Source organism: Klebsiella sp. CB_Kp196 (assembly GCF_040061575.1).
Lineage (GTDB): Bacteria > Pseudomonadota > Gammaproteobacteria > Enterobacterales > Enterobacteriaceae > Klebsiella > Klebsiella michiganensis.
In genome coordinates, this window is record NZ_JBEAFH010000044.1 from 57,672 (window position 1) to 115,342 (window position 57,671).

At 54.3% G+C, this 57,671-nt stretch carries 50 protein-coding genes and 7 tRNA genes (2 of these 57 cut by a window edge); 43 read left to right on the plus strand and 14 right to left on the minus strand.

Annotated features, from left to right (window positions below):
- The 8 genes from ABLU87_RS13380 to seqA form a co-directional block, all read right to left on the minus strand.
- Positions 1-848, minus strand: partial view of an ABC transporter permease gene (locus ABLU87_RS13380; RefSeq protein ID WP_046878552.1) — the 5' portion only. The gene continues 82 nt to the left of window position 1, outside the view; only the first 848 of its 930 coding nucleotides appear in the window; the start codon lies at positions 846-848; the stop codon falls past the left edge of the window.
- A gap of 67 nt (positions 849-915) precedes the next feature.
- Positions 916-2,400 (minus strand): sugar ABC transporter ATP-binding protein, encoded by a 1,485-nt coding sequence (locus ABLU87_RS13385; RefSeq protein WP_122117052.1) that lies wholly within the window; start codon positions 2,398-2,400, stop codon positions 916-918.
- A 105-nt stretch (positions 2,401-2,505) separates the two neighbouring features.
- The gene (locus tag ABLU87_RS13390; RefSeq protein ID WP_014228426.1) at positions 2,506-3,372 is read right to left on the minus strand and encodes an ABC transporter substrate-binding protein; all 867 of its coding nucleotides are present in this window, start codon (positions 3,370-3,372) and stop codon (positions 2,506-2,508) included.
- Positions 3,373-3,652: 280 nt separating this feature from the next.
- Positions 3,653-4,726, minus strand: a complete 1,074-nt coding sequence (locus tag ABLU87_RS13395) for an erythritol/L-threitol dehydrogenase (RefSeq protein ID WP_004848867.1) — start codon at positions 4,724-4,726, stop codon at positions 3,653-3,655.
- Between the two features lie 116 nt (positions 4,727-4,842).
- Positions 4,843-5,640 carry a DeoR/GlpR family DNA-binding transcription regulator gene (locus ABLU87_RS13400; RefSeq protein WP_122117049.1) on the minus strand — a complete coding sequence of 266 codons (798 nt, stop codon included), beginning with the start codon at positions 5,638-5,640 and terminating at the stop codon, positions 4,843-4,845.
- A gap of 322 nt (positions 5,641-5,962) precedes the next feature.
- Entirely contained in the window at positions 5,963-6,382 is a 420-nt protein-coding gene (locus ABLU87_RS13405) for a hypothetical protein (RefSeq protein ID WP_014228423.1), read from the minus strand.
- 57 nt (positions 6,383-6,439) lie between these two features.
- Positions 6,440-8,080: a phosphoglucomutase (alpha-D-glucose-1,6-bisphosphate-dependent) gene (pgm, locus tag ABLU87_RS13410; protein WP_032694314.1), complete on the minus strand. Its 1,641-nt coding sequence runs from the start codon at positions 8,078-8,080 to the stop codon at positions 6,440-6,442.
- A gap of 31 nt (positions 8,081-8,111) precedes the next feature.
- Positions 8,112-8,660 (minus strand): replication initiation negative regulator SeqA, encoded by a 549-nt coding sequence (gene seqA / locus ABLU87_RS13415; RefSeq protein WP_014837822.1) that lies wholly within the window; start codon positions 8,658-8,660, stop codon positions 8,112-8,114.
- A gap of 184 nt (positions 8,661-8,844) precedes the next feature.
- On the opposite strand from seqA, the gene ybfF reads away from it, so the two are divergent.
- From ybfF to ABLU87_RS13455, 8 genes are all read left to right on the plus strand, one after another.
- Positions 8,845-9,618, plus strand: a complete 774-nt coding sequence (gene ybfF / locus ABLU87_RS13420) for an esterase (RefSeq protein WP_014837821.1) — start codon at positions 8,845-8,847, stop codon at positions 9,616-9,618.
- 133 nt (positions 9,619-9,751) lie between these two features.
- Complete coding sequence (ybfE, locus tag ABLU87_RS13425; RefSeq protein WP_004848855.1) at positions 9,752-10,045, plus strand: LexA regulated protein; 294 nt, start codon at positions 9,752-9,754, stop codon at positions 10,043-10,045.
- Positions 10,046-10,194: 149 nt separating this feature from the next.
- Positions 10,195-10,725, plus strand: a complete 531-nt coding sequence (gene fldA / locus ABLU87_RS13430) for a flavodoxin FldA (RefSeq protein WP_183129323.1) — start codon at positions 10,195-10,197, stop codon at positions 10,723-10,725.
- 291 nt (positions 10,726-11,016) lie between these two features.
- Complete coding sequence (gene fur / locus ABLU87_RS13435) at positions 11,017-11,469, plus strand: ferric iron uptake transcriptional regulator (protein ID WP_004130476.1); 453 nt, start codon at positions 11,017-11,019, stop codon at positions 11,467-11,469.
- A 129-nt stretch (positions 11,470-11,598) separates the two neighbouring features.
- Positions 11,599-12,525: a tricarballylate utilization LysR family transcriptional regulator TcuR gene (gene tcuR / locus ABLU87_RS13440; RefSeq protein WP_032694319.1), complete on the plus strand. Its 927-nt coding sequence runs from the start codon at positions 11,599-11,601 to the stop codon at positions 12,523-12,525.
- Between the two features lie 97 nt (positions 12,526-12,622).
- Complete coding sequence (gene tcuA, locus ABLU87_RS13445) at positions 12,623-14,026, plus strand: FAD-dependent tricarballylate dehydrogenase TcuA (protein ID WP_122117051.1); 1,404 nt, start codon at positions 12,623-12,625, stop codon at positions 14,024-14,026.
- Positions 14,013-15,152 (plus strand): tricarballylate utilization 4Fe-4S protein TcuB, encoded by a 1,140-nt coding sequence (tcuB, locus tag ABLU87_RS13450; protein WP_014228417.1) that lies wholly within the window; start codon positions 14,013-14,015, stop codon positions 15,150-15,152. Before tcuA ends, tcuB begins: the two co-directional genes overlap by 14 nt.
- Positions 15,153-15,206: 54 nt before the next feature.
- A complete protein-coding gene (locus ABLU87_RS13455; protein WP_014228416.1) occupies positions 15,207-16,502 on the plus strand; it encodes an MFS transporter in 1,296 nt (431 codons plus the stop codon).
- Positions 16,503-16,554: 52 nt separating this feature from the next.
- Here the strand turns inward: ABLU87_RS13455 and chiQ are convergent, their stop codons facing one another.
- From chiQ to nagE, 4 genes are all read right to left on the minus strand, one after another.
- Complete coding sequence (gene chiQ / locus ABLU87_RS13460) at positions 16,555-16,887, minus strand: ChiQ/YbfN family lipoprotein (protein WP_004848843.1); 333 nt, start codon at positions 16,885-16,887, stop codon at positions 16,555-16,557.
- Positions 16,888-16,933: 46 nt separating this feature from the next.
- Positions 16,934-18,337 carry a chitoporin gene (chiP, locus tag ABLU87_RS13465; RefSeq protein ID WP_004130464.1) on the minus strand — a complete coding sequence of 468 codons (1,404 nt, stop codon included), beginning with the start codon at positions 18,335-18,337 and terminating at the stop codon, positions 16,934-16,936.
- Positions 18,338-18,774: 437 nt separating this feature from the next.
- Positions 18,775-20,442, minus strand: a complete 1,668-nt coding sequence (glnS, locus tag ABLU87_RS13470; protein ID WP_004848839.1) for a glutamine--tRNA ligase — start codon at positions 20,440-20,442, stop codon at positions 18,775-18,777.
- 178 nt (positions 20,443-20,620) lie between these two features.
- Positions 20,621-22,573 (minus strand): PTS N-acetyl glucosamine transporter subunit IIABC, encoded by a 1,953-nt coding sequence (nagE, locus tag ABLU87_RS13475; protein WP_004848836.1) that lies wholly within the window; start codon positions 22,571-22,573, stop codon positions 20,621-20,623.
- Positions 22,574-22,885: 312 nt separating this feature from the next.
- Here nagE and nagB point away from each other — a divergent pair, with 312 nt between their 5' ends.
- The 13 genes from nagB (at position 22,886) to ABLU87_RS13540 (ending at position 30,576) form a co-directional block, all read left to right on the plus strand.
- The gene (nagB, locus tag ABLU87_RS13480) at positions 22,886-23,686 is read left to right on the plus strand and encodes a glucosamine-6-phosphate deaminase (RefSeq protein WP_004130458.1); all 801 of its coding nucleotides are present in this window, start codon (positions 22,886-22,888) and stop codon (positions 23,684-23,686) included.
- 60 nt (positions 23,687-23,746) lie between these two features.
- Positions 23,747-24,895 (plus strand): N-acetylglucosamine-6-phosphate deacetylase, encoded by a 1,149-nt coding sequence (nagA, locus tag ABLU87_RS13485; protein WP_014228413.1) that lies wholly within the window; start codon positions 23,747-23,749, stop codon positions 24,893-24,895.
- An 8-nt stretch (positions 24,896-24,903) separates the two neighbouring features.
- The gene (locus tag ABLU87_RS13490) at positions 24,904-26,124 is read left to right on the plus strand and encodes an N-acetylglucosamine repressor (protein ID WP_025106389.1); all 1,221 of its coding nucleotides are present in this window, start codon (positions 24,904-24,906) and stop codon (positions 26,122-26,124) included.
- A gap of 45 nt (positions 26,125-26,169) precedes the next feature.
- Positions 26,170-26,922, plus strand: coding sequence for an HAD-IIA family hydrolase (locus ABLU87_RS13495; protein ID WP_004100215.1), 753 nt, complete (start codon positions 26,170-26,172; stop codon positions 26,920-26,922).
- A 279-nt stretch (positions 26,923-27,201) separates the two neighbouring features.
- On the plus strand, positions 27,202-28,863 hold the full coding sequence (gene asnB, locus ABLU87_RS13500; RefSeq protein ID WP_196942102.1) for an asparagine synthase B: 1,662 nt from the start codon (positions 27,202-27,204) through the stop codon (positions 28,861-28,863).
- A gap of 229 nt (positions 28,864-29,092) precedes the next feature.
- A tRNA-Met gene (locus tag ABLU87_RS13505) sits at positions 29,093-29,169 on the plus strand.
- An 8-nt stretch (positions 29,170-29,177) separates the two neighbouring features.
- Positions 29,178-29,262: transfer RNA gene (locus ABLU87_RS13510), tRNA-Leu, on the plus strand.
- Positions 29,263-29,296: 34 nt separating this feature from the next.
- Positions 29,297-29,371: transfer RNA gene (locus ABLU87_RS13515), tRNA-Gln, on the plus strand.
- A 34-nt stretch (positions 29,372-29,405) separates the two neighbouring features.
- Positions 29,406-29,480 (plus strand) — tRNA-Gln (locus ABLU87_RS13520).
- Between the two features lie 21 nt (positions 29,481-29,501).
- A tRNA-Met gene (locus tag ABLU87_RS13525) sits at positions 29,502-29,578 on the plus strand.
- 45 nt (positions 29,579-29,623) lie between these two features.
- A tRNA-Gln gene (locus ABLU87_RS13530) sits at positions 29,624-29,698 on the plus strand.
- A gap of 97 nt (positions 29,699-29,795) precedes the next feature.
- Positions 29,796-29,870: transfer RNA gene (locus tag ABLU87_RS13535), tRNA-Gln, on the plus strand.
- 124 nt (positions 29,871-29,994) lie between these two features.
- Positions 29,995-30,576 (plus strand): hypothetical protein, encoded by a 582-nt coding sequence (locus ABLU87_RS13540; protein WP_025106391.1) that lies wholly within the window; start codon positions 29,995-29,997, stop codon positions 30,574-30,576.
- 7 nt (positions 30,577-30,583) lie between these two features.
- On the opposite strand, the gene ubiF is transcribed toward ABLU87_RS13540, so the two are convergent.
- Positions 30,584-31,759 (minus strand): 3-demethoxyubiquinol 3-hydroxylase, encoded by a 1,176-nt coding sequence (gene ubiF, locus ABLU87_RS13545; protein WP_025106392.1) that lies wholly within the window; start codon positions 31,757-31,759, stop codon positions 30,584-30,586.
- 208 nt (positions 31,760-31,967) lie between these two features.
- Between ubiF and miaB the strand changes: the two genes are divergently transcribed.
- From miaB to ABLU87_RS13600, 11 genes are all read left to right on the plus strand, one after another.
- On the plus strand, positions 31,968-33,392 hold the full coding sequence (miaB, locus tag ABLU87_RS13550; RefSeq protein WP_004111391.1) for a tRNA (N6-isopentenyl adenosine(37)-C2)-methylthiotransferase MiaB: 1,425 nt from the start codon (positions 31,968-31,970) through the stop codon (positions 33,390-33,392).
- Positions 33,393-33,536: 144 nt separating this feature from the next.
- Positions 33,537-34,583: a PhoH family protein gene (locus tag ABLU87_RS13555; RefSeq protein WP_004134159.1), complete on the plus strand. Its 1,047-nt coding sequence runs from the start codon at positions 33,537-33,539 to the stop codon at positions 34,581-34,583.
- Positions 34,580-35,047, plus strand: a complete 468-nt coding sequence (gene ybeY / locus ABLU87_RS13560) for an rRNA maturation RNase YbeY (protein WP_004130446.1) — start codon at positions 34,580-34,582, stop codon at positions 35,045-35,047. Before ABLU87_RS13555 ends, ybeY begins: the two co-directional genes overlap by 4 nt.
- Positions 35,048-35,145: 98 nt before the next feature.
- Positions 35,146-36,024, plus strand: coding sequence for a CNNM family magnesium/cobalt transport protein CorC (corC, locus tag ABLU87_RS13565; protein WP_004130445.1), 879 nt, complete (start codon positions 35,146-35,148; stop codon positions 36,022-36,024).
- A 22-nt stretch (positions 36,025-36,046) separates the two neighbouring features.
- Positions 36,047-37,585, plus strand: a complete 1,539-nt coding sequence (lnt, locus tag ABLU87_RS13570; RefSeq protein WP_025106393.1) for an apolipoprotein N-acyltransferase — start codon at positions 36,047-36,049, stop codon at positions 37,583-37,585.
- A gap of 357 nt (positions 37,586-37,942) precedes the next feature.
- Positions 37,943-38,854 carry an amino acid ABC transporter substrate-binding protein gene (locus tag ABLU87_RS13575; protein WP_004848819.1) on the plus strand — a complete coding sequence of 304 codons (912 nt, stop codon included), beginning with the start codon at positions 37,943-37,945 and terminating at the stop codon, positions 38,852-38,854.
- Between the two features lie 163 nt (positions 38,855-39,017).
- A complete protein-coding gene (locus ABLU87_RS13580; RefSeq protein WP_014837812.1) occupies positions 39,018-39,758 on the plus strand; it encodes an amino acid ABC transporter permease in 741 nt (246 codons plus the stop codon).
- Complete coding sequence (gltK, locus tag ABLU87_RS13585) at positions 39,758-40,432, plus strand: glutamate/aspartate ABC transporter permease GltK (RefSeq protein ID WP_004848815.1); 675 nt, start codon at positions 39,758-39,760, stop codon at positions 40,430-40,432. Before ABLU87_RS13580 ends, gltK begins: the two co-directional genes overlap by 1 nt.
- Entirely contained in the window at positions 40,432-41,157 is a 726-nt protein-coding gene (locus tag ABLU87_RS13590) for an amino acid ABC transporter ATP-binding protein (protein ID WP_004848813.1), read from the plus strand. Before gltK ends, ABLU87_RS13590 begins: the two co-directional genes overlap by 1 nt.
- Positions 41,158-41,567: 410 nt before the next feature.
- Positions 41,568-43,196: a ShlB/FhaC/HecB family hemolysin secretion/activation protein gene (locus ABLU87_RS13595; protein ID WP_224226544.1), complete on the plus strand. Its 1,629-nt coding sequence runs from the start codon at positions 41,568-41,570 to the stop codon at positions 43,194-43,196.
- 55 nt (positions 43,197-43,251) lie between these two features.
- Positions 43,252-45,039, plus strand: coding sequence for a filamentous hemagglutinin N-terminal domain-containing protein (locus tag ABLU87_RS13600; RefSeq protein ID WP_049084013.1), 1,788 nt, complete (start codon positions 43,252-43,254; stop codon positions 45,037-45,039).
- A 198-nt stretch (positions 45,040-45,237) separates the two neighbouring features.
- Here ABLU87_RS13600 and ABLU87_RS13605 read toward each other — a convergent pair whose 3' ends face one another.
- The gene (locus ABLU87_RS13605; protein ID WP_014228404.1) at positions 45,238-45,720 is read right to left on the minus strand and encodes a zinc ribbon-containing protein; all 483 of its coding nucleotides are present in this window, start codon (positions 45,718-45,720) and stop codon (positions 45,238-45,240) included.
- A 226-nt stretch (positions 45,721-45,946) separates the two neighbouring features.
- Here ABLU87_RS13605 and leuS point away from each other — a divergent pair, with 226 nt between their 5' ends.
- The 11 genes from leuS to dacA all read left to right on the plus strand — a co-directional run.
- Entirely contained in the window at positions 45,947-48,529 is a 2,583-nt protein-coding gene (gene leuS, locus ABLU87_RS13610; RefSeq protein ID WP_025106396.1) for a leucine--tRNA ligase, read from the plus strand.
- A gap of 14 nt (positions 48,530-48,543) precedes the next feature.
- Positions 48,544-49,134 (plus strand): LPS assembly lipoprotein LptE, encoded by a 591-nt coding sequence (lptE, locus tag ABLU87_RS13615; RefSeq protein WP_122117229.1) that lies wholly within the window; start codon positions 48,544-48,546, stop codon positions 49,132-49,134.
- Positions 49,134-50,165: a DNA polymerase III subunit delta gene (gene holA, locus ABLU87_RS13620; RefSeq protein WP_122117230.1), complete on the plus strand. Its 1,032-nt coding sequence runs from the start codon at positions 49,134-49,136 to the stop codon at positions 50,163-50,165. Before lptE ends, holA begins: the two co-directional genes overlap by 1 nt.
- Positions 50,158-50,808 carry a nicotinate-nucleotide adenylyltransferase gene (gene nadD, locus ABLU87_RS13625; RefSeq protein ID WP_004848799.1) on the plus strand — a complete coding sequence of 217 codons (651 nt, stop codon included), beginning with the start codon at positions 50,158-50,160 and terminating at the stop codon, positions 50,806-50,808. The genes holA and nadD overlap by 8 nt, the downstream gene beginning before the upstream one ends.
- 46 nt (positions 50,809-50,854) lie before the next feature.
- Positions 50,855-51,484 (plus strand): adenosylcobalamin/alpha-ribazole phosphatase, encoded by a 630-nt coding sequence (locus ABLU87_RS13630; RefSeq protein WP_122117231.1) that lies wholly within the window; start codon positions 50,855-50,857, stop codon positions 51,482-51,484.
- Between the two features lie 221 nt (positions 51,485-51,705).
- The gene (gene rsfS, locus ABLU87_RS13635; protein ID WP_004100162.1) at positions 51,706-52,023 is read left to right on the plus strand and encodes a ribosome silencing factor; all 318 of its coding nucleotides are present in this window, start codon (positions 51,706-51,708) and stop codon (positions 52,021-52,023) included.
- A 3-nt stretch (positions 52,024-52,026) separates the two neighbouring features.
- On the plus strand, positions 52,027-52,494 hold the full coding sequence (gene rlmH, locus ABLU87_RS13640) for a 23S rRNA (pseudouridine(1915)-N(3))-methyltransferase RlmH (protein ID WP_004100160.1): 468 nt from the start codon (positions 52,027-52,029) through the stop codon (positions 52,492-52,494).
- 27 nt (positions 52,495-52,521) lie between these two features.
- A complete protein-coding gene (gene mrdA, locus ABLU87_RS13645) occupies positions 52,522-54,423 on the plus strand; it encodes a peptidoglycan DD-transpeptidase MrdA (RefSeq protein ID WP_004130417.1) in 1,902 nt (633 codons plus the stop codon).
- On the plus strand, positions 54,423-55,535 hold the full coding sequence (gene mrdB / locus ABLU87_RS13650) for a peptidoglycan glycosyltransferase MrdB (protein WP_004100156.1): 1,113 nt from the start codon (positions 54,423-54,425) through the stop codon (positions 55,533-55,535). The genes mrdA and mrdB overlap by 1 nt, the downstream gene beginning before the upstream one ends.
- Positions 55,536-55,545: 10 nt before the next feature.
- Positions 55,546-56,646: an endolytic peptidoglycan transglycosylase RlpA gene (rlpA, locus tag ABLU87_RS13655; RefSeq protein ID WP_025106399.1), complete on the plus strand. Its 1,101-nt coding sequence runs from the start codon at positions 55,546-55,548 to the stop codon at positions 56,644-56,646.
- 143 nt (positions 56,647-56,789) lie between these two features.
- A protein-coding gene (gene dacA, locus ABLU87_RS13660; protein WP_014228398.1) for a D-alanyl-D-alanine carboxypeptidase DacA crosses the window boundary here: on the plus strand, positions 56,790-57,671 show its 5' portion. 318 nt of this gene lie beyond the right edge of the window; only the first 882 of its 1,200 coding nucleotides appear in the window; the start codon lies at positions 56,790-56,792; the stop codon falls past the right edge of the window.

Here is a 57,671-nt window from a genome sequence, read left to right on the forward strand (position 1 = left end):
AGAAGGTTTAAACCATTATTCAGTACGCCGAGCATCATGGCGCCAATCAGGGTGCCGATAATCATTCCGCGGCCGCCGGCAATGGATGCCCCGCCGAGCACCACGGCGGCAATGGCATCCAGTTCAAATCCGACGCCGGCATTCGGCTGGCCGCTCATCACCCGCGAGGTGAAAATAAGACCGGCAAAACTGGCGGTAAAACCGCTGATCACGTAAACCAGCAATTTATAATATTTCACCCGCAGGCCGCTCAGGCGCGCCGCTTCTTCATTACCGCCGAGGGAATAAACATAGCGACCAAACGGCATATGATTCAGGACGATATAAAAGATGAGATATAAAACCACCATCAGAATAATAGGCACCTGAATACCGAACAGATATTCACGGCCCCAAAAAGCGAATGAATCCGGTAAGCCGGAGATGGGGTAGCCGCCGGTATAGATCAGCGCCAGCCCCTTCGCAATAATCATTGCCCCGAGGGTCACGATAATCGGCGGCATTTTACCGTAGGCGGTTAAAAAGCCGTTCAGCGCGCCAAAGGCGACGCCGGAACACAGGCCGATAAGAATCGCTAACCACGGATCTAAACCATAGTACTTCATTAATCCCGCCATCAGGGTACCGGCCAGGGCCATGACCGCGCCGACGGAGAGGTCGATTCCGCCGGTTAGAATGGCAAAGGTCATCCCGATGGCAATGATGGCATTAATCGAGACCTGACGGGCGACGGTCGATAAGTTATCGACCGTTAAAAAGTAGTCATTAAAAATAGCCATACAGGAGAACAGGAGTACCAGACCAACAAACGGCAGGAACGCGGGCATTTTTAATAAACCATGGAGCATCTTTTTATTTTTATCAGGAGATGCGGCGGGCGCTAATGACACGTTTTCATTACTCATTTAATACTCCCTAAATAATATTACCGGCAGCGTGCAGCATAATCACAGTGGAATTGATTTGGTCGTTCTCGAGTTCGGCAACGATATTACCGTCGCGAAAAACCATTACCCGGTCGCTAACGCCAATCACCTCTGGTAGCTCAGATGAAATCATAATTATTGAAATACCCTGGGCGGTGAGGTCGCGCATAATCTGATAGATTTCTGATTTCGCTCCGACATCAATACCGCGAGTCGGTTCGTCAAAAATAAGAATATTGACATCATGATTTAACCAACGGGAAATAACGACTTTCTGCTGGTTACCGCCGCTCAACGAGCCCACCGCGGTCCCGGCATCCGGCGTTTTCACGCCAACGTGATTAATTAAACGCTCGGCGGTCAGGCGCTCTTCGTTATCGCGGATAAGCGAGAACTGGCAGGCGTGTTTGTTAAGCCAGATATTATCTTTGACCGAAAAAGGCAGCACCAGCCCCTGCGTTTTGCGGCTTTCCGGCAACAGACCAATGCCCAGACGCAGAGCCCGGTCGGTGGATTTTATCGTCACCTCTTTTCCGGCCAGGCGGACGCGCTTTTTGAAGCATTTATCCGCGCCGGTCAGGGCCAGGATCGCTTCGGAACGCCCCGACCCCACCAGCCCGGCGAGGCCCAGGATCTCCCCTTTGCGCAGCGTCAGTCGATTGAGCTGGCTACTCTCGGTAAGCTGAATTTCGGCCTCCAGCAGTATCTCATCATGCGCCAGCGTCCGCCGCTCGGGATAGATATTCTCCACCTCACGGCCGACCATCATCTGGATCATCTCGGCGATATCGATATTGTCGACCTTTGCCGACCCGATATATTTGCCGTCGCGGAGAATGCTCAGGCTGTCGCAGATCTCATATATCTCCTCAAGATGGTGTGAGATAAAGAACATCCCGACGCCTTTGGCCTTTAAATCGCGCATCACGCGGAAAAGATGCTCCGCCTCGCTCGGGGTTAAGGTCGCGGTGGGCTCATCCAGAATGAGAATTCGCGCATCCAGCGACAGCGCTTTGGCAATTTCCACGAACTGCTGTTCGGCGACGCTGAGATGGCAAATTTGCTCATCGGGATCGAGGGTCACGCCAAGATCTTTAAAAATGCGTAACGCCTCGCGGCGCATCGCTTTACGATCTAGCAGGCCAAAACGATTTACCTTTTCGCGATTAAGGAAAATATTCTCATAAGCGTTCAGATAGGGAATAAGAGAAAACTCCTGAAAGATAATCCCTACGCCGCAGGCAATCGCGTCACGATAGTTATGAAAATGCTGCTGCTTACCGTCAATAAAAATATTACCGGCGTCAGGTTGATATATCCCGCAAAGGATTTTCATTAACGTCGATTTACCCGCGCCGTTTTCACCTAATAAAGCATGCACCTCCCCTCGGCCAAGGGTGATATTGACATTATCCAGCGCCTTGACCCCGGGGAAGCTTTTACTGACGTTTTTGACTTCCAGTAAGCTGGGCATAAACATCGCTCCATAATGGCTCGATAAAATAGCGAGTCATACTTTAATAAGAATCCGGCACGGCTCACCTGAATAAGCGAGAGCCGCTGTGGCGTAATAATGCGATTACCAGTGGAAATCTTTGGCGTTGGTTTTATCGATAAGCTTCACATCTACAGGGATCTCTTTAGGAATATTCGCCCCCCAATGTTTGGCCAGGGCAATACCTAAACCAATACGCAGCTGATCGCGCGGGAACTGAGCGGCGGTGGCAATAAACGGCGTATTACCTTTAGCAATTTCAGCGACCGCTTCCGGAGAACCATCAACGCTCACCAGCTTCACATCGCGCCCTGATGCCTGAATCGCCGCCAGAGCGCCGAGTGAGCCAACATCATTCACGCTAAAAATACCGTTGAGCGTCGGGTTGGACTGCAGCATATTTTCCGTCACGCTCATGGAGGTATCGCGCTCTTGTTTACCATTCAGTTTGGTAATCACTTTAATATTAGGATGCTTTTTCATCGCATCTTCAAAGCCGCGCACGCGCTCCAGAATAGGTACCACCGGAATCCCGTCGAGAATCGCTACGTTGCCTTTATCACCCAGCGCTTTGGCTAAGTGTTCCCCGGCAATAAAGCCCGCATCATAGTTTTTTGAGCCGACAAAAGAATCTATCGGGCCATTAGCCTGAGCATCTATCGCCACCACCACCACGCCGGCTTTTTTAGCGGCCAGCACGGCGGTTTCCGCACCGACGCTATCAGCCGGGTTAATCAGCAAAATATCTATTTTCTTTTGCAGCATATCCTCAACGTCGCTAATCTGCTTGGAGACATCATGCGCCGCATCCGCGGTATAGACGGTGGCGTTAATATCTTTTGCCGACTGCTCAAGCGACTCTTTCATGGTGACGAAATATTCGTTATTCAATTCCTGGAACGACATACCGATAGTCAAAGGTTTGGCATTAACGCAGGCAACCATGCTCATCGCAAGAAGTCCTGAGAGTATTGCTTTAGTCTTAAATTTTACAGGCATTCACTATCTCCTTATTGAGTAATGCGCTGAGAAATAAAATTTATTTATCAGCGTTTTCATGGTGCGGATGCTGCCTGATATACTGAGCAATAAATACGCCGCTGGCAGATAGCCAGAAGCCACCGATATTGTTCTCAGTTATCCCCATGATTGAAATCCAGTATTTAATGAACAGCCATCAGCGGTCATTTGCGTAATAATTAAAAATGGCGAACTTAACTAGTTAAAAAATTTATGGCTTAATGACGACCTTAATCGAATCGAGCGATTTAGCCATCTCAAAAGCGGCTTTCCACTCATCAATAGAATAGAAATGCGTCACCACGCCTTTGGCGGTCAGCAGACCGCGCGCAAAGAGATCGATGGCGATTTCATAGCTGTAAGGCCCCAGATGCGCGCCGCGGATATCCAGCTCTTTACGGTCGCCAATAATCGACCAGTCGGCGGTCGTTTCTTTACCAAACACGCTGAACTCAACGAAGCGTCCCAGCTTACGAATCATCTCCAGACCCTGGGTCACGCCGATAGGGGCGCCCGTCGCTTCGATATACACATCGCAGCCGTAGCCATCGGTCATGGATTTTACGATAGCGATGGCGTCCTCTTGCGCCGCATTGATGACCACGTCGGCGCCAAACGCTTTCGCCAGCGCCAGGCGGTCGTCCATCGTGTCGATGACCACCAGTTTCTTCGGCGTTTTCAGATGAGCGACCTGCACCATACACAGCCCCAGCGGCCCGGCGCCGGCGATAACAACCACATCATCCAGTTCGATATCACCGCGGCGTACCGTGTGGATTGCGCAGGCCATAGGTTCGATCAGCGCGGCATCTTCTTCACTTAATGATTCAGGAATTTTGTGAATAATTGCCCGTTCGGAAAAACGCATATATTCAGCCATACCGCCATCGGCGACATCCTTCTGGAAACCGTAAATATCATGGGTTTCGCACATCCAGTATTTGCCGGTTTTACAGAAACGGCACTCATGGCAGGGGACAATCTGTTCAGCCAGGATGCGATCGCCAATTTTTAATTGATATTTTTCAGCGGAGCCCGGGCCTAATTCGGCAACCCGACCGTAAAACTCATGGCCGGGCACCACCGGCGTTTTCACCCACGGATTATCGCCCCAGAACATCGGCGCGCCGTCCTGGGCCTTGCAGTCGCCGGCGCAGATTCCACACCCGTCAACCTTAATGACCACTTCCTTTTCTTTGGCGACCGGGCGGGGAATTTTCTCAAAGCGATAATCCTGGGGACCATGGCAGACAACCGCTTTCATATCTTCAGGTAATTGTTCCATCGTAAACCTCTTTTTCGGATAAATAATGAAGAGGGATGGTATTGCTGGCGCAATACCCCTCCATCGGGCACAAGGGCTATTCAATAATAATGCCGGTAGAATATCTGGCAGAGCGGCTATTTAGTCTCGACAATATGTACCTGGTGCTGGCGATAGGTATCAGCTGGTAATTCGTTAGTGATCAACACATCAATATCCGCCAGATCGCATATTTTATAGAGTGAATAACGTTCAAACTTACTGCTATCGACCATCAGGATTTTTTGATCGGCAACTTTCAGCATCTCCTGCTTCAGCCGGACGTTGACTTCATTGCTGTCTTTTATTTCCATCCCGGCGTCGAGACCCTGGCAAGAAAAAAACAGCTTATTGACCTTAAAGTTGTTGATAATGAACTCGGCGACCGGACCGTGAAAATCACCGTGGCGCTCAGAATATTCACCCCCAACGCTGACTATTCTTATTTTCTTACGACAGGCTAAGGTTTGAATAATATTCAAAGAATTGGTAATCACGGTCAGCTCGATGTCAGGCAGCTGGCGCGCTAAAAACCAGCAGGAGCTGCTATTATCCATGATAATGCACTCATGCTCATGAATAAACTGCAGCGCGCCTTTAGCAATACGCATCTTACGTTCCGGCTGCTCTTTGGTGCGCTTAATAAAGGCCTCGGCTTTATCGACAAAGTTCCCGTGATTTGTCGGCGTATCGGCAGCTAAAAATGATGCATTATTTTCAGAAATCATTGCACCGCCAAAGCTACGAACTATTTTTTTATTTCTCGCCAGCGCGGTTAAATCCCGGCGAATGGTTTCTGGAGATACACCGAATATCTGTGAGAGCTCATTAACTCTGGCGCATCCTTTTTCTACGACATATTCCACAATTAATGAATGACGTTTAACTTGTAACATAGACGTTCTCAAGAAAGCATTCAGGATTTAATGACATAAATATAACAAAATCGTCCATATCAGTAAGTGACATAAATCATACAAAATCAAAACAAGTTTTTAGCTTTTTTTAGTTTGAAGTTGATCATATATATCAGGCAACTTTCATTTTGGATGGAATAAATTTGTGATTAAAATCGCAGAATTAGCCGTGATTGTTCGTTTGCTTTAGCCGTATATTCGCTAAAACGGGCAAACCCGGTCAAAGCAATAATACCCGTTTATGCCCGATTCAGTCAGCGTAATACCCGCCAGGCCTGTGCCGTCTGGATAACACATAACGTTAAACCTTGCAGCATCGCCATAATGTCACGACTTTTGCCGCCTCTGAGACCAGCAGCAGAGCAATAAAGAAGGCCGCGCTTTTCAACGCCACCGCCTGCGCCAGCCAGGCCACCAGCGAAAGCGACGGGAGCATAAAGGCCAGACGCAGCGGCGTCTGCGCATAGGCCAGCCACGGCGCATAGCGGCTCTGGCGCCAGAAGAGAACCATCGACGCGGGAATGCTGATAGTCAGAATAAAATGAAGGGTAAACAGCCAGGCGGCCGCGGAGCCCCAGGTTTGCAGCAGCGGTAAAAATGAGAGGATATCGTCGTAAAGCGGTACTCGCCGGTGGTAGATGTTCCAGCCAATAAACTGCAAGAGATAAAAGAGATCCATCCCACCCCAAAACCAAAAAACGTTTTTTCGTTCCAGATTCATCGCTATCCCTGCGAAAAAAAACAGGCCCTGAAAAGGGCCTGTTTATCGTGCGGTCAATTACGCGTTTTTCAACACTTCGCTGACAATCTCTACCGCTTCTTTCTCAATCTGCTGACGATGTTCAGCGCCGAGGAAGCTTTCGCAGTAGATTTTATAGGCATCTTCGGTACCTGACGGACGCGCGGCGAACCAGCCGTTGTCGGTCATCACCTTCAGACCGCCAATCGCCGCCCCGTTGCCCGGCGCCGCGGTCAGACGCGCGGTAATCGGATCGCCTGCCAGGGTGCTGGCGCTCACCATTTCCGGAGAGAGCTTAGACAGCGCCGCTTTCTCGGCAGACGTCGCGGAAGCCTGCAGACGGTTGTAGCTTGGCGCGCCGAAGCGCTCTGCCAGCTCGTCGTAGTGCTGCTGCGGGTTTTTGCCAGTGACTGCGGTGATTTCCGCCGCCAGCAGGCACATGATGATGCCGTCTTTGTCGGTAGACCACGGCGTGCCGTCAAAGCGCAGGAACGACGCCCCCGCGCTCTCTTCGCCGCCGAAGCCGAAGCTGCCGTCGAACAGGCCGTCAACGAACCACTTAAAGCCAACCGGCACTTCCACCAGTTTGCGCCCCAGATCGTTGACTACGCGGTCAATCATCGCCGAGGAGACCAGGGTTTTACCGACAGCCACATCTTTGCCCCACTGCGGGCGATGCTGGAACAGGTAGTTAATCGCCACCGCCAGGTAGTGGTTCGGGTTCATTAACCCGGCCGGCGTGACGATACCGTGACGATCGTAATCCGGGTCATTGGCGAAGGCCAGGTCAAACTTGTCGCGCAGCGCCAGCAGGCCCGCCATCGCGCACTCGGAGGAGCAGTCCATGCGGATTGCGCCGTCTTTATCGAGGTGCATAAAGCGGAAGGTCTGATCGACGTGGTCGTTAACGATGGTCAGGTTGAGATTGTAATGCTCAGCGATACGCTTCCAGTATTCGATACCGGAGCCGCCCAGCGGATCGACGCCCAGCGTCAGTCCGGCTTTCTGGATCGCCGCCATATCGACGATATCCGCCAGCCCTTCAATAAACGGCTGCACCAGATCCTGCTCTGTGACGTGGCCGGAGGCCAGCGCCGCATCAAGAGAAATACGCTTCACCCCCTGCAGACCGGCAGCCAGCAGTTCGTTGGCGCGATTCTCTACCACCTTAGTCACGTTGGTATCCGCCGGGCCGCCGTTAGGCGGGTTGTACTTGATACCACCGTCTTCCGGCGGGTTGTGGGACGGCGTGATAACAATACCGTCAGCCAGCGGGCCGCCCTTCTTGTTGTGCACCAGAATCGCATTGGAAATCGCCGGCGTCGGGGTGAAGCCGTTGTTTTCCTGAACGATGACGTCAACGCCGTTCGCCGCCAGCACTTCCAGTACGGAAATGAAAGCCGGTTCGGAGAGTGCGTGAGTGTCCTTACCAACATAGCATGGGCCGGTGATCCCGTTCTTCGCGCGATCTTCAGCAATTGCCTGAGCAATCGCCAGAATATGCTGCTCGTTGAAGTTGTGGCGCGCCGCGCTGCCGCGGTGACCGGAGGTGCCAAACTTCACTGCATGTTCCGCGTTGCCAACTTCCGGCTTCAGCACATAGTACTGGGCAGTCAGTTGGGCGACGTTAATTAAATCACTCTGTTGCGCAGGTTGACCCGCGCGCTTATCGATTGCCATTGCCTGATCCTTCTGGTGCAAAGTTAACTAACTAGATCGTACCGCAAACCTTTTCGATCAATTCCGCAGGGAACTGCATTGACTGCATGATATGTTCGATCATGCTGCATTTGCGACCGGTATTGGTATTTGTAATGACCCACCACGGCGTCCCCGGTACCTGCTTAGGTTTCGTCTGATTACCGTTTTTCTGCAGCGTGCGTTCATCCTCAGCGAAATAAACGCGAGTGCGCCCGTGCAGGGACTCGGTCGCCTCGGCAAACGCTTTGCTGTCTATGGCGTAGAGGGTCGTCAGAACCAGCATGAAACGGTTTACCGCGCGCTTTTGTTCGGCGTACTCATCAGATAACAGCAGCTCACGCATAGCGCGAACTTTATCTTTCAGAGGATTGGCGGGTTTCACTTCAACGACAGGCGTTGGCGCAGGGGCCGGAGCGGCTTTCGCTACCGGTGCGACAGGCTGGGAAACGGCGGAAAACTTCAACATGCGCCGTAAAATGTCGGATGCGCTCTCGCCAATATGCTTGGTGTGGCTGGCAATATAGCTATAGAGTTCATCATCAACTTCAATTGTTTTCATCTTAATCCAGTGCGATATCTTTTTCTGAATACAAGTTGTCGGGATTATAGGGACAAATCCCAACCGCGGATAGCGTCAAACCAGGATGGCGGTAAAACTCGGATATCTTCCGGGTCTTGCAGCCGGATGGCAGAATGTCCAACATAATACCCTAACCCGACGGAGCGAAAAAAAGAACTTTGCCATGAAATTAAATAGCCGAGCGCAATCTGCACAGAATCCGCACAATAATCCCCCTATCGTCCTGGTCCACGGCCTTTTTGGCAGCCTGGATAATCTTGGGATCCTCGCCCGCGATCTGGTTCTCGATCGCGATATTATCCAGGTCGACATGCGAAACCACGGCCTTTCGCCGCGCTCGCCTGACATGACCTATCCCGCGATGGCCCAGGATCTGCTTGATATTCTCAATGAATCACAGATTGAGAAAGCCACCTTTATTGGTCACTCAATGGGCGGTAAAGCGGTGATGGCGCTGAGCGCGCTGGCCCCGGAGCGTATCGCGGGCCTGGTCGCCATTGATATCGCCCCGGTGGATTATCACGTCCGCCGCCATGATGAAATCTTCGCCGCCATCAATGCCGTCACCGACGCGGGGGCCGCTACGCGTCAGCAGGCGGCGACGGTCATGCGCCAGCACCTTAACGAAGAGGGCGTGATTCAGTTTCTGTTAAAATCTTTCGTGGACGGCCAGTGGCGGTTTAACGTACCGGTGCTGTGGGAGCAGTACGATAATATCGTCGGCTGGCAAACCGTTCCGCCCTGGCCGCATCCGGCGCTGTTTATCCCGGGCGGCAACTCCCCCTACGTCACCGATGCCTACCGCGAGACTTTATTAGCTCAGTTTCCCCAGGCGCGCGCGCACGTTATCGCCGGCGCCGGGCACTGGGTGCATGCAGAAAAACCGGAGGCCGTTATCCGCGCGATCCGTCGTTATTTGACCTCTATCGCCGCGTAACTGCCTAAAATATACTCGACCGCGCGGCTTAATGCCCGCGGCCGTTGGCGCAGCCCGTCGCCTGATGTATTATGGCGCGCTGTCTGCGTCGGCTATGCCCGATAGCTTGTTTCCCCCGAAGTCACTCTGAATCATGGCAAAAGAACAAACGGACCGTACGACATTAGATTTGTTCGCAACTGAGCGTCGGCCGGGTAGACCGAAAACGAATCCGCTTTCGCGCGATGAACAGCTGCGCATCAACAAACGCAATCAGCTTAAACGCGATAAGAGTCGCGGTCTGAAGCGCGTGGAGCTAAAGCTCAATGCCGATGCTGTCGATGCGCTTAATGAGCTGGCCGAAGCCCGTAACATGAACCGCAGCGATCTCATCGAAGAGATGCTGATGAACCAGCTGGCAGCCCTGCGCGGCCAGGATAAAGCCTAAAACCCTCAAAAAATAAGCTTTCGTGTAGCAGAGTGTGCAGTTGGGCGTGATTGCTGTTTCCGCGCCCTTCTCAGTTCTGCTATCATTGCCCCTATCTGCGGGCATTACGCCACTACCACATCATTAAGTTTCAAGAGGTTATTTTACTCATGGCAATCATCGGCATCTTTTTTGGCAGCGACACCGGCAACACCGAAAATATTGCAAAAATGATCCAAAAGCAGCTTGGTAAAGACGTTACTGATGTTCACGACATTGCCAAAAGCAGCAAAGAGGATCTGGAAGCTCACGATATCCTGCTGCTCGGCATTCCCACCTGGTACTACGGCGAAGCCCAGTGCGACTGGGACGATTTCTTCCCGACGCTGGAAGAGATCGATTTCAATGGCAAACTGGTGGCTCTGTTTGGCTGTGGCGATCAGGAAGACTATGCTGAATACTTCTGTGATGCGCTGGGGACCATTCGCGATATCATCGAACCGCGCGGCGCAACTATCGTTGGTCATTGGCCGACCGCCGGCTACCATTTTGAAGCCTCTAAAGGCCTGGCCGATGACGATCACTTTGTTGGCCTGGCCATTGACGAAGACCGTCAGCCTGAGCTGACTAACGAACGCGTGGAAAAATGGGTAAAACAGATTTCTGAAGAGCTGCACCTCGAAGAAATCAAGAATGCCTGAGTCTGAACGGCGTAATCATCAGGTTTCGCCGAATTAATAGATAAAAGCAATCAAAGTTATAGCTACAAGTTTTTAACTTTTAATCACATATCTGTACAATGTCCTCTGATTTAACGGGGTCGCGTGAAGCACTTTGTAGCGAGTGCCTCGTTTTTGACAGCATACAAGGCCCGATGCTTGCAGTTTTCATTTCACCATGGCAGTTCTATAATGAGACGCATTACATCGGGTGATTCTCTGTATTACTTCCGCTGAAGGAAGTAGATCGTTTAGCAACAGGACAGATTCCGCATGACTGACAACAATACCGCATTAAAGAAAGCTGGCCTGAAAGTGACGCTTCCGAGATTAAAAATCCTGGAAGTGCTGCAAGGACCGGATAACCATCATGTCAGTGCGGAAGACTTATACAAACGCCTGATTGATATGGGTGAAGAGATTGGCCTGGCCACCGTCTACCGCGTACTGAACCAGTTCGACGACGCCGGCATCGTCACCCGTCATAATTTCGAAGGCGGTAAATCCGTTTTTGAACTGACGCAGCAGCATCATCACGATCACCTGATTTGCCTCGACTGCGGCAAAGTGATCGAATTTAGCGATGATTCCATTGAAGCGCGCCAGCGTGAAATTGCCGCAAGGCACGGTATTCGCCTGACTAACCACAGCCTGTACCTGTACGGCCACTGCGCAGAAGGCGACTGCCGCGAAGATGAACATGCCCACGACGCGGCAGAGAAATAATCACCGCATCGTATACCGCCAAAAGCCAACCTGAAGGTTGGCTTTTTTTTGCCCGGAATCTGCCGCCTCTTTCTCTCGCGCTGCAATACGTTTACTGTCAGTGCATCCTGACGTGTACGGAGAGTCGACATGGAGCTTCGCCAGCTACGCTATTTTGTGCGCATTATTGAAACCGGCAGTATGGGCCGCGCCGCGCTTGACCTGGATATCGGCGTCTCCGCGCTTAGCCAACAGATGGCGCGCCTGGAGAACGAACTCGCCATTCGCCTGCTGCAGCGGACGTCTCGCGGCGTCATGCCGACCAGCGCCGGCCTCGCCTTCTACTCCCAGGCGCAGCTCGCGCTGCGTCACGCCGATGATGCGGTTCTCGCCGCGCGCGAGGCGCGCCTTTCCGGCCACGTCAGCGTCGGTATGGCCCCCAGCACCGCCTCCGTTCTCGGGGTGCCTTTTATTCACGCGATGCGCGAAAACTATGCCGACGTCCGCCTGCATTTGGTCGAGAGCCTCTCCGGTAACCTGGAACGCATGATCAACACCCGCCAGCTTGACTTAGCTATCGTGTTCCAGAAGGAGAAGCTTGTGCGCTGGAGCGCCAGGCCCATCCTTGAAGAGCGTCTGTTTCTGATTGGCACCCATGACGTCCTGTCCCCCCTTCCCGAAGCGAGTATCTCGCCTGGCCAGCTGGCCGCTATCCCGCTGATTATGCCAAGCCTGGGGCATGGACTGCGCGGCAGGCTGGAGGCGATCTGCCAGGAGCATGCCCTGAGCGTCGATGTGGTGGCTGAAATCGACGGCCTGGCCCTGCTGATGCGCGCCGTCCGCGACGGGCTCGGCGCCACTTTGCAGCCGGGGGCGGCAATTTCCCATCTCGACAGCGAGTCCCTGAGAGTGATCGGCGTCGACAATCCGATACTTAGTCGACCTAATTTTCTCGTCAGCCTTTCCGATGATGAACTGACTCCGGCAGGCCTTGCGGCCCGCGTAATACTGGCGAAAGTCATGCGTCAGCTGGTTGAGTCAGGTCGCTGGCCCGGCGCCAGCCTTTACGCAAACTAAACCCCCCTTTAGCAATACGCCATAGCGTCCAGCCAACCGTAACGCATACATTTCCATTACAAATTTAACAATCAAGCAAAGCGTAATGGAGCCATAAATGGTGGATGTACTGGTCATTGGCGGCGGCAATGCCGCGCTATGCGCCGCCTTAACCGCCCGGGAAGCTGGCGCGTCCGTGCTGCTGCTGGAGGCCGCGCCGCGGGAATGGCGAGGCGGCAACTCTCAGCACACGCGGAATCTTCGCTGTATGCACGATGCTCCGCAGGATGTTTTGGTCGACAGCTACCCGGAAGAAGAGTACTGGCAGGACCTGCTGCGCGTCACCGAGGGCAACACCAACGAAGCGCTGGCGCGCCTGGTGATCCGCACCTCATCGCAGTGCCGGGACTGGATGCGCCAGCACGGGGTTAACTTTCAGCCGCCGCTCTCCGGAGCCCTGCACGTGGCCCGCACCAACGCCTTTTTTATGGGCGGCGGCAAAGCTCTTATAAATGCCTATTACCGTAGCGCGGAGCAGATGGGCGTAAAGATCCGCTACAACACGCCGGTACAGGCGCTCGAATTAGATAACGGCGAATTCGTCGCCGCGCTGGCGGGCGAAGAGAGGATCGTCGCCAAAACCTGCGTCCTCGCCGCCGGCGGATTTGAATCTAACCGCGAGTGGCTGCATGAAGCATGGGGACAGAACGAGCGCGGTGAATGGCCAGCCGATAATTTTCTCATTCGCGGCACTCGTTTCAATCAGGGCGTGCTGCTCAAGTTTATGATTGACGCCGGGGCTGACATCATCGGCGATCCTTCGCAATCCCACTGCGTCGCCATTGACGCCCGGGCGCCGCTCTACGATGGCGGCATCTGCACGCGCGTGGACTGCGTATCGCTGGGGGTGGTCGTCAACCGCAACGCCGGGCGCTTTTATGATGAAGGGGAAGATTTCTGGCCCAAACGCTATGCCATCTGGGGCAGGCTGGTCGCCCACCAGCCGGGGCAAATCGGCTACTCGATCATCGACAGCAAAGCGATCGGCCACTTTATGCCGCCCGTTTTCCCCGGCGCCCAGGCCAATACCATTGAAGAGCTGGCTCGCCAGCTGGGGCTGGACGCGGAACGCCTGGCGCAAACCATCGCCCGCTACAATGCCGCCTGTACGCCGGGCCAGTTCGATCATACCCGCCTTGATAACTGCGCGACATCCGGCCTGACGCCGCCGAAAACCCACTGGGCGCGGCCCATCGATACCCCGCCCTACTACGGCTATGCCCTACGGCCGGGGATCACCTTTACCTACCTTGGGCTGTACGTTAATGAACGCGCCGCCGTCCATTTTGCGGGCAAGCCGAGCCGCAACCTGTTCGTCGCCGGCGAAATGATGGCCGGCAACGTGCTGGGCAAGGGGTATACCGCCGGCGTGGGCATGTCCATCGGTACGACGTTCGGCCGTATTGCCGGCCAGCAGGCCGCCCGCGCGGCACAGCAGGAGACACACCATGAAATCGCTTGAAATGCTGATCATTGACGCGCAAATCATCACCGAGTCGGAAGCGGAAGTTGAACGGGTGATGCAGGTCTGTAATGCCTGTCGCTATTGCGAAGGGTTTTGCGCCGTGTTTCCGGCCATGACCCAGCGCCTGGCTTTTGGCAAAGCGGATATAAACTACCTGGCCAACCTGTGCCATAACTGCGGCGCCTGCCTGCATGCCTGCCAGTACGCGCCTCCGCACGAGTTTGCCATTAATGTCCCGAAGGCGATGGCGGAAGTGCGCCTGGAGACCTATCAACACTATGCTCAGCCCGCGGCTTTCGGCAGCCTGTATCGTCGGGCCGGCGTAACCACGGTACTGGCGCTGGTCGGCGGGCTGATCCTCTTTCTGCTGCTGGCGATGGGGCTCAAAGGCTCCCTGCTTCATCCACCGCTGGCCGGCGATTTCTACCAGATTTTTCCCCATAACCTGCTGGCGTGGATGTTTGGCACGGTCTTCATACTGGCCATGGGGTTACTGATGGCCGGGGTGATCCGCTTCTGGCGCGAGATCTCGCCGGGTCAGCCTCAGGCCATCGACATCGCTGAAGCCTCGCATAATGCGCTCACGCTGAAGTATCTCGACGGCGGGCACGGTAAGGGCTGCAACGAGGCCGATGACGCGTTTACCCTGCTGCGCCGCCGTTTCCATCACTTTACCTTCTACGGGTTTCTGCTCTGTTTCGCCGCCACAGTGGTAGCCACGGGTTATCACTATATCGCCGGCTGGGAGGCCCCCTACCCGTTCTTCAGCGTACCGGTTGTGCTGGGCACGCTCGGCGGCATCGGCCTGCTGGTGGGCCCGGCGGGTTTGCTATGGCTGAACCTGCGCCGCTCGCCGCTGCACGGCGACCCGCGGCAAAAACCCATGGATCGCGGCTTTATTCTGCTGCTGCTGCTGACCAGCTTCACCGGCCTCGCCCTGCTGGCGGGACGAGACACCTCGTGGATGGGCATTCTGCTTGCCATTCACCTCGGCGTGGTCATGGCGCTGTTTTTGACCCTGCCATACGGAAAATTCGCCCACGGATTTTATCGCTGTGCGGCGTTACTCAAGTGGGCGATTGAGAAACGGCGCGGAAAACAGGCGGCAGTCGCAGGCGACTAGTCCGCTCATCTTACCTCTATAAAAACAAGATAAAGACAATGGAGAGCAACCCCTATGACGCAACCCTCATCGCGCGCCGGTACCTTTGGCGCCATTCTCCGCGTGACCAGCGGTAATTTTCTCGAACAATTCGACTTTTTTCTGTTTGGCTTTTACGCCACCTATATCGCCAGAACGTTCTTTCCGGCGGAGAGCGAGTTTGCGGCGTTAATGCTGACCTTCGCCGTGTTTGGTTCGGGCTTTCTGATGCGCCCCATCGGCGCGATAGTGCTGGGGGCCTATATTGACAGGATCGGACGGCGTAAAGGGCTGATGGTGACGCTGGCGATTATGGGCTGCGGGACGCTGCTGATAGCGCTGGTTCCCGGCTATCAAACCATCGGCATTCTCGCCCCCGTTCTGGTATTAGTGGGTCGCCTGCTGCAGGGATTCTCGGCGGGCGTCGAGCTCGGCGGCGTGTCGGTCTATCTGTCGGAAATCGCCACGCCGGGGAAAAAAGGGTTCTATACCAGCTGGCAATCCGCCAGCCAGCAGGTGGCTATCGTCTTCGCGGCGTTGATTGGTTATGCGCTGAATGAAACGCTCGGCCACGATGAGATTGCCGAATGGGGCTGGCGTATTCCCTTCTTTATTGGCTGTATGATTATTCCGCTGATTTTTGTGCTGCGGCGTTCGTTGCAGGAAACCGAAGCCTTTCTGCAGCGCAAGCATCGCCCTGACACGCGGGAGATCCTGAGCACGATTGCCAAAAACTGGCGCATCATCACGGCGGGGACCTTGCTGGTGGCGATGACTACCACCACCTTTTATTTTATTACCGTCTATACGCCGACCTACGGTAGAGCCGTTCTGCATCTGAGCGCCCGCGACAGTCTGCTGGTGACCATGCTGGTCGGCATCTCTAACTTTATCTGGTTACCGATTGGCGGCGCAATTTCTGACAGAATAGGCCGTCGGCCGGTGCTGATGGGCATAACCCTGCTGGCGCTGCTCACTACCTGGCCGGTCATGCACTGGCTCACCGCCGCGCCGGATTTCACCCGCATGACGCTGGTCCTGCTCTGGTTCTCGTTCTTCTTTGGTATGTATAACGGCGCGATGGTGGCCGCCCTGACGGAAGTGATGCCGGTCTACGTCCGCACCGTGGGTTTTTCACTGGCCTTTAGCCTCGCCACCGCGATCTTCGGCGGCCTGACGCCGGCCATTTCCACCGCGCTGGTCGAGATAACGGGCGATAAAAGCTCGCCGGGCTGGTGGCTGATGTGCGCCGCGCTATGCGGCCTGGCCGCTACCGCGATGCTCTTCGTACGCCTGGGCCGCGGCTACCAGCCGGCAGAAATACCCCGCTAAAATAGCAACGGGCGGAGTTGACGCTCCGCCCGTTTGCTTGCCGCCGTCTGGCTTAACGCGGCGTATTGTTGCTGTGGATCTCTTTCCAGATCTGGTCGCAGCGCGCCTCTACAGCCTGATCGTTCCCGGTTTTGCGCGCCTGGATACACTGCTGATAATCCAGCACCCGCACGCTTTCCTGGGTCGCGAACTGCTGATGCTGTTTCTCCTGCTTCAGCACGTTCAGTACGCTCTGACAGGCTTCAACTTTATCCGGATTGCCCTCTGCGGTATTAATGCAGGCGCTGTAGGCATCTTTTAACTTTGAGTCTTCCTTAGGCGCTGGCGACTGGGTACAGGCAACCAGACCTGCTGCCATAATGGCGACAAGTATTAACTTTTTCATCATGAACCTCGGGAAATTGCGGCGGGTTTCCCCCGCCGCAGTGGCATCAGAAAATGGTGAACGGAGCGATAACCATGAACTTCACGTCGCGCTCATCCTGGAAGATGTTGCCGTAACCACCGCTCCAGCTTGGGATATCGGAGTGGTTGTCGTATTGCGTAAAGTGGAGTTTGAACAGCGTGCCCTTAGCGCGTCCTTCCTGAACGGTGTACATGGCATCCAGGCTATAGGCGGACTCTTCCAGGCGTTTATCCGGGTTGTAGTACGCATCAGGCGAGGACATTCTCCCCGGCTTCGCATCCCAGGCATAAACGTAGGAGGCGCCGAAGGCCCAGCCCGGCATGTTCCAGTTCTTCATGTCATACATCGCGCCGAAGAACACCGCTTTTTCACCGTTGGCGTTGAAGTCCGAACGGTTATCCCACCAGATATCCAGTCGCCCGTTAGACGATGCGTAAGTTGGCGTCATACGCTGCAGGAAGTAGCCCTGCTGACCATCAGCTTTAACCCAGGTTCCTTCCAGACGCAGGTCCAGAACGTCGGCAACCTTATAGCCAAAGGTCAATGCCTGCAGCCACGCGGTACCGTCATAGATATCGTTAACCCCGCCGTTGCTGACCTTATCGCGGGTGCCGTAGAACTGATAGCTGGTGGTTAACGGCGTGCCTGCAACATCAAACTTATAGCTGGCCTTGGCAAAATACTGGTCGATATAACCCTGTGCCTGACCAAACGCCGCTTCCAGCACAAGGTCGTTTTTAAAATCATATTTGGCGCCAAGAGAGTGAAGGTAATCCACCTTGGTTTTCTTGTCGTTCTGGTAGAACTCATCCATCTCAATGTGCCACGGCGCTTTATATTCGTTCGTCCACATATAGGAGAAACTCAGCGCGCCCGCATCGCCGTAGTCAAAGTTCGCACCGGCTTCAGCCCCCTGATAGGTACCCGGCATAAAGCTCCAGTGCGGTGCCAGCAGCGTCTGGCCGGTTGGCTGAATATAGCCCGCGCGCGCCCAGGTCGGGCCAAATTTAAATTTTGCGGCTGCTTTATACAGGCTGATCCCGCTCTTATCGCCGGAATAGTCTTCATCGTAGGTTTTATTGCGCGAGGAGAAAGCGATTTCGTTCGGGTGACCGCTCTCGCTGCTTTCGCCCATTTCGATGGCGGTAAAGGCAGCAACGTCAATACCGAACATATCGGCGGCATAGCCGGACTGGAAGTCGAGGTTGGCGTTCCAGGTGGAGTGCGACAGGTTAGTTTTATATTTATCGCCGTCGGTCACATCTTTACGGTCGCGCTCACGCTGCCAGTAATAGATGCCGCCGGTTAACGTTGAATCATCAATGAACCCTTCTGCTTTTGCATCCGGCACCATTGCAAATCCTGACAGGGCTGTGACACCGGCAATAGCCAGCGCCAGCGTACTACGTTTGCCACTAAACGTACGCATATGCATATCCTCTTTGACGTTTTAAAGTGCGGTTACCAATGGCAACGCGCAAAAAAATAAAATAAGACTGCTTAAAAAGTGGTGCGGTAAAAATTCGCATAACCACTAGGTATAGACTATTTTTCGTGACGCGAATTATCAATCTCTTTCGCCGACCAAAGATGAAGATTATGACAAAGCGCACATAATTTATGTCTTTTTGTTTCAGTCGTAGATGTCACACTTTTTTCGGGTGAAGTGCTTGCAAAAAAAGAGAAAATTAGGGGAAATGAAAGCGATTACATATTTATATGCAATAGATGGAAAGGGTTAAAAAAAGCGGTTATTACAATCTGTAAACAAGATTAATTCGCATCGCAAAAATATGAGGATTTAATTCTCTGATTCTGAATAAAAAAAACGCCGCAGTAAGCGGCGTTCTCAATAACGGCGGGTAGCTACGCGCCGACTTTCGCCCATGTGTCGCGCAGACCGACGGTGCGGTTAAACACCAGCTGGGTTGCGGTTGCATAGCGGCTATCCAGGCAGAAATAACCTTCGCGCTCGAACTGATACGCTTTTTCCGGCTGCGCCTGCGCCAGGCTCGGCTCGGCAAAACCCTGTTTGATCACCAGCGACTCCGGATTCATCACCGAGAGGAAGTCCTCCGCCGCGCCCGGGTTCGGTACGCTGAACAGGCGATCGTACAGGCGGATTTCTACCGGCAGCGCGTGCGCCGCGCTCACCCAGTGAATCACGCCCTTCACCTTGCGGCCGTCGGCCGGATCTTTGCTCAGGGTATCGGCATCGTAGGTGCAGAAGATAGTGGTGATGTTGCCTTCCGCATCTTTCTCCACGCGCTCCGCTTTGATCACGTAAGCGTTACGCAGGCGAACTTCTTTGCCCAGCACCAGACGCTTGTACTGCTTGTTCGCTTCTTCGCGGAAGTCGGCGCGATCGATCCAGATTTCGCCGCTGAACGGCACCTCGCGGCTGCCCATCTCCGGTTTATTCGGATGATTCGGCATGGTCACGATTTCGCTGCCGCCCTGCGGATAGTTTTCGATAACCAGCTTAACCGGGTCGATAACGGCCATCGCGCGCGGGGCGTTTTCGTTCAGATCTTCACGGATGCAGGATTCCAGCGAAGCGATTTCGATGGTGTTGTCCTGCTTGGTCACGCCGATGCGTTTGCAGAACTCGCGGATGGATTCAGCGGTATAGCCGCGACGGCGCAGACCGGAAATGGTCGGCATACGCGGGTCATCCCAGCCCTCAACGTGCTTCTCGGTCACCAGCTGATTCAGCTTACGCTTGGACATCACGGTGTATTCGAGGTTGAGGCGCGAGAATTCATACTGGCGCGGATGCACGGGGATGCTGATGTTATCCAGCACCCAATCGTACAGGCGGCGGTTATCCTGGAACTCGAGAGTACACAGCGAGTGGGTAATCCCTTCCAGCGCATCGCTGATGCAGTGGGTAAAGTCGTACATCGGGTAGATGCACCACTTGCTTCCGGTCTGGTGATGGTCGGCAAACTTAATGCGGTACAGCACCGGATCGCGCATCACGATAAACGGAGAGGCCATGTCGATTTTCGCGCGCAGGCAGGCTTTACCTTCGGCAAATCCACCGCTGCGCATTTTTTCAAACAGCGCCAGGTTCTCTTCCACGCTGCGATCGCGGTACGGGCTATTTTTACCCGGCTCTTTCAGCGTGCCGCGGTACTCACGGATCTCTTCCGCTGACAGTTCGTCAACGTAGGCCAGACCTTTATTGATCAGTTCAACCGCATACTGGTGCAGCTGATCGAAATAATCAGACGAGTAGCAAACATCCCCGGACCAGTGGAAACCTAACCACTGCACGTCGTTTTTAATCGACTCAACGTATTCGATATCTTCCTTCACCGGGTTGGTGTCATCGAAACGCAGGTTGCATTGGCCCTGGTAATCCTGAGCGATACCAAAGTTCAGGCAAATAGACTTCGCGTGGCCAATGTGCAGATAGCCGTTCGGTTCCGGTGGAAAACGGGTATGAACGGTGGTGTGCTTACCAGTAGCCAGATCTTCATCAATGATCTGACGAATAAAGTTAGTCGGGCGGGCTTCTGCCTCACTCATCGTGGGTTCCTCAAAGCGTAAACAACGTATAACGGCACATGATCTTACAAGCAGGGCGTAGAGACAACTATTAGTTACGCAAAATAGCGATCGGAAGGAGATTATGGGGGTGTTTGCGGTAAAAAAAAGCGGCGCAGGTTTCGCTGCGCCGCTGAGGCATAAACGCCACTCAGGAGTCTTATTTGCCTTTAATTTCGTACAGCGGCGTCTGGCCTGCAACCACTTTACCGGTTGCCTGAATAACCAGCGCGCTGTAGTCGTCGCTATTGCTGCATACGACCGGGCTAATCATCGAGCGCGCGTTAGCGTTCAGGAACTCAAGATCCAGTTCCAGAATCGGCTGACCCGCTTTCACTTCCGCACCCTCTTCCACCAGACGTTTAAAGCCCTGGCCGTTAAGCGCGACGGTATCGATACCCATATGGACGACGATTTCCGCACCGTTTTCAGTTTCCAGACAGAAAGCATGGTTGGTGTTGAAAATCTTCACCACGGTGCCTGCCGCCGGCGCAACAACAATCTTATCGGTCGGTTTCACCGCCACGCCGTCGCCGACGGCTTTGCTGGCGAACGCTTCATCCGGTACCTGCTCCAGCGCTACAATGTCGCCGGTAATCGGCGAAACCAGCGCTTCGACGGTTTTCGCGTTAGCGACAGCCTGCGGTTTAGCAGCCTGAGCGGCTACGGGTGCGCTGTGAGACGCTGCAGCCGCCGCGGCAACCGGGCCACGGGCAACCACTTTCTTCATTTCATCGCCGACGGATTCGGCTTTCGCACCCACGATAACCTGGATGGTCTGCTTGTTCAGTTTAACCACACCGGAAGCGCCGAGGCGCTTACAGGCCGCGTCGTTAACCAGCGCAGAGTCCGCCACGGTCAGACGCAGACGGGTAATACAGGCATCAATCGCTTTCAGGTTATCCGTACCGCCGACCGCCGCGATGTAGTTGGTCGCCAGCTGGGTTAAACCTTCTTCGGTATTGCTGTTGGCCTCTTCAGTGACTACGTCATCCACTTTATCTTCACGACCCGGCGTTTTCAGATTGAACATGCGGATTACCGCGCTGAACAACAGGAAGTAGATAACAAAGAACACAACGCCCATCACAATCAGCATCCAGACGTTTTTACTGGCTGCCGGCAGGCTGTACATCAGCACATAGTCGATGGCGCCTGCAGAGAAAGAGAAGCCCGCGTGGATACCCAGCGCCGTCGCAACGAACAGGCTGATACCGGTCAGGATGGCGTGCAGGAGATACAGCAGCGGCGCCAGGAACATGAACAGGAATTCCAGCGGCTCAGTCACACCGGTCAGGAATGCGGTGATGGCAACCGACAGCAGCATACCTCCGACCATCGGACGACGCTCTTTCGGGGCCGCGAAATACATCGCCAGCGCCGCACCCGGCAGACCGAACATCATGATCGGGAAGAAGCCGGACATGAACATCCCCGCGGTGCCGTCACCCGCATAGAAGCGGTTGATATCACCGTGGAACACGGCGCCAGCAGCGTTGGTGAATTCACCAATCTGGAACCAGGCGATGGTGTTCAGCACCTGATGCAGACCCGTCGGGATCAGCAGACGGTTGATGAAACCAAAGATACCGGAGCCGAGCGCGCCCGCGCCCACAATCCATTCACCACCTGCATGGATGGCGTTCTGCACCGGCGGCCAGACGTAGCCGAAGATGGCTGCCAGCACCAGGCAGAAGAAGCCGGTTGCGATAGGTACAAAGCGTTTGCCGCCGAAGAAGCTCAGGAAGTCAGGCAGTTTGATACCCGACCAGCGGTTATAGACGGCACCGCCAACCAGACCGGTAATGATACCCGCCAGGACGCCCATGTTGATGGCCGGGTTGATGGTGACCATCGCTTTCGTCAACACGAAGTAACCTACCGCCCCCGCCAGCGCTGCGGCACCGGCGCTGTCTTTCGACCAGCTGGATGCGACGCCGATAGCGAAAATCAGCGCCAGGTTGTCAAAGATTGCCCCGCCCGCCTGGGCGATAAACGAAATGTTAAGCAGATCCGGTTGACCGAATCGCAGCAGCAGCGCCGCGACCGGTAGCACTGCGATAGGGAGCTGTAACGCCCTACCGAGTCGCTGAAAAAAACCTAAAATATTCATCTTATTCCCCCTATGAGACCCCGATAAGGCTCATTAAAGCCACTTTATTATTGTGTAACCTGGTTAAATTTTTAACTTACCTGCAAAGTGTCTGAAAAATTAATTCGTCTCGCAAATTAAATGGGTATTTTTTGTGACAATAGTCACCAAATATCGTATTCACCTCCGCCTTTGACTGGCTAACAACGAAAACTTATTTTATCATTCAAAAAATCAACACGGATTGACCCCGCTCGGCGCAGTTGCTGCGATACTCTTAATAGTATGCTGGCGCCAATCCGCCAGGTTCTAATTTAACTATAGAGGTGAACAATGAGACTGATCCCCCTGGTAACAGCTGAACAAGTCGGTAAATGGGCTGCCCGGCATATCGTTAACCGCATCAATGCGTTCAAACCGACTGCGGACCGTCCGTTTGTCCTGGGCCTGCCTACCGGCGGTACGCCTCTGACCGCTTATAAAGCCCTGGTTGAGATGCACAAAGCAGGCCAGGTTAGCTTTAAGCATGTTGTCACCTTCAACATGGATGAGTACGTTGGGCTGCCGAAAGAGCATCCGGAAAGCTATCATAGCTTTATGCATCGCAACTTCTTTGATCACGTTGATATCCCGGCGGAAAATATTAACCTGCTGAATGGTAACGCGCCGGATATTGATGCAGAATGCCGTCGCTATGAAGAAAAAATTCGTTCTTACGGTAAAATCCACCTGTTTATGGGCGGCGTGGGTAACGATGGCCACATCGCTTTCAACGAACCAGCCTCTTCTTTGGCTTCACGCACACGCATCAAAACCCTGACCCATGATACTCGCGTAGCGAATTCCCGTTTCTTCGACGGTGACGTTGACCAGGTGCCTAAGTACGCGCTGACCGTTGGCGTGGGCACGCTGCTGGACGCGGAGGAAGTGATGATTCTGGTGCTGGGTCATCAGAAAGCGCTGGCGCTGCAGGCGGCGGTGGAAGGCAACGTAAACCATATGTGGACCATTACCTGTCTGCAGCTGCACCCGAAAGCGGTTGTGGTCTGCGATGAGCCGTCCACCATGGAACTGAAAGTTAAGACACTGAAATATTTCAACGAGTTAGAAGCCGAAAATATCAAAGGTCTGTAATGTAGTCTCGTCCCGCGGCTGCCCCCGCGGGACAACCATTTTTGACAACCGGGGGTCGTAATGTATGCATTAACCCAAGGCCGGATTTATACCGGTCATGAAATTCTGGATGACCATGCGATTGTTATCGCCAATGGCCTTATCGAACGTATCTGTCCTCAGACTGAACTGCCCACCGGGATCGAACAGCGCTCGGTTGATGGCGCGATCCTTGCCCCCGGTTTTATCGACGTCCAGCTTAACGGCTGCGGCGGCGTGCAGTTCAACGACACGGCGGACGCGGTCACCGTTGAAACGCTGGAGATTATGCAGAAGGCCAATGAACGCTCCGGCTGCACCAGCTATCTGCCCACGCTGATCACCTCCAGCGACGACCTGATGAAACAGGGCGTACGCGTGATGCGCGAATACCTGCAAAAACATCCTAACCAGGCGCTGGGTCTGCATCTTGAAGGCCCGTGGCTGAATATTGTTAAAAAAGGCACCCACAACCCGGACTACGTACGCAAACCGGATGCCGCGCTGGTGGATTTCCTGTGCGAAAACGCGGACGTGATAACCAAAATCACGCTTGCGCCGGAACGGGTGGAACCGGAGGTTATCCGCAAACTGGTGGCCGCCGGCATCATCGTCTCCGCCGGTCACTCCAACGCGACGCTTAAAGAAGCGAAAATCGGTTTCCGCGCCGGGATTACCTTTGCTACCCATCTGTTTAACGCCATGCCGTATATTACCGGCCGTGAGCCGGGCCTGGCTGGCGCGATTTTCGACGAGCCGGATGTCTACTGCGGCATCATCGTCGATGGTATGCACGTCGATTTCGCTAACGTGCGCCTCGCTAAACGCTTGAAAGGCGACAAGCTGTGTCTGGTTACCGACGCGACGGCGCCGGCGGGTGCCAATATTGAGCAGTTCATTTTTGCCGGTAAAACAATATACTACCGGAACGGCCTGTGCGTAGATGAGAACGGTACCCTCAGCGGCTCTTCATTGACCATGATTGAAGGGGTGCGTAACCTCGTTGAGCATTGCGGCATCGCGCTGGATGAAGTGTTGCGTATGGCGACGCTCTACCCTTCCCGCGCCATTGGCGTAGACAAACAGTTAGGCAGCATTGCCCCGGGGATGGTCGCTAACCTGACCGCATTCACCCGTGATTATAAAATCACCAAGACCATCGTTAATGGTAACGAGGTCGTCACTGAGTAAGTAAAAGTATGACAGCAGGCGGACAGGCTCAAATTGGTAACGTCGATCTCGTAAAACAGCTGAACAGCGCGGCCGTCTATCGGCTCATCGATCAGCACGGCCCCATCTCGCGTATCCAGATTGCGGAACAAAGCCAGCTTGCCCCTGCCAGCGTAACCAAAATTACGCGTCAGCTTATTGAACGCGGACTGATCAAAGAAGTCGATCAGCAGGCCTCCACCGGGGGCCGCCGCGCCATCTCCATTGTTGCCGAAACCCGCGGCTTCCACGCCATCGGCGTACGCCTTGGCCGCTACGACGCCACCCTGACCCTCTATGATTTAAGCAGCAAGACTCTTGAAGAAGAGCACTACCCGCTGCCGGAAAGAACCCAGGAAACGCTGGAACACGCCCTGCTTAACATCATCGCCACCTTTATGGAGAGCTGTCAGCGTAAAATCCGCGAGCTGATCGCCATTTCGGTGATCCTGCCGGGGCTGGTCGATCCGGAAAGCGGCGTCATTCGCTATATGCCGCATATTCAGGTGGAAAACTGGGGGCTGGTTGAAGCGCTGGAAAAACGCTTTAAAGTTACCTGCTACGTCGGCCACGATATTCGTAGCCTCGCGCTGGCGGAGCACTACTTTGGTGCGAGCCACGACTGTGAAGACTCCATTCTGGTGCGCGTACATCGCGGAACCGGCGCAGGGATCATCTCCAACGGGCGGATTTTTATTGGCCGTAACGGTAACGTCGGGGAAATCGGCCATATCCAGGTCGACCCGTTAGGCGAGCGCTGCCACTGCGGTAACTTCGGCTGTCTGGAAACCGTCGCCGCCAATGCCGCTATTGAACATCGCGTTCGTCATCTGCTGGAACAGGGTTATCAGAGCAAAATCTCCCTCGATGACTGTTCGATCAAAACGATCTGCAAAGCCGCGAATAAAGGCGATGCGCTGGCCTGTGAGGTGATCGAGCACGTTGGCCGCCATCTGGGTAAAACCATCGCTATCGCCATTAACCTGTTTAATCCGCAAAAAGTGGTGATTGCCGGGGAGATCGTGGAAGCGGAAAAAGTCCTTCTGCCGGCAATCGAAGGCTGTATTAATACCCAGGCGCTGAAGGCGTTTCGCAAAAACCTGCCGGTAGTGCGATCCACGCTCGATCATCGCTCAGCCATTGGCGCTTTTGCCCTGGTAAAGCGTGCGATGCTCAACGGGACTCTGCTCCAGCGTTTGCTGGAAAGCTAAAGCCGCTTTATAGTTTCGCCTTTCTCCAACGATGTCGGACAGTTCATGACCATTCAAAACGTAATTTGTGATATTGACGGCGTGCTGATGCACGACAATGTGGCCGTGCCGGGCGCCGCTGAATTCATCAAACGCATACTCGAGAAAGAGATGCCGCTGGTGATGCTGACCAACTACCCTTCTCAAACCGGTCAGGATCTGGCAAACCGCTTTGCGACGGCGGGAATCGATGTTCCTGATACCGCCTTTTATACCTCAGCAATGGCCACGGCGGATTTTCTGCGTCGCCAGGAAGGCAAAAAAGCCTATGTGGTCGGGGAAGGCGCGCTGATTCACGAACTGTACAAAGCCGGCTTTACCATCACCGACGTCAATCCGGATTTTGTTATCGTCGGTGAGACGCGCTCCTTTAACTGGGAGATGATGCATAAGGCCGCTTTTTTTGTCGCCAACGGCGCGCGCTTTATCGCCACTAACCCGGATACCCACGGTCGCGGCTACTACCCGGCCTGCGGGGCGCTGTGCGCCGGTATAGAAAAAATCTCCGGTCGTAAGCCGTTCTACGTGGGGAAACCGAGCCCGTGGATTATCCGCTCCGCGCTCAATAAAATGCAGGCGCATTCGGAACAGACGGTGATCGTCGGCGATAACCTGCGAACGGATATTCTGGCGGGCTTCCAGGCCGGTCTGGAAACCATTCTGGTGCTTTCGGGCGTTGCCACGCTCGATGATATCGACAGCATGCCGTTCCGCCCTTCCTGGATTTATCCCTCCGTTGCGGAAATCGATATCTTCTAAATAAAACCACGTCCTGCGACGTGGTTTCTTATTTCTAAGCCTCTCCTGAACGCTTTTATCTAAAAAAAAAGCGCCATCACTAAATATTCAGCAACAAAAGTGCTCAAAACGTACTCTTTTTTCACTATTCGACAATCACAATTGCATTATTTCCTTTTACTGCCGTAAACCCCTTGCGCCCTCCGCGCCTTTGCGGCATTTTCTCAAAGCATGCACTGAGGCTTCGCAATAAGACGAAGTCTGCACAACATCAAACAAGACAGGGTAACGGAGAAGGCTATGTGTTCGATTTTTGGCGTACTGGATATTAAAACTGACGCGGGTGAGCTGCGTAAAAAGGCACTGGAGCTTTCCCGACTGATGCGCCACCGTGGTCCGGACTGGTCCGGCGTCTATGCCTGTGATAAAGCCATCCTGGCGCATGAACGCCTGTCAATCGTCGACGTCAACGCCGGCGCGCAGCCGCTGTATAACGCCGCTAAAACTCACGCTCTCGCCGTCAACGGTGAAATCTACAACCACCAGGCGCTGCGCGCGGAATACGGCGACCGCTATGCGTTCCAGACCGGTTCCGACTGCGAAGTTATCCTCGCGCTATATCAGGAAAAAGGCCCGGACTTACTCGACGATTTGCAGGGGATGTTTGCTTTCGCTCTCTACGACAGCGAAAAAGACGCGTATCTGATTGGTCGCGACCACATCGGCATCATCCCGCTGTATATGGGTCACGACGAACACGGCAACTTCTACGTTGCCTCTGAAATGAAAGCGCTGGTTCCGGTTTGCCGCACGATTAAAGAGTTCCCGGCAGGCAGCTACCTGTGGAGCAAAGATGGCGAAATCCGCGAGTACTACCAGCGCGACTGGTTCGACTACGACGCGGTCAAAGACAACGTCACGGACAAAAACGAACTGCGTCAGGCGCTGGAAGAATCGGTGAAAAGCCACCTGATGTCCGATGTTCCGTACGGCGTACTGCTCTCCGGAGGCCTGGATTCATCGGTGATTTCCGCCATCACCAAAAAATATGCCGCGCGCCGCGTCGAAGATCAGGAAAAATCAGAAGCCTGGTGGCCGCAGCTGCACTCCTTCGCCGTCGGCCTGGAGGGCGCCCCCGATCTGAAAGCAGCGCAGGAAGTGGCTAACCATCTGGGTACCGTACACCACGAGATCCACTTTACGGTGCAGGAAGGCCTGGACGCGATTCGCGATGTTATCTATCACATTGAAACCTACGACGTGACGACGATTCGCGCGTCAACGCCAATGTATCTGATGTCGCGTAAAATCAAAGCCATGGGCATCAAAATGGTGCTGTCCGGCGAAGGTTCTGACGAAGTATTTGGCGGCTACCTCTATTTCCATAAAGCGCCCAACGCCAAAGAGCTGCACGAAGAGACCGTGCGCAAACTGCAGGCGCTGCATATGTTTGACTGCGCTCGCGCCAACAAAGCGATGTCCGCCTGGGGCGTTGAAGCGCGCGTCCCGTTCCTGGATAAGAAATTCCTCGACGTGGCAATGCGTATTAACCCGCAGGATAAAATGTGCGGCAACGGTAAAATGGAAAAACATGTCCTGCGTGAATGTTTTGAATCTTACCTGCCGGCGAGCGTCGCCTGGCGCCAGAAAGAACAGTTCTCTGATGGCGTTGGTTACAGCTGGATCGATACCTTAAAAGAAGTGGCCGCTGAACAGATTTCCGATCGGCAGCTGGAAACCGCCAGCTTCCGCTTCCCGTACAACACGCCTTCCTCGAAAGAAGCGTATCTGTACCGTGAGATTTTCGAAGAGCTGTTCCCGGTACCGAGCGCGGCCGAATGCGTTCCTGGCGGCCCTTCCGTCGCATGCTCTTCAGCAAAAGCGATTGAGTGGGACGAATCTTTCAAAAAAATGAACGATCCGTCGGGACGCGCGGTTGGCGTACACCAGTCGGCCTACTAACCGACGCTGTTTTCAAAACGGACTCTTCGGGGTCCGTTTTTGTTTTGTGCCTTATTTAAGCCGTTAAAAACGATAAATAACCAATAATTGCCGATTATTGCACCACGCTGTTCGCAACCTAACCAAACAGTTACGTTCAGTCCATTTTCGATGAAAAAGGGGTTGACGCTTCAAGGCTCAATACGCATAATGCGCCCCGCAACGCCGATAAGGTAACGCGCAAAAAGATGGCTACGTAGCTCAGCTGGTTAGAGCACATCACTCATAATGATGGGGTCACAGGTTCAAATCCCGTCGTAGCCACCATCTTTTTTGCGGGAGTGGCGAAATTGGTAGACGCACCAGATTTAGGTTCTGGCGCCGCAAGGTGTGCGAGTTCAAGTCTCGCCTCCCGCACCATTTACTCGTTCGCGTTGCGGTAAAAGATTTTTGTTGGGGTATCGCCAAGCGGTAAGGCACCGGTTTTTGATACCGGCATTCCCTGGTTCGAATCCAGGTACCCCAGCCATATTTTCGATGTTTGCGGTTCACCGCGACGGTATTGGGGTATCGCCAAGCGGTAAGGCACCGGTTTTTGATACCGGCATTCCCTGGTTCGAATCCAGGTACCCCAGCCATCGAAAATAGAGTAAGATTTTGGCTACGTAGCTCAGCTGGTTAGAGCACATCACTCATAATGATGGGGTCACAGGTTCGAATCCCGTCGTAGCCACCATACAAAGGAATTATTGATTCAGTTCGATAAATCCAAAAGAATTGTTGGGGTATCGCCAAGCGGTAAGGCTCTGGTTTCTGATACCAGCATTCCGAGGTTCGAATCCTCGTACCCCAGCCAATTTTAAAAGTCGCCCACGCTGTGCGCGCACCCGTTGGAGTATCTCCAGGCGCTAAGCCACCGGTTTGACCCCGGTACGAAATGGTCAACGTAAAATTGGGGTATCGCCAAGCGGTAAGGCACCGGATTCTGATTCCGGCATTCCGAGGTTCGAATCCTCGTACCCCAGCCAACAAAAAGCAAAAAGCTCGCTTCGGCGGGCTTTTTGCTTTATGAATTCCGAAAAAAGCTGACCTGAAGTGTACCTCGTTCTCAGCTCTGATAAATTACAGAGTCAATGAGTAAAAGGATTTACGATGAACTATCAGGTTTTCCCTCTCTTTACCCGCACCATAACCTTGCTCTTTTTTCTGATCGGCTTCGCTTTCTGCCTGTTCGGGATTTCAGCCTTACTAACCTACAGCATCGTGGTTGGTTTGTTTTTTCCCGTCGGCATATCCATGCGCCTGCATCGGCTCAACGAAACGGGCCTCGCGCTAACGCTCACCGAGGATACCCGCTGGATAACCTACATTCATGGCTTCCCGGCTAAGGAGCAGAGAGACGTCATTAAGAATCCCTGTTTTTGGTCAACAGAAAGAACGCGGCAATTTTTTCTTCGCTGCTTTGCGAGCAAGATGATTCTTCAGGCAGCATGTATCGCCATCCTTGCCTGTGATGTTCTGTCTTCCGAAGGCGACGCGGTAACTGCCATCCTTGCGCTGCTGGCGCTGCTGTTCCTGCTCTATATGTCAGGTAAAAGCGCCTATTCCTTCTATTTGCTCGCCACGAATCAGTGGCAGTGCGAATCCCTGACAACCTCTGGCGGCAGTATCTGGTATCAGGGATTCTTGCCCAAAAAAGAGGGTAAAGACACGCTGTTTGCGCGATTATTTTGAATGCGGATTATAGCCCCAACGCGTATTTCAACGCCTGACGCTTCAGTCCGCCGGCGCGCTCGGCCGCCATCAGCCCAATGTTTCTCAGCATACGCACCGGGGGCAGATCGTTGCTAAACCCGGCGTAAAACAGATCCATCCCAGACTGCATAATAAAGTTGTCCGCCTGACGGCGCGTCTGGTAGCGCTTAAGTACCGGCAGGCTGGCCCACTCTTCGCCGTGGGCTTTTGCTCTGCCAAGAATATCGAGCAGCGCATCGACATCGCGATAGCCGAGGTTAACTCCCTGCCCCGCCAGCGGATGAATGGTGTGCGCAGCATCGCCCACCAGCGCCAGCCCCGGCTTAACATACTGCAATGCGTGGCGGCGGGTGAGCGGGAAGGCGCCCGCGCTCAGCGGCGTAATCTCTCCCAGCCGCGACGGGAAGTGGCGAGTAATTTCCTGCTGTAGCTGAGCCATGCTCATGCCCTGCAGCTGGCGGATCCGCGCCGGCGCGTCGTACCACACCAGCGAGGCCCAATGATCGAACAGCGGTAAAAACGCGCGCGGCCCCGCCGGTGTGAACTGCTGCCAGGTGCTGTCGCCGGGATCGTCCGCACACTGTACGCTGATCAACATACAGGATTGCTGATACTGCCACGCGTGGATGCCGATTCCGGCCAGCTGACGCACCTGCGAACTGGCGCCGTCCGCACCCACCACCAGCCGCGCATCAAGCTGGCTGCCGTCGGTCAGCGTTAAGGAGGCGTACGTTTCTTCCCGACGCATCTCCTGGAGCGATGTCCCCACCTGCAGCGATATGCGCTCATGGGCTTCCAGCGCCTGCCACAGGGCTCGCTGCAGGACGTTATTCTCCACCATATAGCCCAGTTCCGGCAGCTTCAGCTCCGCGGCATTGAAGACAACATGGGCGCTTTCCCACTCCCAGGTTTCTAGCTGGCGGTACGCATGGGCGCGCATGGACCGCACGCTGTCCCAGACGCCGAGGCCTCTCAGCAGCCCTACCGATGACGCGCTGATTGCCGAAATACGCACGTCAGGCGGTGAAGACGCATCAAAAACCGGTGGCGCGTTTTTTTCAATGACCGTCACCGTAAAGCCCAGCTGCGCCAGGCCAAGCGCGAGCGCGCCGCCAACCATTCCGCCGCCGACGATAACGACATCTGTTGCATGAATTGTCATGGCTATTATCCTTAAACCCGAATCCCCTCAGTTTACCGGATTTTTATTCGGCTTGTGGTGATTACGGTCGTACTGGTCAGGGCGCGGTCAAAGCATTACAATACGCGCCCTGCAATCCTGGCTTTATATCCGTCACCCTTCACATTGCAGAGCAACATCCGGTGAAGACGCTGACTTTGGGTATACCTAATTAAGCATGAGCAAGTCGATGACAAAAAAACTCCATATTAAAACCTGGGGCTGTCAGATGAACGAATACGATTCATCAAAGATGGCCGATCTGCTGGATGCCACCCACGGGTATCAACTCACTGAAGTGGCGGAAGAAGCGGATGTGCTGCTGCTCAATACCTGCTCAATCCGTGAGAAGGCTCAGGAAAAAGTATTCCATCAGCTAGGACGCTGGAAGCTGCTGAAAGAGAAGAATCCCAACCTGATCATCGGCGTTGGCGGCTGCGTGGCCTCTCAGGAAGGCGACCATATTCGCCAGCGCGCCCACTACGTCGATATTATTTTTGGGCCGCAGACCCTGCACCGTCTGCCGGAAATGATCAACTCGGTACGAGGCAACCGCAGCCCGGTCGTCGATATCAGCTTCCCGGAAATCGAAAAATTCGACCGCCTGCCGGAACCGCGCGCCGAAGGCCCAAGCGCCTTTGTTTCCATCATGGAAGGCTGCAACAAGTACTGCACCTACTGCGTGGTGCCCTACACCCGCGGTGAGGAAGTGAGCCGCCCAAGCGACGATATCCTGTTTGAAATCGCCCAGCTTGCGGCTCAGGGCGTGCGTGAAGTCAACCTGCTCGGGCAGAACGTAAACGCCTGGCGCGGGGAAAACTATGACGGCACCACCGGTAGCTTTGCCGATCTCCTGCGTCTGGTTGCGGCGATCGACGGTATCGACCGGATCCGCTTTACCACCAGCCATCCCATCGAGTTCACCGACGATATCATTGAGGTTTACCGCGATACGCCGGAGCTGGTCAGCTTCCTGCACCTGCCGGTACAGAGCGGCTCCGACCGCGTACTGAACCTGATGGGCCGAACCCACACGGCGCTGGAATATAAAGCGATTATCCGCAAACTGCGCGCGGCGCGTCCGGATATTCAGATCAGCTCCGACTTCATCGTCGGCTTCCCTGGCGAAACCACCCAGGATTTCGAGCAGACCATGAAGCTGATTGCCGATGTGAATTTCGATATGAGCTACAGCTTCATCTTCTCCGCGCGTCCGGGAACACCGGCGGCCGATATGGTTGACGACGTTCCGGAAGAGGACAAGAAGCAGCGTCTGTATATTCTGCAGGAGCGCATCAACCAGCAGGCGATGGCCTGGAGCCGCCGTATGCTCGGCACCGTGCAGCGCATTCTGGTGGAAGGCACCTCACGTAAGAGCATCATGGAGCTGTCTGGCCGCACCGAAAATAACCGCGTGGTGAACTTCGAAGGCTCGCCTGAGATGATCGGCAAGTTTGTCGATGTCGAGATCACCGACGTCTGGACAAACTCCCTGCGCGGTAAAGTGGTGCGCACCGAGGACGAAATGGGTCTGCGCATCGCGGAAACCCCGGAGTCGGTGATTGCCCGCACCCGTAAAGAAAACGATCTTGGCGTCGGTATCTACCAGCCTTAATCCGTTCAGGCCTGCCGGCTCCGGCAGGCCTTGTATTTCCTCTCCTGAACCCAATATCTATAGCGATGCTTGCGCCATATTCCGATGACGTGAATAATTTCCTGACCGGCTATCTTCCGGCTATCTATGTATAAGAGGAACAGCTTGAATACAGACACTCGCGAAATCACCCTTGAGCCCGCGGACAACGCCCGTCTGCTGAGCCTGTGCGGCCCGTTTGATGACAACATTAAACAGCTGGAACGCCGCCTCGGCATCGAGATTAACCGTCGTGACAACCACTTTAAACTGACCGGTCGGCCGATTTGCGTCACCGCTGCGGCGGATATCCTGCGCAGTCTGTACGTCGATACCGCGCCGATGCGCGGCGAAATCCAGGATATTGAACCGGAACAAATTCATCTGGCGATCAAAGAAGCCCGCGTGCTGGAGCAGAGCGCCGAAAGCGTGCCGGACTACGGTAAGGCCATCAATATCAAAACCAAGCGCGGCGTGATTAAGCCGCGTACGCCGAATCAGGCGCAGTACATCGCCAATATTCTCGACCACGACATTACCTTCGGCGTCGGCCCTGCCGGGACCGGGAAAACCTACCTGGCGGTCGCCGCCGCGGTAGACGCGCTGGAGCGCCAGGAGATCCGCCGTATTCTTCTGACCCGTCCGGCGGTTGAGGCCGGCGAAAAACTGGGCTTCCTGCCCGGTGATTTGAGCCAGAAAGTCGATCCGTACCTGCGGCCCCTTTACGACGCGCTGTTCGAGATGCTCGGCTTCGAGAAAGTCGAAAAGTTGATTGAGCGCAACGTGATTGAAGTCGCGCCGCTGGCCTATATGCGCGGCCGTACGCTGAACGATGCGTTTATCATTCTCGACGAAAGCCAGAACACGACCATTGAACAGATGAAAATGTTCCTGACCCGTATCGGCTTTAACTCTAAGGCGGTCATTACCGGCGACGTCACGCAGATTGACCTGCCGCGCAGCACCAAATCGGGCCTGCGCCACGCGATTGAAGTGCTGGCGGAAGTCGATGAGATCAGCTTTAACTTCTTCCATAGCGAAGACGTCGTGCGCCACCCGGTGGTCGCCCGCATCGTTAACGCCTATGAAGCCTGGGAAGAAGCAGACCAGAAACGTAAAGCAGAACTGGCCGCCGAGCGCAAACGCGAAGCCCAGGAACAGGAGCATAAATGAGTCAGGTCATTCTCGATTTACAGCTGGCTTGCGAAGATAACAGCGGAATGCCGGATGAAGCCCTGTTTCAGCGCTGGGTCGATAGCGTTATCCCGCAGTTTCAGGAAGAGTCGGAGCTGACGATTCGCCTGGTTGATGAAGCGGAAAGCCACGAGCTGAACCTGACCTATCGCGGGAAGGACAAACCGACTAACGTGCTCTCTTTCCCGTTCGAAGCCCCGCCGGGTATCGAAATGCCGCTGCTTGGCGACCTGGTCATCTGCCGTCAGGTGGTTGAACAGGAAGCGAAAGAGCAAGGTAAACCGCTGGAAGCGCACTGGGCGCATATGGTGGTCCACGGTAGCCTGCATCTTTTGGGCTATGACCACATCATTGATGAAGAAGCGGAAGAGATGGAATCCCTCGAAACAGAGATAATGCTTGCTCTGGGCTATGAGGATCCGTACATTGCCGAGAAGGAATAACCCGTTGCCGGCTTTGCCGGCGACTGGCCGCTATGCCGGGCGCTGAGTATACGCGTGACGAGCGACTATTTAACTAACATGAGAACCCATACGACGCCATGAGCGACGACAATTCACACAGTAGCGACACAGTAAACAGCAAAAAGGGATTCTTCTCCCTGTTACTCAGCCAGCTCTTTCACGGTGAACCCAAGAATCGTGACGAACTGCTGGCGCTGATCCGTGATTCCGGGCAAAACGACCTTATCGACGAAGATACGCGCGATATGCTCGAAGGGGTAATGGATATCGCCGACCAGCGCGTCCGCGACATCATGATCCCCCGCTCGCAGATGATTACCCTGAAACGCAACCAGACGCTGGACGAGTGCCTCGATGTGATCATCGAATCGGCCCACTCGCGTTTCCCGGTGATCAGCGAAGATAAAGATCACATCGAAGGGATTCTGATGGCCAAAGATCTGCTGCCGTTTATGCGCAGCGATGCCGAAGCCTTCAGCATGGAAAAAGTGTTGCGTCCGGCGGTTGTCGTGCCCGAGAGCAAGCGGGTTGACCGCATGCTGAAGGAGTTTCGCTCCCAACGTTATCATATGGCTATCGTTATCGATGAGTTTGGCGGCGTCTCAGGTCTGGTGACCATTGAAGACATCCTTGAGCTCATCGTCGGTGAAATAGAAGACGAATACGACGAAGAAGAAGATATCGATTTCCGTCAGCTGAGCCGCCACACGTGGACGGTGCGCGCGCTGGCCTCAATCGAAGATTTCAACGAAGCGTATGGCACCCACTTCAGCGATGAAGAGGTCGACACCATCGGCGGTCTGGTCATGCAGGCGTTTGGTCATCTGCCTGCCCGCGGCGAGTCTATCGACATTGATGGTTACCAATTCAAGGTCGCAATGGCTGACAGTCGACGTATTATTCAGGTACATGTAAAGCTTCCTGATGATGCCCCGCAGCCGAAGCTGGAAGACTAATCCAACGGGACGATTAACCTAAATGGTATTTGCCTCTCTTATTGAACGCCAGCGCGTACGTTTGCTGCTGGCGCTGTTATTCGGAGCCAGCGGAACGCTGGCTTTTTCACCTTATGACTTCTGGCCCGCAGCCCTTATTTCGTTAATTGGCCTGCAAGGTTTAACCCTCAACCGACGTCCCCTGCAAAGCGCCGCGATTGGCTATTTCTGGGGATTAGGGCTGTTCGGCTCCGGTATTAACTGGGTCTACGTGAGCATCGCGCAGTTCGGCGGTATGCCCGGTCCGGTCAACGTTTTCCTGGTGGTTCTGCTGGCGGCCTATCTGTCGCTCTATACCGGATTATTTGCCGGCATTCTTTCGCGCCTGTGGCCGAAAACCAGCTGGATACGCGTTGCCATCGCCGCCCCGGTGATATGGCAGGTTACCGAGTTTCTGCGCGGCTGGGTGCTGACCGGCTTCCCGTGGCTACAGTTCGGCTACAGTCAGATTGACGGCCCGCTCAAAGGCCTGGCGCCCGTGATGGGCGTTGAGGCGATTAACTTCCTGCTGATGCTCGTCAGCGGCCTGCTGGTATTGGCTATCGCGCAGCGTAACTGGAAGCCGCTGATTGCCGCCGTCGTGCTGTTCGCCCTGCCCTTCCCGCTTCGCTACATTCAGTGGTATCAACCGCTGCCGGCGCGCGCGACCACGGTTTCGCTGGTACAGGGCGATATCCCCCAGGCGATGAAATGGGACCAGAATCAGCTACTCAACACCCTGAAAACCTATCTGGATCTCACCCAGCCGCATATGGGTAAATCGCAGCTGATCGTCTGGCCGGAGTCCGCGATTCCGGATCTGGAAATTAACCAGCAGCGCTTCCTCAGCATGATGGACGACCTGATGCGGTCGAAAAATAGCTCGCTGATCACCGGCATCGTCGATGCGCGTCTGAACGCGCGGAATCGCTACGATACGTACAACACCATTATTACGCTGGGCAAAGATAACCCATACAGCTACGACTCAAAGAATCGCTACAACAAGAATCATCTGGTGCCGTTTGGTGAGTTTGTGCCGCTGGAATCGATTCTGCGTCCGCTGGCGCCGTTCTTCGACCTGCCAATGTCCTCTTTCAGCCGCGGGCCGTACGTGCAGCCGCAGCTGGTGGCGCATAATATGCGTCTGACGGCGGCTATCTGCTACGAGATCATTCTTGGCGAGCAGGTGCGGGATAACTTCCGCCCGGATACGGATTTTCTGTTAACCATTTCGAATGACGCATGGTTCGGCAAATCTATCGGCCCGTGGCAGCACTTCCAGATGGCGCGAATGCGCGCGCTGGAGCTGGCCCGTCCGCTGCTGCGCAGCACCAATAACGGCATTACCGCGGTCATCGGCCCACGCGGTGAAATACAGGAGATGATCCCGCAGTTCACCCGCGCCGTATTAACCACCAAAGTGACCCCAACGGCAGGACTGACGCCGTACGCGCGTACGGGGAACTGGCCGCTGTGGGCGTTAACCGCCTTGTTTGGCTTTGCTGCGCTGCTGATGAGCCTGCGCCAGCGCCGTCAATAATTGCTTCTCCCGCGGCGGCACTCGTCGCCGCGGTCATCTCCCCTTCTTATCCATTCTGGCACGACCATTGCTTAATAAATACATGTCGCAACGCGATCCTCGGGGGTACAACCCGGTTGCACCACCACCGATCGTCAGGCGGCGCTATTTTGGTGCAATGGGGGATTTTTGCCTTTAAATGGTGCGGTGCGCTTCGCAAAAATCAACAATATAAGAGCAAAATCTTTACATTAAGCCAAACTAAATGCTAACAAACACATACAAATGCTGCACGCAAAGACGGCAGCGATAAAAAAGCACACACATTCACAATGGGTATCAATAGCGTCTGACGGCGCTGAGGATAAGGAGTCGGATATGCAATTACGTAAACTGGCCGCAGCAATGCTGGTCATGGGCCTCACCGCTGGGGTGGCGCATGCAGAAGATGCGGCATCCACCGCTGGCCAGAGCACTCTGGATAAAATTGCCAAAAACGGCGTTATCGTCGTTGGTCACCGTGAATCATCCGTTCCGTTCTCTTACTATGACAACAAGCAGCAGGTCGTTGGCTACTCTCAGGACTACTCGAATGCGATCGTTGATGCCATCAAGAAGAAGCTGAACAAACCGGATCTGCAGGTCAAACTGATCCCTGTCACCTCACAAAACCGTATTCCGCTGCTGCAAAACGGCACGTATGATTTCGAATGCGGCTCCACCACCAACAACCTTGAACGCCAGAAACAGGCGGCCTTCTCCGATACGATTTTCGTCGTCGGTACCCGTCTGCTGGTGAAAAAAGGCGGCGCGATTAAAGATTTCCCGGACCTGAAGGATAAAGCCGTCGTCGTCACCTCCGGCACCACCTCCGAAATTCTGCTGCACAAGCTGAACGACGAGAAAAAAATGAATATGCGAATTATCAGCGCAAAAGATCACGGTGACTCTTTCCGTACTCTGGAAAGCGGTCGCGCGGTGGCCTTTATGATGGATGACGCGCTGCTGGCGGGCGAACGTGCGAAAGCGAAAAAACCGGATAACTGGGAGATTGTCGGTACCGCTCAGTCTCAGGAAGCCTACGGCTGCATGCTGCGCAAAGATGACCCGCAGTTCAAAACGCTGGTCGATGAGACGGTCGCCCAGGTTCAGACCTCCGGTGAAGCCGAAAAATGGTTCGATAAGTGGTTTAAAAATCCTATTCCGCCAAAGAACCTGAATATGAACTTTGAACTCTCTGACGAGATGAAAGCGCTGTTCAAATCACCTAACGATAAAGCTCTTAACTAATTAAAAAAACAAAGGGCGGGGAATCCTGCCCTCCCGATTGTTGCTACGGCGCGGACAGACTATACGGCGGCTGGTCGTTCCCCAGCGGCCGCGAATACCGAAACAGGCTGAGCAACAATCTTCGAGGGTAGCGCTGCTACCCTTTTTTTTCCAGGAGTCATTTATGTCAATAGACTGGAACTGGGGAATATTCCTGCAACAGGCCCCGTTCGGCAACACCACCTATTTAGGCTGGCTGTGGAGTGGTTTTCAGATCACCGTCACCCTGTCGGTAACGGCCTGGATTATCGCGTTCTTTGTAGGTTCGCTCTTCGGTATTCTCCGTACGGTCCCGAACCGTCTGCTGTCGACTATCGGCACCTGCTACGTTGAACTTTTTCGTAACGTTCCGCTTATCGTTCAATTTTTCACCTGGTATCTGGTGGTGCCTGAACTGCTGCCGGAAAACATCGGCATGTGGTTTAAGTCCGAGCTGGATCCGAATATTCAGTTTTTCGTTTCTTCGATGCTGTGTCTGGGATTGTTTACCGCCGCGCGCGTCTGCGAGCAGGTTCGTTCCGGTATTCAATCCCTGCCGCGCGGCCAGAAAAACGCCGGGCTGGCGATGGGGCTAACGCTCCCGCAAACCTACCGTTACGTTCTGCTGCCCAACGCCTATCGCGTTATCGTGCCGCCAATGACCTCTGAAATGATGAACCTGGTGAAAAACTCGGCCATCGCTTCCACCATTGGTCTTGCCGATATGGCCGCCCAGGCGGGTAAGCTGCTGGACTACTCGGCCCATGCCTGGGAGTCGTTTACCGCTATCACCCTCGCCTACGTGTTTATCAACGCCGTTATTATGCTGATCATGTACGTGGTCGAACGTAAAGTCCGCCTGCCGGGCAATATGGGGGGTAAATAATGTACGATTTTGACTGGAGCTCCATTATTCCTTCCATGCCATACCTGCTGGCAGGGCTGGTGATTACCTTAAAAATTACCGTGACCGCGATTGTTGTCGGAATTGTGTGGGGGACGATCCTGGCCGTGATGCGCCTGTCGAGCTTCCTGCCGCTGGCGTGGTTCGCCAAAACCTACGTTAACGTTTTCCGCTCCATTCCGCTGGTGATGGTACTGCTGTGGTTTTATCTGATTGTTCCCGGGTTCCTGCAGAACGTGCTTGGCCTGTCGCCGAAAACCGATATCCGCCTGATTTCGGCGATGATCGCCTTCTCCATGTTTGAAGCGGCCTATTACTCGGAAATTATCCGTGCCGGCATTCAGAGTATCTCGCGCGGCCAGTCCAGCGCCGCGCTGGCGCTGGGCATGACCCACTGGCAATCCATGAAGCTGGTGATTCTGCCGCAGGCCTTCCGCGCCATGGTACCGCTGCTGCTGACGCAGGGCATCGTCCTGTTCCAGGATACCTCGCTGGTTTATGTTCTGAGCCTGGCCGACTTTTTCCGCACCGCCTCAACTATCGGCGAGCGTGATGGAACCCAGGTAGAGATGATCCTGTTCGCAGGCGCCGTATATTTTGTGTTTAGTCTCAGCGCATCGCTGTTGGTCAGCTGGTTGAAGAAAAGGACTGTGTAATGATTACCCTGAAAAATGTTTCAAAATGGTATGGTCACTTTCAGGTGCTGACCGATTGCTCCACGGAAGTGAAAAAAGGCGAAGTGGTGGTGGTCTGCGGGCCTTCGGGTTCGGGTAAATCAACGCTGATTAAAACCGTAAACGGCCTGGAGCCCATTCAGCAAGGTCAAATCATCGTCGACGGCACCACCGTCAACGATAAAAAGACCAACCTGGCCAAACTGCGCTCGCGCGTCGGGATGGTATTCCAGCACTTTGAGCTGTTCCCGCATTTATCGATTATCGAGAATCTCACCCTGGCGCAGGTCAAGGTGCTCAATCGCGACAAAGCCGCCTCCCGGGCGAAAGGGCTTAAGCTGCTGGAACGCGTGGGGCTTTCCGCTCATGCCGAAAAATTCCCCGCCCAGCTCTCGGGCGGCCAACAGCAGCGCGTGGCCATCGCCCGCGCGCTGTGTATGGATCCTATCGCCATGCTGTTTGATGAACCCACCTCCGCGCTGGATCCGGAGATGATTAACGAAGTGCTGGACGTTATGGTTGAACTGGCAAATGAAGGGATGACCATGATGGTGGTCACCCATGAAATGGGCTTTGCGCGTAAGGTAGCCAACCGGGTTATCTTTATGGATGAAGGAAAAATTGTCGAAGACGCCGATAAAGAAGCGTTTTTTGCTAACCCGCAATCTGAACGCGCCAAAGACTTCCTCGCCAAAATTCTGCACTAATCTTCCGGCGTGTACGGTACCGTACACGCCTTTTATCTCTTCCCGCTCCTGTCTCTCTCCATAGTTATGGCAATAGCTTTGCCGCTCTCAAATACGCGTCATAAATACATCCAGCCTCACTCCAAATAATTCACGACCTGAAACGCTCAATTCAACAAAAATTCACTCTTTACATCGTGGATTACATAATCTGTCATAGATAACATGGCGCGAATTTGACAACAACGCTGAGCGCCGGCAGCGGATTTTTTTGATTTTAGAAAATTAAGATTCTTAAGATTGAGAACCCGGCTTCGTTAACCCTACTCAGTTAACGCTAAACATTCTTGACAAGGCTATAACGGACGAGTGAAACAAATGGATATTGCTTCGTGAATAATAAAAGTCTCATAACCGCCCTTTCTCTATATATTCTGTTAACCGCATCGACATTGGCGAATGTATCGATTAGCAATACCAATCAGGTGGAACAGGATAAGGCACGTCAAAGCGCATTGGCACCAGCACAGCAGGAATATTCGGCATCAGGTACAGGATCGCAAAAATATAAACTCGCCTTTCCACTTGAAGCAACCTGCCGATATATCAACCATGTTGAAATTATTTCCGCTGACCACAAGTTGACCCGCGGTCTGTTAGGTAATATCGCTCGCCAGGCAGAAAAAAAGTGCCTGGGTATTGAAGGCATACGTCTACTCACCACAACCTTGCAAAATGAACTCATTGCCCGGGGATATATCACTTCGCTTATTGATGTACCTTCACAATCCCTGAATGATGGCATTCTGAGCATCACGTTGAGCTATGGCTATATCGGCAATATTAGCTGGGCTTCCGGCAATAGCGCGACAACCAGCCTGTGGAATGCCATACCGGCTAAAACAGGGGATATTCTGAAGCTAACCGAACTGGAACAGGGGATGGCTAACTTGCAGCGTTTACCCGGCTCATCGGCACAGATGAAAATCATGCCGGGTAAGAACCATGCGGAAAGCGATATCCAAATCTCCCGGCATCTGGCACGAAACTGGCAAGTAGGCGCATGGCTGGATGATGCAGGAAGCCGTAGCAGCGGGCGTTACCAGGCCGGTGGCGCGCTTTATCTTTATGACCTGACGACGCTAAATGACATTTTCTATTTATCCATGGGGGGCGATGTCGAGTTTAATCAACATAACGATGGCAACCAGAATAAAAGCCTCTATTATTCTATTCCCTTTGGATTTTGGTCACTCAATCTTTACGGTTCACAAAGTGAATATCGTCAGCAGTTCAATGGCAGATACTCCACCATTGAATATAAAAGCAAAAATGATTATGCCAGCGCAACCTTAACGCGTCTAATTTCGCACACTCGCCAGCAAAAAACAACCATTGATGCGCGAATAGCAAAAAGTACCTCACATTATTATTTTGGTGGCAGCGAACTGAGCGTTATGCGCAAACAGAATCCTGCCTGGGATATTACGGCACATCATCAGCGATATTTTACCCATACAATCGTAGATGCCAGCCTGGGCGTACAGCGTAGCCTTCCCTGGCTCAGTTCAATGCCAACTCCGGAGGAAAAAGCCGGTCTGTACAGTAAGCTTTCGCGCATTATTCATGCCGACCTTCAAGCCTTAATGAAGTTTGAATCAACGGGGGATAAATTCAGCTATGCTCCGCATATTAATATACAAATTAGCCCCGATATCTTATCCGCAGACAATCAATTTAATATAGGCAATCGTTGGACGGTACGAGGTTTTGACGGTGAAAGAACCCTTTCAGGAAATCAAGGCTGGTACTGGCGCAATGATTTCATCTGGGATATGCCCGCCCCGGAACGACAGCTGTACTTAGGCATAGACGTTGGACGCATTACAGGAACAGAGCAGTACGGAAATGGCAAAGTCATGTCTGGCGCCACGGTGGGAATACGCGGAAGCATAATTTCAACTCAGTATGATTTATTCATCGGAACCCCACTGATAAAGCCAAACGGTTTTCATACAGACCCTGCAAACCTGGGATTTTCATTACAATGGAGGTATTAAAATCAGTTTTTCAACGCATCAGTTAACCTCATTTATTTCTAAAGGACTCTATTAAATGTTTAAATTCAATTTAACCTATGTTGCGCTAGCAGCAGCATTGAGCTCAAGCTTTGTTTATGCCGATCCGACAACTTACACCCATTTATCAGGCGCCAAAGTCATTGATATTGAAAAACCCAATGCCGCCGGCGTCTCACATAATATGTATCGTGAGTTTAATGTTGATAGTAAGGGTGTTGTTCTGAACAATAGCCCCAGCGATCTCTCCCATGCGACGTTGGGGAATATCGCTAAAAATAACAATCTGACTAATGGTAGTGCTTCTGTTATTCTTAACGAAGTTACCTCAAACCGTGCAAGCTCACTGAATGGATTTATTGAAGTTGCGGGTCAGCGAGCTGATGTGGTTATTGCTAACCCCAATGGTATTTCCTGCTCAGGATGTAGTTTCATCAACACCAATAAGGCGATTTTAACGACAGGAAAGGTAACATTCTCTGATACTGGCGCTATCGCCAGTTATGACGTTACCGGGGGTAAACTGTCCATCGACAAGAATGGAATGGATGCCAGTAATAGCTATGCGGTTCTGCTCGCCGATGCGATAGCCATTAACGGTACGGTTAATGCTACGAACGCGATAGTGGCCGCAGGAAACTTCACCTTTGATAACGGCTCTGGCGCGATAACCTCAGCGGGCAAAGCGGCAACGGCACGGCAGTATGTTTACCCTGAATATAGTATCGACATTAGTAATCTTGGCGGCATCAAAGCCAATAGTATTACTATGGTTGGCAATAATTTAGGTTTTGGCGTTCGAAATAAAGGCGCTATTGTTGCTAACACCAGCCTCTCTTTGACCAGCTTTGGCTCACTCACCAACGAAGGCTCTATCGCCAGTAATGGTATGATGACTCAGGTACTCTCTGCAGGCAATTTTAAAAATACGGGAAATATATCCTCGAATAATATCGCCTTACTGAACAGCCTCAGTTCGATAAGCAATAGTGGAACCATTTCCAGCACAGGAAATTTATTAGTCAACGCATCCGGAAATATCGAAAACACGGGTAAATTCAAAGCGGCCTCCACATTGAGCGTAATGACTAACGGTAACCTGAAAACGACATATGGTTCCAATTTACTTTCAGATAATCAGTTGACAGTCACCGCCGCCGGTAACATTGAAAACGGAGGCTCGACCAGAGGTAAAAACACAACGGTCACCTTCGGAGGAGACACGCTTAAAGTCACTGGCAATATTTTTGGCTACGATACTCTGCTGGTTCAGGCGAAAATAAATGACCAGATAACATCCGGGGAAATTACCAATTCTGGTACCACCTCCGGCGGCAACGTGACCGTAAAAACCGATGGTACTCTGGCGTTAACCAAAGGTAGCTTTATGGAAGCGACTGATACGCTGACGACAAAAAGCTACTGGCTTAAAAATGAAGGTTATATGGGGGCCGATACGATAGCTATTGATAACTATGTCACCCACAACTATGGGGCTATTGTTGGTCAGGATAATGTTGGCGTTAAAACCTATCATGAGCTTTATAATGAAGGCGAAATTTTAAGCTCATCAAATATGACGCTGGATACACGGAATCACGGTAATATTACTAACCGTTCTCACATAGGAGCTGGCGGCACTTTAACCATGTCAGTTAATAAAGTGGTTAACGGAGGATACCGCTGCGGTTTCCTGGGGTGGGCAACCTGTGGCAAAGGCACGATTTCCACGACTAATCTGGTTTTAAATTCCTCACATAAATACGCCAGTGAAATGGGCGGCACTCAGCAGTTTAAGAGCGCGACCATTAACACCATCAATTAACATGAAGTTATCATTGAAAATGCGCGTCTTTTTTTAAAAGAAAGTTAATGCTGGTGCTTCGGCACCAGCATTTTTACGCATACAGATGAAGGGTTAGCCTGCCCTTTAAAAGGAAGGCCAATATATTAACGCGCTTTATATTGGCCCTCGGGCTGGCTTAACGCCAGTGTAAAGGCTCCGCAAATATCTCTCACGTATTTACGGCTCGAATGGCCGGCGCTGGAACTGATCGTGCCCGCATTTTGGACAACGCGGTAGCACATCCGGCGTATAAACCGGCAGATGGTAATGGCACTTCTCACACACCAGATTGCCGAGCCCCACGACTTCGCCGCTGTGATAGACGCCGTGGTGGCTGAGATCCTGGAACACCTCGCGCCACTCAAGCTGAGTTTTATCGGTAATATCCGCCAGCTCCTGCCACAGGCTCTCTTTGATCACCCGCATAAAGACGCTATCAGTCAGCTCATCCTGACTCTCTTCATAACTGAGCGCGAACTCTTCCAGATCGCGTCTGACAGCGCGGATAACATTCTCGATTTCGCTCTGCGTTAACTCGCCGGACTGGCTAATCTTGACCCTGGCCTGCTCCACCAGCGCATCAATATCGCGTTCTCCATTGCGTAACCGCTCGCTGAGCGTCGACACCAGCTCTCGGTAGAATTGAGCAACCTTGTTCATCTTTTCGCCTCCGGTGTGGTTAACTTCTTCTTATGATAGACGTTATCTGCGGATTGCTCTGCCAGCCAAGCCACAGAGTCGCGAAATATTCTCCACCGCTTTCATCTCTGTAAGTGTGTGAAAGGCTGTTTTGACGTTGGCGTTTGGGCTATGCTATGCCGATCTGAAATAACACATCCATTGGCTACATTTTGTAGCTGTATTGAAAACAGGACCACTGGCTGCCATGCAAGAGCAATACCGCCCGGAAGAGATAGAATCAAAAGTCCAGCAACACTGGGACGAGAAGCGTACCTTTGAAGTTACCGAAGACGAGAGCAAAGAGAAGTATTACTGCCTGTCGATGCTTCCCTATCCTTCTGGTCGACTACACATGGGCCACGTGCGCAACTATACCATCGGCGACGTGATTTCCCGTTACCAGCGTATGTTGGGCAAAAATGTTCTGCAGCCTATCGGCTGGGATGCGTTTGGTCTGCCTGCGGAAGGCGCCGCGGTGAAAAACAACACCGCTCCGGCCCCGTGGACCTACGACAATATCGCCTACATGAAAAACCAGCTGAAAAAGCTGGGCTTCGGCTATGACTGGAGCCGTGAAGTGGCAACCTGCACCCCGGAATACTACCGCTGGGAGCAGAAGTTCTTCACCGAGCTGTATAAAAAGGGGCTGGTCTATAAAAAAACCTCCGCGGTAAACTGGTGCCCGAACGATCAGACCGTTCTGGCGAATGAACAGGTTATCGACGGCTGCTGCTGGCGCTGCGACACAAAAGTTGAGCGTAAAGAGATCCCGCAGTGGTTTATCAAAATCACCGCCTATGCTGACGAGCTGCTGAACGATCTGGATAACCTGGATCACTGGCCTGATACCGTTAAAACCATGCAGCGCAACTGGATTGGCCGCTCCGAAGGCGTCGAAATCTCCTTCGACGTTAACGACTACGCCGACAAGCTGACCGTTTATACCACTCGCCCGGACACCTTTATGGGCTGCACCTACCTGGCCGTCGCTGCGGGTCACCCGCTGGCGCAGCAGGCAGCAGCCAATAACTCCGCGCTGGCGACGTTTATCGACGAATGCCGTAATACCAAAGTTGCCGAAGCCGAAATGGCAACTATGGAGAAAAAAGGCGTCGATACTGGCTACAAAGCGATTCACCCGCTGACCGGCGAAGCGATCCCGGTATGGGCGGCAAACTTTGTGCTGATGGAGTACGGCACCGGCGCGGTGATGGCCGTTCCGGGTCACGATCAGCGCGACTACGAGTTTGCCAGCAAGTACGGTCTCAACATCAAGCCGGTCATCCTGGCCGCTGATGGCTCCGAACCCGATCTCTCCGAACAGGCGCTGACCGAAAAAGGCGTGCTGTTCAACTCCGGCGAATTCGACGGTCTGGATCACGAAGCTGGCTTTAATGCCATCGCGGATAAGCTCGCGTCTCTTGGCGTCGGCGAACGTAAAGTGAACTACCGTCTGCGCGACTGGGGCGTTTCCCGTCAGCGCTACTGGGGTGCGCCGATCCCAATGGTGACCCTTGAAGACGGTACCGTGATGCCGACGCCGGAAGATCAGCTGCCGGTTATTCTGCCGGAAGACGTTGTGATGGACGGCATCACCAGCCCAATCAAAGCCGATCCTGAGTGGGCGAAAACCACCGTTAACGGCCAGCCGGCGCTGCGCGAAACCGATACGTTTGACACCTTTATGGAGTCTTCCTGGTACTACGCGCGCTACACCTGCCCGCAGTATGACCAGGGTATGCTCGACCCCGAAGCGGCCAACTACTGGCTGCCGGTCGATATTTATATCGGCGGTATCGAACACGCCATTATGCACCTGCTCTATTTCCGCTTCTTCCACAAGCTGATGCGCGACGCGGGCATGGTGAACTCTGACGAACCGGCTAAACAGCTGCTTTGCCAGGGCATGGTGCTGGCAGATGCCTTCTATTATGTTGGCGAAAACGGCGAGCGTAACTGGGTCTCTCCGAAAGAGGCGACCACCGAGCGCGACGAGAAAGGACGTATCGTTAAAGCCTTCGATCCGCAGGGTCGCGAGCTGGTCTATACCGGCATGAGCAAGATGTCCAAGTCGAAAAACAACGGCATCGACCCGCAGGAGATGGTGGAACGCTACGGCGCGGACACCGTGCGCCTGTTTATGATGTTCGCTTCTCCGGCCGACATGACGCTGGAGTGGCAGGAATCCGGCGTGGAAGGTGCGAACCGCTTCCTGAAACGCGTCTGGAAACTGGTTTACGAACACACTACCCTGGGTGAAGCCCCTGCGCTGGACGTTGCCAGCCTCAGCGAAGATCAAAAAGCGCTGCGCCGCGACGTGCACAAAACCATCGCGAAAGTGACCGATGACATCGGCCGTCGTCAGACCTTCAACACCGCGATTGCGGCGATTATGGAGCTGATGAACAAGCTGGCGAAAGCGCCGCAGGAAAACGATCAGGATCGCGCGCTGATGCGTGAGGCCCTGCTGGCCGTGGTTCGCATGCTCAATCCGTTCACCCCGCACGCCAGCTTTACCCTGTGGCAGGAGCTGGGCGGCGAAGGCGATATTGACAACACGCCGTGGCCGGTCGCTGATGAAAGCGCAATGGTTGAAGACACGACTCTGGTCGTGGTCCAGGTAAATGGTAAAGTTCGTGGTAAAATTACCGTTGCGGTGGATGCAACTGAAGAGCAGGTTCGTGAGCGCGCGGGTCAGGAGCATCTGGTCGCGAAATATCTCGACGGTGTGACCGTACGTAAAGTGATCTACGTTCCGGGTAAACTGCTCAATCTGGTCGTTGGCTAAGCGCAGGAGGAAGCGTGCGATATCTGGCAACATTGTTGTTATCTTTGGGGGTGTTAATCACCGCCGGTTGCGGCTGGCACCTGCGTAGCACTACGCAGGTTCCGACCGCAATGAAAACCATGATCTTCCAGTCGGGCGATCCCAATGGACCATTAAGTCGTGCTGTCCGTAATCAGCTGCGTCTGAACGGCGTTGAACTGGTCGATAGCAGTACCCTGCGCAAGGATATTCCTTCCCTGCGTCTGGAGACATCGTCCATTCAGAAAGATACAGCATCTATTTTCCAGGACGGCCGTACTGCGGAATATCAGATGGTGATGACGGTAAATGCCAGCGTCCTGATCCCAGGCCATGATATCTATCCCATCACGACCAAAGTCTACCGCTCGTTCTTCGATAACCCGCAGGCGGCGTTAGCGAAAGATGCCGAGCAGGACATGATCGTTCAGGAAATGTACGACAAAGCCGCGGAGCAGCTGATCCGTAAGCTGCCGAGCGTACACGTTGCGGATGTCGAAGCCACCAAAGAGGATGAGAAGCCGGTCACGACGACCCCAGCCGCTTCAACCTCCGGCAATCGCGTCTCCAACACGCTGGGTAACTGATGATTCGGTTGTACCCGGAACAGCTCCGCGCGCAGCTCACTGAAGGGCTGCGCGCGGCCTATCTGCTGCTTGGCAACGATCCGCTGCTGTTGCAGGAAAGCCAGGACGCCATCCGCGAAGCCGCGGCCGCCCAAGGCTTTATCGAACATCACACCGCCACCGTTGATGCCAGTACCGACTGGCCTGCCCTGTTCTCGTTAAGCCAGGCCATGAGCCTGTTTTCCAGCCGCCAGACGCTGCGGCTCATCCTGCCCGATAATGGCCCTAATGCGGCAATTAACGAACAGCTCGCGACGCTTGTCGGCATGCTGCATGAAGATTTATTGCTCATCGTTCGCGGTAATAAGCTGACGAAAGCGCAGGAGAACGCCGCATGGATGACGGCGCTGACCAGCCGGGCGGTTCAGGTAAGCTGCCAGACGCCGGAATATGCCCAGCTGCCGCGCTGGCTCGCCGCGCGCGCAAAGCAGAATAATCTGCAGCTTGATGACGCGGCCAGTCAGCTGCTGTGCTACTGCTATGAAGGTAATCTTCTGGCGCTGGCGCAGGCTCTGGAGCGTCTGTCGCTGCTGTGGCCTGACGGTAAACTGACGCTGCCGCGGGTTGAACAGGCGGTGAATGATGCCGCGCATTTCACCCCCTATCACTGGGTTGATGCGCTGCTGGCCGGGAAAAGTAAGCGCGTACTCCACGTTCTGCAACAGCTGCGTCTGGAAGGCAGCGAGCCCGCCATCCTGCTGCGCACCCTACAGCGCGAGCTGCTGCTGCTGGTCAACCTGAAGCGGCAGTCGGCCCATACGCCGCTGCGTTCGCTGTTTGACAAACATCGCGTGTGGCAGAACCGCCGCCAGCTGGTTAGCGATGCGCTGGCCCGCCTCAGCGCCGACCAGCTGCGCCAGGCCGTCACGTTGCTGACCCGTGCCGAACTCACCTTCAAGCAGGATTACGGGCACTCCGTATGGCCCGAGCTGGAAAGTCTCTCTTTATTGCTCTGCCATAAAGCGCTGGCAGACGTTTTTATTGATGGTTGATATGACTCAGTTACTGGCAATGTACGGCGGCACCTTCGATCCGGTGCATTATGGTCACCTTAAACCGGTGGAAATTCTGGCCAACCAGATTGGCCTTAATCAAGTCACCATCGTGCCCAACAACGTGCCGCCGCACCGCCCGCAGCCCGAAGCCACCAGCGACCAACGCAGGCATATGCTGGAGCTGGCCATCGCGGATAAGCCGCTGTTTATCCTCGACGATCGCGAACTCAAGCGCGACACGCCGTCCTATTCCGCGCAAACCCTGCGCGAGTGGCGCCAGGAGCAAGGGCCAAAACGGTCGCTGGCGTTTATTATTGGCCAGGATTCGCTGCTCACCTTTACCACCTGGCACGACTATGAAAGCATTCTTGATAACGTGCATCTGATCGTTTGCCGACGCCCGGGCTATCCGCTGACCATGGCGTGCGAGCAGGATCAGCAGTGGCTGGACAAACATCTCACTCATGACGTCGAGCGGATGCATAGCAGCCCGGCGGGCGTTATCTACCTGGCCGAAACGCCGTGGTTTGATATCTCAGCCACCCTGATTCGCCAGCGTCTTGAATCCGGCGAATCCTGCGCGGACATGCTGCCGGAAACCGTACTCGACTATATCCATGAGCAGAAGCTCTACTGCTAGCCTTGCCACAAGGAGAGTCTCATAGACTCCTTTCGAGAGGGTCATCATGAAGTTATGGTTAGTTCGTCATGGCGAAACCGAGGCCAACGTCGCGGGCCTCTATAGCGGGCACGCGCCCACTGCGTTAACCGAGCGCGGAATCAGACAAGCGCAAACGCTGGGAAAGCGGCTGCGGGCCGTCCCGTTTCAGCGCGCGTTTTGCAGTGAGCTTGAGCGCACCCAGCGCACGGCCAGCCTCCTGCTGGGCGACCGTGACGTCCCCCGCCAGTCCTTCGCCGCGCTCAATGAAATGTTCTTCGGCGACTGGGAAATGCGCCACCACCGCGATTTACAGCAGGAAGATGCCGAAAACTACGCCGCATGGTGCGCCGACTGGCAGCACGCGGCGCCCACCAACGGGGAGGACTTCCAGGCGTTTGCCGAACGCGTCCGCGGCTTTACCGTCACCCTCTCTCAGTTTCGGGGACTTGATCATCTGCTTATCGTCGGTCATCAGGGCGTGCTTAGCCTCTTAGTCGCGCAACTTCTGAACATGCCGGATTCGGCGATGTGGCACTTCCCCATCGAGCATGGCGCGTGGAGCCTTGTCGATCTACAGCCTGATTTCACCACGCTGCGCGTACTAAATAGCCGGGCCGTTTGGCTGGCGGAAGAAGAATTGCGCGCAGACCATTGACAGTGCAAAGCAGGCTGTTATTCTCCGCAGCCAGGCTGCATCCGCCATTTGAACTTTGCAGAAATTGTTTTACAAAAATGGCGATGCAATCATTGGCGATGGATGGGATGATAGCCGCCTTCACCGCCCGTTTATCGACATTTATCCCGACTTTGCCAACAGTTCGGGTATACTGTCAGGCTGTTTATTGTTATCACTCTTCACACACCCAGGGGGAACTCTTGCAGGGTAAAGCACTCCAGGATTTTGTTATCGACAAAATTGATGACCTGAAAGGTCAGGACATCGTAGCCATTGACGTTCATGGCAAATCCAGCATTACAGATTGCATGGTTATCTGCACAGGCACTTCCACGCGCCATGTTATGTCCATTGCCGACCACGTTGTGCAGGAGTCTCGCGCCGCCGGGATGCTGCCGCTGGGCGTTGAAGGCGAAGCCGCCGCGGACTGGATCGTGGTCGATCTCGGCGACGTTATGGTTCACGTTATGCAGGAAGAGAGCCGTCGTCTGTACGAGCTGGAAAAACTCTGGAGTTAGCGCGTGAAGCTGCACCTGGTAGCCGTTGGCACCAAAATGCCGGACTGGGTTCAGACCGGCTTTAGCGAATATCTGCGCCGTTTTCCAAAGGATATGCCGTTCGAACTGGTGGAAATTCCCGCCGGTAAACGCGGCAAAAACGCCGACATCAAGCGCATTCTCGAAAAAGAAGGTGAAATGATGCTGGCGGCTGCAGGCAAAAACCGCATCGTCACCCTGGATATTCCGGGGAAACCTTGGGATACGCCGCAGCTGGCGCGCGAACTGGAACGCTGGAAACAGGATGGCCGCGACGTTAGCCTGCTTATCGGCGGCCCGGAAGGCCTTTCACCCGCCTGCAAAGCGGCGGCGGAACAAAGTTGGTCGCTCTCAACGCTCACCCTACCTCACCCGCTGGTCCGCGTACTGGTGGCCGAGAGTCTGTATCGGGCGTGGAGCATTACCACCAACCACCCTTACCACCGTGAGTAATGATGACCAGGGTAGACTAAGCAGCGAATGAAATTACAGAATTCTTTCCGCGACTATACGGCTGAATCCTCGCTGTTCGTGCGCCGGGCGCTGGTCGCTTTTTTGGGGATTTTGCTGCTTACCGGCGTACTGATCGCCAACCTTTATAACGTGCAAATTGTGCGTTACACCGACTATCAAACGCGTTCAAACGAAAACCGCATCAAGCTGGTCCCGATTCCGCCGAGCCGCGGCATTATCTACGATCGCAACGGCACGCCGCTGGCGCTCAACCGTACGATTTACCAGCTGGAGATGATGCCGGAGAAGGTCGACAACGTTCAGCAAACGCTGGATGCGCTGCGCGATGTTATCGACCTCACCGATGACGATGTGGCGAACTTTAAAAAAGAGCGCGCCCGCTCGCACCGCTTTACCTCTATTCCGGTGAAAGTTAACCTCAGCGAAGTGCAGGTCGCCCGTTTCGCAGTGAACCAGTACCGTTTTCCCGGCGTGGAAGTCAAAGGCTATAAGCGCCGCTACTATCCCTATAACTCCGCCCTGACCCACGTTATCGGCTACGTCTCTAAAATTAACGATAAAGACGTCGATCGCCTGGATAAAGAGGGGAAGCTGGCTAACTACGCCTCCACGCACGATATCGGCAAGCTGGGCATCGAGCGCTATTACGAAGATGTCCTGCACGGGCAAACCGGCTATGAAGAGGTTGAAGTGAACAACCGCGGCCGCGTGATTCGCCAGCTGAAAGAGGTCCCGCCGCAGGCCGGGCGCGATATCTATTTAACGCTCGACCTGAAGCTACAGCAGTACATTGAAACGCTGCTGGCCGGCAGCCGCGCGGCGGTCGTAGTCACCGACCCGCGCACTGGCGCAATCCTCGCGCTGGTCTCGACGCCAAGCTACGATCCCAACCTGTTCGTTGACGGTATTTCCAGCAAAGACTACTCCGGACTCCTCAACGATCCCAATACGCCGCTGGTTAACCGCGCGACTCAGGGCGTTTACCCACCGGCGTCGACGGTTAAGCCATACGTGGCCGTCTCGGCGCTCAGCGCCGGGGTTATTACCCGCAACACCAGCCTGTTTGACCCCGGCTGGTGGCAGCTTCCCGGCTCGGATAAACGCTACCGCGACTGGAAAAAGTGGGGCCACGGCCATCTGAACGTCACCAAAGCGCTGGAGGAGTCGGCCGACACCTACTTCTACCAGGTCGCCTACGACATGGGCATCGATCGCCTGTCGGAGTGGATGGGCAAATTCGGCTATGGCCACTATACCGGCGTTGACCTGGCGGAAGAGCGCTCCGGCAATATGCCGACCCGCGAATGGAAGCTCAAGCGCTTCAAGAAACCGTGGTACCAGGGCGATACTATCCCGGTCGGCATCGGACAGGGCTACTGGACGGCGACGCCTATCCAGATGAACAAGGCGCTGATGATCCTGATTAACGACGGCGTGGTTAAAGTACCGCACCTGCTGCAGAGCACGGTGGAGGACGGCAAACCGGTGCCGTGGGTTCAGCCGCATGAACCGCCGGTCGGCGATATTCACTCCGGTTTTTGGGAAATCGCCAAAGACGGGATGTTTGGCGTAGCCAACCGCGGCAACGGTACCGCGCATAAATACTTCGCCAGCGCGCCGTATAAAATTGCGGCCAAATCGGGTACCGCTCAGGTCTTCGGCCTGAAAGCCAATGAAACCTATAACGCGCACAGAATCGCTGAACGCCTGCGTGACCATAAACTGATGACGGCGTTTGCCCCTTACAACAACCCCCAGGTTGCCGTGGCGATTATTCTTGAGAACGGTGGCGCAGGTCCGGCAGTCGGTACCATTATGCGTCAGATTCTCGATCATATAATGCTGGGTGATAATAACACCAATCTGCCGAGTGAAAACCCGGCGGTAACGGCTGGGGAGGATCAATAATGACTGATAATCCGAATAAAAAATCGCTATGGGATAAAATCCACCTCGACCCCACCATGCTGCTTATCCTGCTGGCGCTGCTGACCTACAGCGCGCTGGTGATCTGGAGCGCCAGCGGTCAGGACATGGGCATGATGGAGCGCAAAATCGGCCAGATCGCCATGGGGATTGTTATCATGATCGTCATGGCGCAAATCCCGCCGCGGGTCTATGAAGGCTGGGCGCCCTATCTCTATATCTTCTGTATTATCCTGCTGGTGGCGGTTGACGCCTTCGGCGCCATCTCCAAAGGGGCGCAGCGCTGGCTGGATCTCGGCATCGTCCGTTTCCAGCCGTCGGAAATCGCCAAAATAGCCGTACCGCTGATGGTGGCGCGCTTTATCAACCGCGACGTTTGCCCGCCATCGCTGAAAAATACCGCTATCGCGCTGGTGCTGATTTTCCTGCCTACGCTGCTGGTCGCCGCGCAGCCTGACCTCGGGACCTCGATTCTGGTCGCCCTGTCCGGTCTGTTTGTCCTCTTTCTGTCTGGCCTGAGCTGGCGTCTGATTGGTATTGCCGTGGTGCTGGTCGCCGCCTTTATTCCCATCCTCTGGTTCTTCCTGATGCATGATTATCAGCGCCAGCGCGTAATGATGCTGCTCGACCCGGAAACCGATCCGCTCGGCGCGGGTTACCACATTATTCAGTCAAAAATCGCCATCGGCTCCGGCGGACTGCGCGGAAAAGGCTGGCTGCACGGAACCCAGTCGCAGCTGGAGTTTCTGCCTGAGCGCCATACCGACTTTATCTTTGCCGTCCTGGCGGAAGAGCTGGGGCTGATAGGCGTGCTGATTCTGCTGGCGCTCTATATTCTGCTGATTATGCGCGGGTTGTGGATTGCCGCCCAGGCGCAAACCACCTTTGGCCGGGTGATGGCCGGTGGTTTAATGTTGATTTTATTCGTTTATGTCTTCGTAAATATTGGTATGGTAAGTGGTATTTTACCGGTGGTGGGGGTACCTTTGCCGCTGGTCAGCTACGGGGGCTCTGCCCTAATCGTATTGATGGCCGGGTTTGGTATCGTCATGTCGATCCATACTCACAGAAAAATGTTGTCGAAAAGCGTGTAAGGGGTTCGCGATGCGTAAGCAATGGCTGGGGATCTGCATAGCAGCAGGGCTGCTGGCGGCATGTTCGAGTGAAGACGTTCAACAGAAAACGGTCAGCACTCCACAGCCGGCCGTTTGCAATGGCCCAACGGTGGAGATTAGCGGCGCCGACCCGCAGTACGAAACGCCTAACGCCACGGCGAATCAGGATTATGAACGCGACGGCAAAAGCTACAAAATCGTCCAGGATCCGTCTAACTTCACCCAGGCAGGCTTCGCAGCCATCTACGACGCCGAGCCTAACAGCAATCTGACCGCATCGGGAGAAGCGTTCGATCCCACGCAGCTTACCGCGGCCCATCCTACGCTGCCGATCCCAAGCTACGCGCGGATCACCAACCTGGCGAACGGCCGCATGATCGTCGTGCGCATCAACGATCGCGGGCCTTACGGTAACGATCGCGTGATTTCACTGTCCCGCGCCTCAGCCGATCGTCTGAATACCTCGAACAATACCAAAGTGCGCATCGACCCGATCGTCGTCGCACCGGACGGCTCGCTTTCCGGTCCGGGTATGGCCTGTACCACCGTAGCCAAACAGACCTACGCGCTGCCCGCCCGCCCGAATCTTGACGGCGACAGCGGCGCGGCAATGAGTCAACCCGCGCAAACTGACGTGCACGCCATCAGTAATTCAACGCTGAAGCCGGAAGACGCCACCGGCGCGCCGGTCAACAGCGGCGGTTTCCTCGGCGCCCCGACGCCGCTGAATAATGGCGTGCTGGAAGGCAGCGAGCCTGTCGTTCAAAGCGCGCCAGTTACCGCCCCGGGTTCAGTACAAGGCAGCGTTGCGCCCGCCGTGGCCGCCACCGCTGCCGTAGCGCCTGCCGCAGCGGCCAGCGCCAGCGGCGATTTCGTCGTACAGGTCGGCGCCGTCAGCGACCAGGCCCGCGCGCAGCAGTACCAGCAGCGTCTGAGTCAGCAATTTTCCGTCCCGGGCCGCGTCACGCAAAACGGCGCGGTATGGCGTATTCAGCTCGGCCCATTCAGCAGCAAAGCGCAGGCCAGCACGATTCAACAGCGTCTGCAAAGCGAAGCTCAGCTGCAGTCATTTATTACTCGCGCCAACTAAAGGCATCGCACCCGCCTCCCCTGCTCGTTGCGCATGACAAAGTCATTAACAAAGTCGTGCGCAATGTCGGATGCTGGTTCGTAGTGCGTTTGTTATAGTAAGGCACTTTTTTTAACTCCATCACGGATGCCGTTGTTCAGACCATGAAGACCTCTTTTACCGCTCGCTTACTCGTTACGGCGCTCTCCGTGGCAGCGCTGTCCTCCGCTGCCCGCGCCGATGACCTGAATATCAAAACGATGATCCCAGGCGCCCCGCAGATTGACGCCGAATCCTGGATTCTTATTGATTACAACTCAGGCAAAGTCCTGGCAGAAAACAACGCCGACTCCCGCCGCGACCCGGCGAGCCTGACCAAAATGATGACCAGCTACGTGATTGGTCAGGCCATGAAAGCGGGCAAGTTTAAAGAGTCCGATCTGGTCACCGTGGGTAACGACGCGTGGGCGACCGGCAACCCGGTCTTTAAAGGCTCCTCGCTGATGTTCCTTAAACCGGGTATGCAAGTGCCGGTTTCGCAGCTGATCCGCGGCATCAACCTGCAGTCCGGCAACGACGCCTGCGTGGCGATGGCCGACTACGTCGCCGGCAGCCAGGATGCCTTCGTCAGCCTGATGAACAACTACGTTAACGCCCTTGGTCTGAAAAACACCCACTTCCAGACCGTACACGGCCTGGATGCCGATGGTCAGTTCAGCTCCGCGCGCGACATGGCGCTTATCGGCCAGGCGCTGATCCGCGATGTCCCGAATGAATACACCATCTATAAAGAAAAAGAGTTTACCTTCAACGGTATTCGTCAGCTCAACCGCAACGGGCTGCTGTGGGATAACAGCCTGAACGTCGACGGGATTAAAACCGGCCATACTGACAAAGCGGGCTATAACCTCGTGGCGTCGGCAACCGAAGGCCAGATGCGCCTGATCTCCGCCGTGATGGGCGGCCGCACCTACAAAGGCCGCGAGTCTGAAAGCAAAAAGCTGCTGACCTGGGGCTTCCGCTTCTTTGAAACCGTTAATCCGATT

Excerpts from the sequence above, each read along its gene's own strand:
- ABLU87_RS13600 (WP_049084013.1), top strand. The coding sequence starts at position 43,252 with ATGTTTAAATTCAATTTAACCTATGTTGCGCTAGCAGCAGCATTGAGC.
- ABLU87_RS13395 (WP_004848867.1), bottom strand. The coding sequence starts at position 4,726 with ATGGAACAATTACCTGAAGATATGAAAGCGGTTGTCTGCCATGGTCCC.
- tcuR (WP_032694319.1), top strand. The coding sequence starts at position 11,599 with ATGGAGCTTCGCCAGCTACGCTATTTTGTGCGCATTATTGAAACCGGC.
- ABLU87_RS13540 (WP_025106391.1), top strand. The coding sequence starts at position 29,995 with ATGAACTATCAGGTTTTCCCTCTCTTTACCCGCACCATAACCTTGCTC.
- ABLU87_RS13495 (WP_004100215.1), top strand. The coding sequence starts at position 26,170 with ATGACCATTCAAAACGTAATTTGTGATATTGACGGCGTGCTGATGCAC.
- mrdA (WP_004130417.1), top strand. The coding sequence starts at position 52,522 with ATGAAATTACAGAATTCTTTCCGCGACTATACGGCTGAATCCTCGCTG.
- ABLU87_RS13390 (WP_014228426.1), bottom strand. The coding sequence starts at position 3,372 with ATGAGCATGGTTGCCTGCGTTAATGCCAAACCTTTGACTATCGGTATG.
- miaB (WP_004111391.1), top strand. The coding sequence starts at position 31,968 with ATGACAAAAAAACTCCATATTAAAACCTGGGGCTGTCAGATGAACGAA.
- ybfF (WP_014837821.1), top strand. The coding sequence starts at position 8,845 with ATGAAATTAAATAGCCGAGCGCAATCTGCACAGAATCCGCACAATAAT.
- lnt (WP_025106393.1), top strand. The coding sequence starts at position 36,047 with ATGGTATTTGCCTCTCTTATTGAACGCCAGCGCGTACGTTTGCTGCTG.
- pgm (WP_032694314.1), bottom strand. The coding sequence starts at position 8,080 with ATGGCAATCGATAAGCGCGCGGGTCAACCTGCGCAACAGAGTGATTTA.
- tcuA (WP_122117051.1), top strand. The coding sequence starts at position 12,623 with ATGGTGGATGTACTGGTCATTGGCGGCGGCAATGCCGCGCTATGCGCC.
- rlpA (WP_025106399.1), top strand. The coding sequence starts at position 55,546 with ATGCGTAAGCAATGGCTGGGGATCTGCATAGCAGCAGGGCTGCTGGCG.
- fldA (WP_183129323.1), top strand. The coding sequence starts at position 10,195 with ATGGCAATCATCGGCATCTTTTTTGGCAGCGACACCGGCAACACCGAA.
- tcuB (WP_014228417.1), top strand. The coding sequence starts at position 14,013 with ATGAAATCGCTTGAAATGCTGATCATTGACGCGCAAATCATCACCGAG.
- ABLU87_RS13575 (WP_004848819.1), top strand. The coding sequence starts at position 37,943 with ATGCAATTACGTAAACTGGCCGCAGCAATGCTGGTCATGGGCCTCACC.
- gltK (WP_004848815.1), top strand. The coding sequence starts at position 39,758 with ATGTACGATTTTGACTGGAGCTCCATTATTCCTTCCATGCCATACCTG.
- asnB (WP_196942102.1), top strand. The coding sequence starts at position 27,202 with ATGTGTTCGATTTTTGGCGTACTGGATATTAAAACTGACGCGGGTGAG.
- ABLU87_RS13630 (WP_122117231.1), top strand. The coding sequence starts at position 50,855 with ATGAAGTTATGGTTAGTTCGTCATGGCGAAACCGAGGCCAACGTCGCG.
- ubiF (WP_025106392.1), bottom strand. The coding sequence starts at position 31,759 with ATGACAATTCATGCAACAGATGTCGTTATCGTCGGCGGCGGAATGGTT.
- ABLU87_RS13405 (WP_014228423.1), bottom strand. The coding sequence starts at position 6,382 with ATGAATCTGGAACGAAAAAACGTTTTTTGGTTTTGGGGTGGGATGGAT.
- chiP (WP_004130464.1), bottom strand. The coding sequence starts at position 18,337 with ATGCGTACGTTTAGTGGCAAACGTAGTACGCTGGCGCTGGCTATTGCC.
- ABLU87_RS13385 (WP_122117052.1), bottom strand. The coding sequence starts at position 2,400 with ATGCCCAGCTTACTGGAAGTCAAAAACGTCAGTAAAAGCTTCCCCGGG.
- ABLU87_RS13605 (WP_014228404.1), bottom strand. The coding sequence starts at position 45,720 with ATGAACAAGGTTGCTCAATTCTACCGAGAGCTGGTGTCGACGCTCAGC.
- ybeY (WP_004130446.1), top strand. The coding sequence starts at position 34,580 with ATGAGTCAGGTCATTCTCGATTTACAGCTGGCTTGCGAAGATAACAGC.
- ABLU87_RS13490 (WP_025106389.1), top strand. The coding sequence starts at position 24,904 with ATGACAGCAGGCGGACAGGCTCAAATTGGTAACGTCGATCTCGTAAAA.
- mrdB (WP_004100156.1), top strand. The coding sequence starts at position 54,423 with ATGACTGATAATCCGAATAAAAAATCGCTATGGGATAAAATCCACCTC.
- ABLU87_RS13590 (WP_004848813.1), top strand. The coding sequence starts at position 40,432 with ATGATTACCCTGAAAAATGTTTCAAAATGGTATGGTCACTTTCAGGTG.
- corC (WP_004130445.1), top strand. The coding sequence starts at position 35,146 with ATGAGCGACGACAATTCACACAGTAGCGACACAGTAAACAGCAAAAAG.
- chiQ (WP_004848843.1), bottom strand. The coding sequence starts at position 16,887 with ATGAAAAAGTTAATACTTGTCGCCATTATGGCAGCAGGTCTGGTTGCC.
- ABLU87_RS13455 (WP_014228416.1), top strand. The coding sequence starts at position 15,207 with ATGACGCAACCCTCATCGCGCGCCGGTACCTTTGGCGCCATTCTCCGC.
- nagE (WP_004848836.1), bottom strand. The coding sequence starts at position 22,573 with ATGAATATTTTAGGTTTTTTTCAGCGACTCGGTAGGGCGTTACAGCTC.
- ABLU87_RS13580 (WP_014837812.1), top strand. The coding sequence starts at position 39,018 with ATGTCAATAGACTGGAACTGGGGAATATTCCTGCAACAGGCCCCGTTC.
- ybfE (WP_004848855.1), top strand. The coding sequence starts at position 9,752 with ATGGCAAAAGAACAAACGGACCGTACGACATTAGATTTGTTCGCAACT.
- nagB (WP_004130458.1), top strand. The coding sequence starts at position 22,886 with ATGAGACTGATCCCCCTGGTAACAGCTGAACAAGTCGGTAAATGGGCT.
- seqA (WP_014837822.1), bottom strand. The coding sequence starts at position 8,660 with ATGAAAACAATTGAAGTTGATGATGAACTCTATAGCTATATTGCCAGC.
- nagA (WP_014228413.1), top strand. The coding sequence starts at position 23,747 with ATGTATGCATTAACCCAAGGCCGGATTTATACCGGTCATGAAATTCTG.
- ABLU87_RS13400 (WP_122117049.1), bottom strand. The coding sequence starts at position 5,640 with ATGTTACAAGTTAAACGTCATTCATTAATTGTGGAATATGTCGTAGAA.
- fur (WP_004130476.1), top strand. The coding sequence starts at position 11,017 with ATGACTGACAACAATACCGCATTAAAGAAAGCTGGCCTGAAAGTGACG.
- glnS (WP_004848839.1), bottom strand. The coding sequence starts at position 20,442 with ATGAGTGAGGCAGAAGCCCGCCCGACTAACTTTATTCGTCAGATCATT.
- leuS (WP_025106396.1), top strand. The coding sequence starts at position 45,947 with ATGCAAGAGCAATACCGCCCGGAAGAGATAGAATCAAAAGTCCAGCAA.
- holA (WP_122117230.1), top strand. The coding sequence starts at position 49,134 with ATGATTCGGTTGTACCCGGAACAGCTCCGCGCGCAGCTCACTGAAGGG.
- nadD (WP_004848799.1), top strand. The coding sequence starts at position 50,158 with ATGGTTGATATGACTCAGTTACTGGCAATGTACGGCGGCACCTTCGAT.